This window comes from Paraburkholderia sp. SECH4 (assembly GCF_030511745.1).
GTDB lineage: Bacteria > Pseudomonadota > Gammaproteobacteria > Burkholderiales > Burkholderiaceae > Paraburkholderia > Paraburkholderia madseniana.
The window spans coordinates 1-57,020 of sequence record NZ_JALOCP010000043.1; the positions used below are offsets into that span (position 1 = coordinate 1).

Sequence of the window (57,020 nt, forward strand, 5' to 3'; positions counted from 1 at the left end):
GACTTGCCCCGGCGCGTGCCATCCCCTCCAGCCTCGCTGCCTGCAGCAGCTCGGTAAGCGCGCTCGCCGCGCGAGGCGTTTCGCTTCGCCGCGGCTCTTCGTACCGAATTCCTGTCCCCCTGGTTCGCCGTCCTCTATCGCGATCGTAGCCGCAGCCTGCGCTGCGTCAAGGCGCGCGGGGCCGTGTCAGTCGCTCTCGCTCCATCCCGCCCCACACCCCGCGCTTCATCCCTTGACCCAGCTCCGGCCGCGTCTCCTTTGATCGCGGGACGACGAACTCAGGGGAACGGCGGCAACGACGAGAAGCACCGCCGACTCAGCACAAACCGGCATGGCCGGGACTTCTGAATCTAGGGGCCCGGTCAGCCTCGGAATACGCAATCAAACCCGGCAACCCGGGAGGAGGTAGAGCGATGGCAACAGCACGGCAATTCAGCATCAAGGTGTTTGTGGGTGGCGAAGAGCAGAAGCAGATCAACGGGATGGGCAAGGCGAACAAGGAAAAAGAGTTGCGCCGCGTGGTGACCGAAACGCTCGAATCGACAGGCGGAGAGGTTTGGGTGACAGAGGCCAACGCCAAAGCCTGGCAGGTGTGGGACTGCCTGAAAGGCGCACGTTGGGGCACGCGCGGACGGGTCGTCTACAAGGGCGCTGCATAACAGACGGACAGGAGGCAATCATGATCAAGGAGGGTCGGTCGATTGCACAGGCGATCGCAGCGGGAAACCTCTACCAGATCACCGTGTACTGCAATACCGATTGCGGCACCCGCCGCGTGGTACGCGCTTACGATCCGCCCGCGTGCGAATCGCTTGATGAAGTGATCGAGTGTTATCGGCAGGTGTTTGGTTTGCTCGGCGACGGCTTTACCGCAGAGGGTTGCCGCGTCACAGGCGGGCGAATCGGAGGGCGGTTCATCGCGGAGATTTGCGACGTGACCGAGCGCCTTCAGTAAGGGGCAGGGAAACGTTGGCAACGGCGAGAATTGCTGCCGACACATCAGTAACCACCATGGCTGGGACTCAGAATCTAGGGGACCGGTCGGATCGAACCTTCAGGAGACAACTAGTGCTGACTACGCACCGACTGATCCAGATCCACGCCCTCGCGGACGCGCTTGCGAGTCACGCGCGTGTTTCTCGTCGTGCAGCTGACAAGGCGGCTTCGATCAACAATCGCAAGGCCAACGCCTATTTCCTGCAACGTGCCACGCGCATGGAGCGAATCGTTGCGCGCTGTGTCGCGCGCCTGGAGAACGCGTGACGCTCGCCAGAACCATAAACGCCTATGACGTCTATCGTAGCCTCGACTTCGAGGGCGCAGATTGGGTGTATATGGGCACAGTGTCCGCTCGCAACGAGGTGCACGCCATCCTTGATGGACGGGAGAAATCAGGTTTCGACGCGACGGACCGAGGCGTTTGGGAAGCGCGACTCGCATAACCCGCTCCCGATGTTCATTGCAGCCATCATCTAAAAACCCACTCACCCAAAACAACTGAGAAACCCATGAAGTCCATCCTTGCATTCTTCAACGGCATACGCGAGTTCCGCGCGGCTCTTACCACACACTACGCCGAACGCGATCTCCTGTTCGCATATGAATCGGGGCGCGACCTTGCGCATCGACTAACTTTTAGACGGTATGAGGAGTAGCACAGGAAGTGATGGCTGACGCTGCTGCGCGCGCGGCCATCACGCAAATGCCGGTGCCAACGAGCGCCGACAGTTCCACGCAATCGAACTGTTCACGATACCGCCCAGCATCCCCACCGCAGATACCCGATTCGCCGCTTACTAATTCAGGGGCAACCATGCAACTCGACAGCAGACGCGTCCAGTCACGTAACGCCTGCGGCGTGCTAGTCGTTTCCTATGACGTCCTGTGCGACGGCTTGATAGTCGATAACGTGCCGACCCAATCGGTCGCGTTCCAACGCATGGATGCGCTTTGGGCCACGCGTCCAGAATCCGACAGAGTTGCAGAGCAGCTCTATACCGGGGACTAGCCGGATCGAGTGCGCGTTCACGCGCACCGACTCCGCAATCCAGCCTGCGCGCGGCACCTTGCGCTCCTGTCTCACGCCAGGCACGCAAGCCGCCAACCTCCGCGCCCAGGATTCCAGAGACGCCCGCTCTTGGGGCTACGCTGCTCCGCAGCGCGCCCCGGCGCGTGCCATCCCCTCCAGCTTCGCCGCCGGCAGCGGCTCAGACAGCGCGCTCGCCGCGCGCGGCGTTTTCCCTCGCGACATCCGTCCCTGCCGAAATCCCCGTCCCCTGCGTTCCCGTCCTTTTCGCGACAGTAGCTGCTCGCACTTGCCGGTCAAGGCGGTCGTGACCGGGTTGGCGCTGCGCGCCTGCCCGCACCGACTCACGCCCTCTAATCCTTGACCGTCGCGCGCTTCGCGCTCCTTTTGTCGCGGGACGATGAACTCAGGGGAACGGCGGCAGCTTCGGTAGGAGGCCGTCGACTCCGGAAAACAACTCACGCCGGGACTTCTGAATCTAGAGGCCCGGCGGTCCCGCTACACCTGAACCCATTCTTGAAAGGAATCGCTATGGAAACCGTGAGGCAAAACGACGCTGTCCAGAACGCACAAGCCAACGAGTCGCAGGGTCACCCCCAACGCCTCATTACGGATGAGGCAGACTTCACGCTGATCCCTCTGAATCGCCTGGTCAAGTCCCCCTTTAACCAGCGCAAGAAGGAACGGCCACAAGCAGACGTAGTTTCGCTCGCGGTCAACATCAGGGGGTTGAAGCGCCTTCTGCAGAACCTCGTGGTTCATCCGATGAAGAAGGTAGCCAAGAAAGCTCAAACCTATGGTGTCGACGCCGGAGAAACGCGACGCCTGGCGCTGAACTGGCTCGCGGAGCAGGGGGATATTCCGGACGACTATCCCGTGCGTTGCCAGATCATTTCGGTTGCCGATGCGATTCTTGCCAGCGCGTCCGAAAATGACGTGCGCAATCCTGCACACCCGGCTGACCAATGCCACGCTTACCTCGCACTGGTCGAGGAAGGCCGCAGTGCAGAACACATCGCGGAGATTTTCAATATCAATCCCAAGACCGTCGCACGTCGCCTCAAACTGGCGAATGTATCGCCCAGGCTCTGCGAGCTTTGGCGTAACGACGAAATGGAACTGTCGCAGATTCAGGCGCTGGCCTTGAGCGACGACCATGAAGCGCAGGAGCGCGTTTGGTTCAGCGCTCAGGCCCAGTGGCAACGGCAACCGCACGAATTGCGCAAGGTCATCACGCAGGACGAAATTAACGCGTCCAACAGCCCGATTGCCCGATTTGTCGGCCTCGAAATGTTCGAAAAGGCCGGAGGCAAGGTGCGCCGCGATCTGTTCGCAAACGAAAGCGAGGGATGGTTCACGGACATGGCACTCATGAGCAGCCTCGCTCTCCAGAAACTGGAGGAAGAAGCTGCGCCGATCCGCGCTGAAGGCTGGAAGTGGGTCGAGGTGCGCACCGACTTCCCTCACGAGGCACGGTCGGAATTCAGCCAGATTAGCCCCGCATCGCTCCCTTTCAGCGACGAGCAGCAGGCCGAGTTCCAGACGCTCGAAGCCCATATGGATGAGATCGAAAAACTTCAGGCAGCGGACAACGTAACTGATGAGGAATTCAACAAGCTGGAGGAGGAACTTGAGCAGCTTCAGACGCGCTACTCGCAGATCGAGGACGCGGGTATGGGCTACGCACCGGAGGTCAAGGCACATGCGGGCGTAGTGGTGTTTCTCACCCGTAATGGCGTTGGGGTAACGGTTGGTCTGGTCCGCGCGGATGACGAACCCGCGTTGCGCACCGTCATCGAGGAATCGGGTCACTCCGAAGAAGCGGAACACCTGACGCGTACAGCCTCCGCCGGTATCTCGCATTCGCAACCGGCAAAGGAAAAATCTGCTCACTCGGAGAAGCTGCTGCTCAACCTCACCGCACATCGGACTGCCGCAGTGCAGTGCGAACTCGCGATGAACCCTCACGTAGCGCTGGCAACCATCGTGCACAAACTCGCACTCGACTTCGTCTATAGAACCCATGAGGAAGCGATCAGCGCAGTGCAGGTGAGTTGCCGTGATGCAACGCATGAAATCGAGCGTTCGGCACCGGGTATCAAGAAAGAAGCCCGCTACGAGACGTTGCGGCTTACTTTTATCGCTAGTCGTATCGCCATGCCGAAAGATCCGAATGCGCTGTTCGGATGGTTGCTTGAACAGTCTCAGGCCGCTTTGCTGAATATCCTCGCCGTCTGCACAGCAATCAGCCTAAATGGCGTTAGCAAAACCGAAGGACCGAACGCAATCAATGCCATCGCGGCTGCGCTCGACGTCAACATGTCGGCGTACTGGCAACCGACACGCGAGAGCTACCTCGACCATATTTCGAAGGACCGCATTGTCGCCATCGTCGGCGAGGCTGTGTCGCCGGACGAAGGCAAGCGTCTTGCGAAGATGAAGAAGGGCGAGGCAGCAGAAACTGCCGAGAAGCTACTCGAAGGGAAGAACTGGTTGCCGGATTTCATGGTCGCCGCCGAAGCAAAACAGATCAGGTACTACGCCACGCGTGACGATGATACCGACGAGGACGACCAAACGCCGGATGACGAAGGTTCCGGGGTCGTCAGCGATGAAGCGAGTACGCCGGAAACCCCCGACCAGGGTGGTGCTGTTGAAGTGCAGGCAACCGCCGAACTCGGCGCGTGGCACTTCCCGAAAGCCTCCGATTTCGCATGCGAAACCGCTGAGGCGGAAACGCAGTCGGCCAGCGTCGCGCAGCCCGTCAATGCCGTGAACGCTCCGCTGTCACCCGCTTCGGCATGGCCTTTCCCGGCACCTAACCCGGCAGCTTTCATCTCATTGCCGAAGGCAGCCTGATACCAGTTTCTCTCCTCGGGTCTTCGGACCTTTTCTGCCCCGCCTCGTTGCGGGGTTTTTTTGTGGCCGAATCTCCGCCGGATAAGCGGTTCGCTCCGCCCAGAGTGCGTCGCGGCTCTCCTCCGGGGCGCGCCATCCGGCGCTCCAACCCGTCGGAGAGCCGCGACGAGAAACAGTATCGGCTTCGCCGACACAAGGGGGAACCCCGTTCCGGTTCCCCCTTGGAACCTCCTCCCCCGGAGCTCCACGCAAACCGCGTCGGAATTGTAGTCAGTGTTGCAAGTGAGTAGAATAAATACATGCGTTCCTTGCGGAACGAAACTATCGAGTCAAATATAAAGTGTGATGTTGGAAAAACCCGAGAAAAACATATTCGTAACCACGCACGCTACGCTCGCCGCTTGCGCGGCGACTCGCGCGCGTCGCTACGACCATCGGTCCAGCTTATTCAATGCCAATGACCTGTCACTCGGGCGAATCAACGCCACTGCGCACCCGCGGCTCGCAAAGGCACCCGCCACAGAGATTGGTTTCGACAAATTGACTCGTGGTGGAAGGCACATCGAACTTCAAAATCTCCTGCATACACGTCGGACCACTCTCCAGAGTCCGAACGATTCGAGCTACGCCACGCTCGGCACAAATCGTTCGGCGACGGTGGTGCATTAATCAATGCAGATGCTCAGTTCGCTGGTCTTCGCTCTCATTGCCGGGCGTCTGTTTTTGCCAACTGAGCAACCCGTAAATTCCATTCAATCTATCGGTAGGTTTTCCCGGCGGTTGACGTTGGTCGAACTGGCTCTGTGCTCTCTTTTAGTCCTTTCCGCCGCCGCAGTTATCTGGATCATCGGTCCGTTGGTCGTCCACTTTGTGCACTTTTGCAACCCAAATCTCGCGTCTTATTTGAACCTCGAGTCGCCCACGCTTGCCTCCGCGGCAGAACGGGACTGGCTTCTCGTCAAGAGGGTGATGCTTGGCTATTTTTCGCTGTGCATTGTCTGCCTGCTCGCATTCGCATGCTGGACCGTCGCAGAGCTTCGTTTCGCCGCACGCTCGAAGCCGGAAAGCATTCGCTGGACGATCCTGCTCGTGGAGTCGGACCATGAATAAACCTTCAATCCCTAGGGGCGTCTTTGCTTTGCAAAGACCGGCTATGTTGCGCTACGCCCGCAAAGACTGCGGGCTAGGCGTCGAGCCTCCTGCGGAGTCTCGCCCCTCTCCCTGCGGTCGGGGCGGCCAGCGCCTCGCCGATCGCTCGCTTCGCTCCCGAAAACTCTCACCGTTCAAGCGCTTCTCCACCGAATTGCTGTAGTGGTCCCTCGATCGCAGCAAGTTTGCCCCGCTCACGCGGGGTTTTTTTTCGCTGCGCTCCTCGTTCTCACGAACGCGCTTTCGCGTCGTGCCTTCGGCACGAAAAGGCGCTCGCCGCGCGGCGTTCTGCCTCGAATGGTCTTACTGCCGAAACCCCGTCCCCTGTGTTCCCGTCCTTCTCCGCGACAGTAGCCCTACGCGTTGTTCGCACAAGGGTTCGCTTCGCCATGTCCTCACCCGTTCGGTGCTCGCCTTCGGCTGCGCTCCGCAGTGCGGCCTCCGGGCATGCCCTTGCACGCCCATCTCTACAGGCTTCTTTTGTCGCGGGACGATGAACTCAGGGGAACGGCGGCAGCTTCGTAAGAAACACATTTCTCAGCAGAACAGATCTACGCCGGGACTTCCGAATCTAGGGGCCCGGTCAGCTTTAAAAACGACGCGTTTTCAACTCACGAGGAACAGAAAATGACCACACGCAACACACTGATCGCAATCGCTGCCACTCTGCTTTGCAGCGCAGCACACGCTGACGAAGCCATTACGGCCGCAAACAACGAAGTCTCCATCTCGTTCGGTGCTAACGACCTGCTCTATCACGAACTCGATAATGCGCACGTTACTGGCGGAAAATACGCCGACTCGGAGCAAGGCTCCCAACCGGCTGTTCAGGTCGCAGCGGTCCGGCAGGGCTCAATATTCGGACTCGAAGGCATCTATACCTCCGCCGCAGTAACGGTCGCCTCCGGACATACGAATTACACCGGGTATCAGATTTCCCTGACTTCGCCGAGCGGCATTGGTGCGCCTGTGCAGACGACCACGTCAATGACGGAGGCGGACGTTGCTCTCAAACTGGGGCGCGCATTCATGCCGCTCGCCAGCCGACGTCTCCAGGTTACGCCGTACCTAACGTACGAGTTTCACGTTTGGGAACGCGGCACCAACGAAAGATACTCGAACAGCATGGCGGGAATCGGTCTTATGGCGCAGTACTCCATCACGCACCGAGTCGTACTGTCTGCAGATGTAACTTACGGGAAGACCTTCGGCGTCCTGCTTCAGTCCATGCACGGCCTCGACGAACGTCTTGGCTCGCGCCCGAGTCGCAGCGCGAGCCTCGGTGTCGACTATGCGGTAACGCCCCGAACACATATCAAGGCCAGCTATCAGGTGACGAGCTTCGGCTACGGCCAGTCCAACTATGAGAAAGGCGTCTTCGCCGGAATGCAGGGAACGTGGTACGAACCAACGTCCCGGACCATCCAGCAGCGCGTGCTAGTCGGGATCGCTCACTCATTTTGAGGAGCCTCCGTGGTCGGAAGGGGAGTCGGTGCTGGACATAAAGAAACCGGTCCCCATCGACTTCCGCAATGCGCCGTTTCGACAGAATGACCCGGGTGTGGAACCATCCATTATTGTTAGCTATGCTGAACACGGTCCGGATACCTGCGGTGCTAACTGCGATCTGTGACGACGGGGGAAACATGACAACGATCGAGAGACTTCCTGAACTCGATATGACCAACGCTCAGGCGAGCACGTTCTTCGGGTGCGAATGGATCGACCGGTACGGACAGGCGATCTGCAAGGTATTGCCTCACCAGCCGATGCGCGAGACCTATGCGCGGGGCTGCATGGCGGCAGGCGCCGTCAGGGTGGTGACCTATGACATCACCGCGCCCGCGGGAACGGACCTGGACGCTGCCTTCAACTTTGCGCGCAACAACATGCGCCTCAAATCCTGACGGTACTGACATGCACACGAGCTCGCGCCTTCTTTGTCGCCTGGCGTTCCTCGGTACGCCGTGGACTGTCGACGGGCCGGCGCCCACGAAGCTGCCGGGATGCCGCAACCGTGTCTATCACCTCGGTCTGGCATTTGGCTGGATGTCGGTCGCCGGCGTGCATGACCGTCGCAAGTTCATGCAACGCACCGTCAAGAACAGCATGGCCCGTGTGTATCTCCGCTACGCGTTCACTGGCAGCTTCTACGCCGCGCCGCGTATCCCGCCCAGCCGCACCGGAGTCTGATCGCCGTGAACGTCACCATGACCAAATCATCGAGTAGCGGCGAGCGCCGCATCCCCCGCACATACGCCCTTGGCGAGCGGGTATTTCTGGCTGTGCCGAGCCACGAGGTTCGTGAGGCGCTGAAGATGGGCGCACAGTGGGACCGCGCGGGCCGGGTCTGCTACATCCACGTGAATGCCGATCGTGCTCCGTTCGCACGTTGGATCGTCGACGACGCGGCACTGAGCGCTGCAGGTTTGAATAGGGCAGACGTAATCGCCGACTTTCGGGACGCGATGCAGAGCTACGGGCTTGTGCCGGTTGAGCCGGTACCAGATGGCCAGTGGCATTGCGCGCCGTTGACTACCGACAAGGGCAGCAAGATCCACCAGACGCACGGCGGCTACCGGTTAAGCCTTGACGGCGTTCCGCATGGCGTCATTCGCAATTTCAAAGGCCGGACCGGCTCATGGCGATATCAAGGCGCGCGCCTCTCGAGAGTCCAGCTCGCCGCGATCGACGCACAGAACAAGGAGCGCGAAGCTCTACGGCAACAGCAGGTTGAAGCTGAGCAAAAGGCAGTCGCTGACAGGATCCTGCAGATCCTCGTGCCACTTGAACAAGCCTCCGGCCATGTACATGGTTACCTCGAAAAGAAGGGCGTGCGCGCGCACGGCCTGCGCATCGCGGATGGCGGGACCGACGACATGGCCGGTCTGCTTAACATGCCCAAATTCAAGCCCGGCAATGCGAAATGGCTCGTTATTCCGGGGCGCGACGTCTACGACAATCTACTCACAGCCCAGGCCATCGATCCCAGAGGTAACAAGGTCTTCGCCAGTGGCGCGCGAAAAAAGGGTGCCTTCCACGTGATTGGCGTGCGTCGTGCACGCGAGCTCGCGCTCGCGCCGGCCGTCCTCTTCTGTGAGGGCTACGCGACAGGTGCGAGCCTTCATGAATCAACAGGCCTGCCGGTTGTGGTTGCATTCGATTCAGGCAACCTGGTCGAAGTGGCACGGCAGTTCGCTCCGGTCCTGCCGGCCGATCAACCGAAACTGGTTTGCGGTGACAACGACCAGTTTTTCCTCGAAAAGTCGATCGACAAAGTCCTGGCCGTGGGCCTGAACCCAGCGGCCAAGCCCGAGACGCTAGGCGTTCTGGCCGGCGTGAATGACGCCACACGGGAAATCACCTTGACTGGGCTGCTGGCCGATGGCCAGTGGCACGAAGGGCACCACGGCAAATATCGGATCGCGCTTCACGTCGAGCGCCACATCGTTAGCGGGGTCACAGTCGACGTCGTGCAAAAAGGAAAGGGCCACGTTCGCCAGACCGTGCGCAACGCCGGCATCGAGGCCGCGCAGGAAGCCGCACGAATCCTCAATGGGAAGGCCATCGCTCCGTTCTTCGCTTCGCTCGACGGCCGCCCCACGGACTTCAACGATCTGGAGGACCGCGAAGGTAGCTCGCGCGTGGTCGAAATCATTCAGGCGGAACTCACGTTCAGCCTGCCTTTACATCTCGCAGCATAACTGGCAGGAACCGTCATGGACACCAACGATAAACAGACGCCGCAGGACGCTATCCGCGCCGAAATCGACTCGCTCGAGGCGCATCTCTTCGCACGAGGCTTTCGCATCGAGTCCGTTCCAGGCTCCATGCCGGGCGAGCCGGCGCGCGTTATCCAGATCCGGGACGATGAAGCGGTGCCGCCTGGAAAATCCAAAGTGCTCGACGCAAGCGCGTTGCTATGGTCCCTGCTGATCGACCTTGCCGAAGGCTCCATCACGCTCGACCAGTTTCAGTCTTTCGGCGGCGACGAATGCCGGAACGAGCTTTTCGAGTGAACGGTGCCGCGCTCTCGCGGCCGCACGCGCCACACCCCGGCGCGTGCGGTTCAACGTCAAACCTCCACAACCCATCAGGTAGTGATGCTCCCTGCGGTCGCATAAAGGCGCTCGCCGCGCGGCGTTTTTTCCCTCGCGGCAGTCACGGCTACCTGAGCCGCCACCCTGACTTCGCCGCCCGAAACGCGACAGTAGCCCTCCAGCGCCTCCCGTCAAGGGTTTGCTTCGCCATGTCCTCACCCGTTCGGTGCTCGCCTTCGGCTGCGCTCCGCGATGCGGCCTCCGGGCATGCCCTTGCCAGTCCCCGCCTACGTGCTTCCTTGTCGCCGGGACGACGAACTCAGGGGAACGGCGGCAGCACCGAAACAACTGCCGGTCGGGCCAAAACAAACCCTACGCGGGACTCAGAATCTTGGGGCCCGGTCAGCTTTACAACCCTTCAATACATGGAGTCTTCAACATGAACGCAAACGAACAGATGATTCGGGACGCTCTCTTGCCCCAACAGATCTCCACCGATGTCCTGCTGGAGAAATACGCAAAGGGCGACGAGCAGAGCATTGCCGATGTCAGCGCACGAGTCGCTAACGCGCTGGCTTCTGTAGAGAAACCGGAATTGCGCGACAGCCTTGCCACGCAGTTTGCCAAGACGCTAAAGGACGGATTCATTCCTGCGGGTCGTATCTGGTCAGCGGCAGGAACCGGCATCCAGGCCACGCTCATCAACTGTTTCGTCCAGCCGGTTGGCGATTCGATGGACGACACGACGCCAGGCAATCCCGGCATCTACATCGCGCTGAACGAAGCTGCAGCCACAATGCGCAGGGGTGGTGGTGTTGGTTACGACTTTTCTCGCATCCGTCCGTACGGAGCCTACGTGAAAGGCACTCACTCCCGCGCATCCGGCCCGGTCTCGTTCATGGACGTATTCGACGCATCGTGCGCGACGGTTGAATCCGCCGGCGCGCGGCGCGGTGCACAGATGGGTGTCCTGCGCTGCGATCACCCGGACATTGAGCGTTTTATCCACGCCAAGGATCACAAGGGCAAGCTTAACAATTTCAACATCTCAATTGGCGTGACGGACGCATTTATGCGAGCCGTGGAGGATGACACCGATGTCGAACTGTGTCACGAGGCGCAGCCCCATCCTGACGTCATCGATTCCACATATCAGCGCGATGACGGCAAGTGGGTATACCGGAAGGTCCGTGCAAACGACCTCTGGAACCAGATCATGCAGTCGACCTACCACCACGCGGAGCCCGGTATCCTGTTCATCGACCGGATGAACGAGGAAAACAACCTGCATTATGTTGAGCGGATCGATGCGACGAACCCTTGCGGCGAACAACCCCTGCCGAGCTACGGGTGTTGCGATCTTGGCTCGATCAACCTGACGCGATTCGTGCGAAATGCCTTCTCCATGGGTAGTGACGGGCGTTCGCCGCATTTCGATTACAACGCCCTTGGCGAACTGGTTCGCTGGAGCGTTCGCATGCTGGATAACGTTCTCGATGTGACTTTCTGGCCCCTCCCGCAGCAGAAGGAAGAAGCCATGTCGAAACGGCGCATCGGTCTAGGCTTTCTCGGGCTGGGTGATGCACTGGTCATGATGGGTATTCCGTATGATAGCGACGAAGGGCGCGCTACGGCTGCGGCCATTTCGCAAACGATGCGCAACTATGCCTATCTTGCGTCGATTGATCTGGCCAAAGAGAAGGGCGCTTTTCCACTGTTCGACGCGGAGCAATATCTAACGAGCGGTTTTGCGAAGCGACTTCCGCTAGAGATCCGCGAGAAGATCCGCGAACACGGCATCCGGAACTCGCACCTCCTTTCGATCGCTCCGACCGGCACTATCACGCTCGCATTTGCCGATAACGCTTCCAACGGTATCGAACCGGCCTTCTCCTGGGCCTACACCCGCAAGAAGCGCATGCCCGATGATACCTATCAGGAGTATCTGGTGTACGACCACGCTTTCCGCCTGTTCGCGGAGCAGGGCGGTGACCATGTGCTGGAACCCGGCGAGCACGGGTCGGTGACCATCAAATTCCTGCCGGATTACTTCGTTAGCGCACTGCAAATGAAGGCGAGCGATCACATGAAGATGCTCGAGGCAGTACAGCCCTTCATCGACACCGCGATCAGCAAGACCGTCAATGTCCCCGGCGATTACCCGTACGAGGACTTCAAAGGGCTCTATTCCGACGCGTGGCGCGCCAACCTCAAAGGCCTTGCCACCTATCGCCCGAACGACACACTCGGTTCAGTGCTTTCCGTTGGCGGACAACAAGCCGTCACCAGCGCGAGTCCGGACCTCGACCCACTCGTGCAACGTATCCCGAGCCGTCCGGACGGTGACCTCCCCGGTGTATTTTCGAAAATGGAGTACCACAACCACGAGGGCAAGCAGTCTGTCTATCTAGGCGTGAGCTTCATGCGCGTCGCCGGCATCCTCGACGGCAAGCCCGTCGAGATCGAGCGGCCCGTCGAGTTCTTCGTCCCGGCCGGTCAGCGGAATGATGGTCAGCAGTGGATCACGTCGAATATGCGCCAGCTCTCCATGGTTGCCCGCTCAGGCCTTTCCGTTGCCAAAGCTCTCGCCAATATGCGCGATGTCGTGTGGGACAAGGGGCCGGTGCGCCACGGTTCATTCGAGCGCCAGGACGGTACGAGCGTGCCGCGGTACCACGACTCAGAAGTAGCTGCAATTGGGTACGCTTTCCAGCAGATCCTGATCAAACAGGGGTTTCTGGATTCGGAAGGCAATCAGGTTCCGGTGCGCGAGCTCGCGTTGAAGCTCGTCCAACAGACGGCCGCAGCGACAAAGCCGGTTGATGACGGCAACTACCTGCGGCCGATGCTGGGCAACGGGAAGAAATGCAACGACTGCGGCGCGCAGGCTGTTCATCGCGTCGACGGCTGCGACAAGTGCACAAATTGCGGAACGGTAGGCACCTGCGGCTAATCCACGGGACGCGACCCGCGGGTTGCGTAGTCAACCGCCATCCACGAAAGGACACGACCATGGAACTCGTACTCACGATCATTCAGGCTCTCCTGAACGTTCTCCACTAACTCAGGCCTCCAACATGAACAGACGCTACCTCCACACGATCGCTGCAGGCCTGCTTGCTGGCCTCTCGATTTCCAGCGCGAACGCCGAGCAGGCATACTGGGTACCGCTTATCCAGAAGTCCGAGTCGACCCACACGGCCAGTGCACCTGCTGGACGAGAGAACTGGTACGGCTTCTCGCCTGACGGTCTCGGCATGCCGCTCGTACTGTACGGCATCTACTCGTCCCGGCAATCGATTCACGTACTGGCATACATCCTGACCAACCGCCAGATCATCGAAGCGCTCGCCCGGAAAGCACAGGACGGTGTCACCGTCACCGTTGTGGTCGACTACGGCGAGAGCATCCAGAACGACCGCGACGGATATATCCGCCGCGGTCTGCTGTATCTGGCCCACAGCGGCGCGCAGGTTTGTTCGACTGCCGCTTTTCTCAGGATGCACGACAAGTCCATGGTGATCGACGGTCGCAGCGTGCAGGACGGCAGCATCAACTACACCGGCGCCGGCGAGCACTCGAACAGCGAGGACGCCGTTCTCGAATGGAACGACGTCGACACAGCGGTTGGTTTCGAACAGCACTTCCAGTCACGGTTGGCCACGTGCCGTCCGCTGTAGGAGAGAGAACGGCCATGCGAAAAGCCAAAAGCGATGCTCCCAGCTCGAGCGCCACCGCCGCCTTTGATATGTTGCCGATTCTCTGCGGCGCCGTCCTTGTCACCCAGGTGCTTTCAGCTCGCGTCCTGAACGGACTGGAGATCCGCGCCACGCAGTGGGAGACGCTCACCCAACGTCTTGCACAGTGGAATGCGTGGCTCGCCTGCGCTGAATCCCATGCGGACAATCGCACGCGCTGTCACCTGAGCGCGCTCACGAAGCTGCTCGGCGCGGTCCTCGCCCAGCATCGCGAAGGCGACGATGCGGCCGTTGATGACTGGAAGGCACTACAGCCTTTTCTTCAGGCGGCAGACGGGTACTTGCAGATGTTCCCGGCCCGGCGACGGAAGGCCTCCACGCGATACCCGACCGTGCCGGCCGGCTCACAGCATCCGCACCCTTGATATCGGAGACCCACATGACCGACCCCAAAACGGATCAGCTAGGTGCCTGGATCGACAGCCACTACCCAGCAGAGCCCACCATCGACAACGGTGACGGAACTCTCCGGGTTGCTGTGACGTGTGTCGACAAGGACAGGCGATCTTTCATCGAGCGATCGAACATTCCGGCAACACTGAGCGCTGCGCGCGACTGGTTGGGCTACTAACCCTGGCCGCGCTCACAGGAAAAGTAGTGAGCACGTTGAACAAGACCTGTCCGGTGTCGATCGCAGCAGCGACTGCGACACCCGCTGAAACACCATCCATCCGAACCGAACGAGACTAGGGGCATTTCCGGGCTGCGCCCGGAAACCGCTATGGCGTGCTTCGCTCGCGTTGCGAGCTGCGCATCGAGCCCCTGCGGGTCTCGACCCTTCGGGCTTTCAGCGCTTGCCTTTCGGCTGACGCCGACCAAAAGGGACTACGCCCCTTCTGGACTTCCAACCCCCTGAAGTGATGCGAACTGCGTTCGCATGAAGGCGCTCGCCGCGCGGCGTTCTTTACCTCCCGCGTTACCTGGCCACCTGGTGCCATTCCCCTGAATTCGTTGCCCGAAACGCGACCGTAGGCCACCGCGCTACGTCGTCAAGGCCCGTTCGGGACCGAGTCCTCGCCCTGCGGGCTGCGGGCCGCACCACTCCCTCTCTTTACGCCTTGACGCCTTCGCACGGCGACCTCCTTTGTCGCCGGGACAACGAACTCAGGGGAACGGCGGCAGCACGGTAGCAGCTGCCGGCTCGGCAAAAACAAAACCTACGCCGGGACTCGAATCTAGGGGCCCGGTCAGCTCTGAAACCGAAACGCAAGGAACGCATATGAAAACGAATCTTCTCCGCCGTGTCGCTGCTCACTTCCTGGGCTGCACCGCCAACGCGGAAATCCATGTGATGCACCGCTGGACCCGCCCGGAAGACGACGTGCGCGCCGTGCGACTCGAAACGCTGGTTGATGGTGAAAGGAAACGCGTGACCCTCTACCGGCACGCCCCCGGCACCTGGTCCCCGATGCCCCTCTAATCAGATTTTTAGGAGGTACAGACATGTCCACTTACAAGATCCTTCGCGCTGACTTCAGCGTATGGAAACACCTGCAATACCTGCCCCTCGCACTTGAGGCCGCTTCGCGTGATATCGACGAAGCAAACCCTGTGTTGTTCGTTGTAGAGGTGAAGTAATGAAACTCATGGCACGCGCAATGGCACTCGATCTGCTGATCGAAAGCAACGAAGTCATTATCACCGCCGAGGCATCGGACGGCATCCACACCGCCCCGTATCGGGGTAAATGCAACCGCAGCGCAATCCTGTCATTCCTCGAATTCGCAGGGAAGAAGGCGCGCGCCATCGTCTACAGCCACGACGCGAAAACCGGCCCGGTCGGCATCGACGTCGCATCGGGCGAAGCGCTCGCCTGGACACCGACTAACGAGTAACGAGGCGAAACCGCCTTTACTGCCTAATTCACTGGAGCATACGAAATGCCGATTCTCTGCAGTGTCATCCGCGAGCAAATCCATTCCGAAGACACGTCCGGACGCCCGTACACGATGGAACTCGTTCATTACACGAACGCGACCACCGGACAGCTTGTCCGGACCAAATGCTACATCCTGCCGTCGAACACCGTGCACGTTGTCGAGGACGTGGCAAACCTCACCGAAGCGCCGGAACGTGGCGTCACCACGCTGGCCGAAATTGGCGAGTGGGCAGCGGAGTCGCTTCGCGCCGTCACCCGTCTGTTCTTCTGATTCAACGAGGTCCATGATGTTTATCCGTTCGCTGGGTTTCGCGCTGGTTGTAACTGCTACTGCACACGCTATCCTCTTGGGTGATGGCCATTTTGTCCTTATTTGTGAGCCGCATATGCAAGCCTTGAAAACTGCACTTCTCGCGCTGCGTCACGACCTTAACTGCGCTCTACTTTCGGCGCGAGACAGCGTGCGCCTGTGGGCATACAAGCACTCCGTCATTCGGCCCGCCTACGCGCTTGATCGCGCGCAAATGTCCGTTTCCTTCGAGATGAACGAGGCGTTTGTCGATAACTGGTTCCAGCCTTTGGGAGGGACCTACTGCAGCAGATCCGGTATCAAGATGATCGCTCAGTCCGTCACAGCCGCTGAGCCGGACATGTTGGTCGGAAATGAGCGAGCCGCTTTCGTACTAAAAGACCTGTGCGGCGCGGTTCTTGTTGTTATTGCACCGAGAGACGCTTGGACACATATGTCACTGCAGGAGCTTGTCGATAGTGCTGAGATCACCGCGCGAGTTGCGCAAAGTGGCGGCGCCGATGCGTACCTTGGTAGCGTCTGGATAGGCGGGACCGAAGTTTAGCGATAAAGGCCCACGCGATGGGTCTTTTACTTTTTGGCTGAAATATTGACGCGCGACCCATCCAGCCCGATGCTTGTGTCCGGCTCGCCGACGGGGCGCCGCCATCCAGATTTTGAGCAATGAATTGCTCAAAATACAATCGTCCGACCTGCCTCCCGGCGCTGCGCGCCACTCGCCAGACCTCCCGCACGCGTATCCGCTCGACGGCGCATTGCTACGCAATGCTCGCCGCTCGCGGTTCGCGCGCTGAATCTGCCACTGTGGACCACCACGGTTCCAACCCCCTGAAGTGATGCGAACTGCGTTCGCATGAAGGCGCTCGCCGCGCGGCGTTCTTTACCTCCCGCGTTACCTGGCCACCTGGTGCCATTCCCCTGAATTCGTTGCCCGAAACGCGACCGTAGGCCACCGCGCTACGTCGTCAAGGCCCGTTCGGGACCGAGTCCTCGCCCTGCGGGCTGCGGGCCGCACCACTCCCTCTCTTTACGCCTTGACGCCTTCGCACGGCGACCTCCTTTGTCGCCGGGACAACGAACTCAGGGGAACGGCGGCAGCGCGGTAGCAGCTGCCGGCTCGGCAAAAACAAAACCTACGCCGGGACTCGAATCTAGGGGCCCGGTCAGCTTTGAAACCAAACCGCAAGGATTTCGCACCATGACATTGAAGGTTAAACGCGGATATAAGGCCCGCCCGGCTCCGATCCATACGCGGATCATCGGCACCACCCGCTATCAACGTCTGCTCGCAGATTGGCCTCAACAGGACGCGAACACCGCACGCATCAATGGCCACCGTAGCGCACCGGCAAATAGCCCTGCCGTCCGCATCGAGTACATGAATGGTCGTCGGGCATTTCGCCGGGTTCGAGACGAAGACCATGCGCGCCGGATCGTGCGCGGCAGCGGGATCGCGCGGACATTGCGCCACCGGCTCCCCGTGAAGATGGTTCGCTCAGTCGCCTGTCTGTAATACCTGCCCGCCTCCACCCGGAGGCGAAATCAGCCACCTTCTGGTCATAGGTGCGTCACATGCAAATCACGTTTAAGCCCGCAATCACCGTGTCTATGAACGCCGAGGAATGGATGTTGTTCGCCGACATGCCTGGAGCCGAGACGGCCGCCGAGGCGTTGAGCAAAGCAGCAGCCGATGCGCTCATGACCGCCTGGGAGCTAATGACCGGTGGCCAGATCCTCAACCCGTTTCAGGCGCAAATGTACGCAATCAGAAAATGGGGAGAGACGGCAAATCGCTACGTCGATATCGGCGCATGCGACACGGAACCTCGCGCGGAAATGCAGTCGTTGGCGTGGACCTTCTTCATGGAGCCTCCCGAAGCGGCGCTCAAATTGTTGCGCGCGGGCCACTAAGGTCCGCTGGTGCCATCTGTCAATTTCAGGAGTCAAGACATGCAAGACACTTTCTCACTCGCGCTCGAAGCGCGCACCACCTGGGCAAACTTCCGTGTTGCGCTGGTCGCCAGCGAAGGCGTGCGGACCGGTGTAGTCAAATCGTTGGCAGATACCGCAGGTGCCACCGCTCGACGGCTTGGGTTTATAACGTATCCCGACGCCACGATGCCTAACCTGATCGCGGACGTACCTGAACTGATCCAGCAGTGGAGCGACGGTTACGCCGAGGGAGCGGATGCTCAAACGCACTATGCCGCGTTCCTCACGGATTGGGCGACCGACCGCAGCGAAGCAGAAGAGGACGCGCAACAGATGCGCGCGGAGGCGGGCGAGAGCGGGGAAGAAATCGACTCACCTGACGGCGCGCATCTCGCCGACGCATTGCCACCGATAGACGCCGCCACGTTTCGCGCGGTCCACAGTCGAATCACCAAAATGGCCAGTGAAGCCAACCGCCGATGCGGCCAGTCGTACGAGTACATGGTGAGTCTGCTGTGCGGGATGGTGGAAGGCATGCTTGACGAATTCGCTCCCGAAGAACGCCCAGCAGTTGTGCTGGTTGCTCGCAGTTTCGGTTACTTGAGCCCCGACGAACTGGCCGCCGCAGAAAAGGAAATGGCTGATGCTGGTTATTGCAGTCACGGTCTGGACTATTGGACTTGCCCATGCGGATGCTTCGAAAACTAGCTCTCTTGACGTGCCGGACAATTGCGCATGCGAAAAAATCGGAGTGAGTCAGAAGTACGATAGTCCGGCCTGAATTACGCCACCTCGGCGCGCGAGTCCGCAGATCGCGTGCCGAGGTTGTCGGCTCGCGCGGACCGGCCCGTGCGGGACGGCTTTTCCGCGGTGCTCCAAAACCGCCCAGCACGGGCCGCTGAAGCTATCGTGATTTTGAGCGAAACCCGCGCTCAAAATGGAATCGTCCGATCCGCTTCCCGGCGCTTTGCGCCGCTCAGCCGATCTCCCGCACGAGTAGCCGCTCGACGGCGCATTGCGATGCAATGCAGGCCGCTCGCGACTCCACGCTCGGGACCGCGCTGCGATCCCTCGCCGAACACGGGCCACGACAGCGCCCGATGCCGTATCGCACCTACCGGCGCGACCCGACACCGAGCGCTGAAAAACGCCCAACAGGGATTCAGCGCTTACGCGCTCGGATCGCTAGTTAATCCGGAAGTCGCTCCGGTGCCGTCGGCACCTGCGCTCCTTCGGTCAACGTAGACGCAATGCGCCGGATCTCGCGTTCCGTGGCTTCGCCACTTCCACTACGACCCGGCGCATCATCCGACCACCATCGCCTTTGCCGAAACACCGCGCATTTCCCACAAGCTCCACCGCGCCCCGCTTCATCGGAGTTACCCACAGCAAAGCCCACTGTGGGTAACTCCCGCGGCGTCCGGTTCCGCGATCCATACGAATCGCGACCGTCCGTACGACGCCGTGGATTTGTGGAAAATGCTACGCGACAGGTTCCGGCTCCGGCTGCGCCTCCGCCTTGCCCGCACCTTTCGAAGGCGGGACCGCCGCTGACGGCTCCGCCTTCGCGTCGCTTGCCGGCACCGCCGGCGGGTCGCTCTCGCTCTCCGCCGCCATCCCGAGCAGCGCCTTCACCTTCGGCAACGCCTTGCGCCACACTTCGACATCCACGGTGTCCAGCCGCTCCGCTTTGAACAGATCGCCAATCGCCTTTCGGTTCTTCCCGAGCGCATTCTTCTCCTCAACGCGTTTCTTCTCTCTCAGCGCCTCCAGCCTTCTTTGCGTTTCGGCGATTTGCTCATCGAGCGACACTCCAGCCCGCCGACCCACACGCTTCGTCTCTTTCCCATTTTCCTGCGACATTACCGTTTCTCCATAGTGACGTTGAAATCGGGAACCCTGCGGTCCCGTGCGCGGATAGATCTTCGCTTCATCACGTGGAAAACTCAATTCCCGCCGGTTCCCGACCCGGGGGTTCGCGAGCCCTTTCTCTGATCTCCACTGCCCTCAGAAAGGTCAAAGCCGCCCCCCCTCCAAGGCACACACATGACGCACGCGCGCGTGCAACGTCAAAACCAGTGGTAAGCCCATGATTTCCCTACCGAATTGGTGTCAGACAAAATTTTTTCGGCACAACGAACAAACCAAACCTAAACTCGCGAAATCCTATTAGTTACAAGGTGTTTGGCGTGTCAGCCATTGGCTGACGCAACTTCAAAAACCCTGTTCAAGCTTGGTGTTTTCGATGACTAAAGAAAGACGTACTGTGAGGCTCGATCCAGAGACGGAAGAGCAGATAGTTGAGTTGGCGAAGCGAATGAAGATTCCGGTGAGTTCGGTAATTCGCATCTTCATCAGCGACGGTCTGTCCAAGTTCGATCGGCGATATGAGTCATTCATCGAGCGACTCGACCGGATCGAGAAAGTGATGCATATGACCCATACGATGGCGGCAGCGGGAGTCGCCGCGGTTCTACTTCCGGACGGTGTCGGTCACCGTCTGAGTAGCTCTGCGGCGGAGCAATTCCGGTCACGCGTGGACAGCTCCGTTTACTTCGGCAGCGGCATTAAATCCGGGCATGACAATGGGGCGTTCACCACGGAGGACGAGGATGTTTCTGCCAATTGATATCGAATCAGTTAACGCCCCAGATCAACTCCCGCCGGGGGAATACGACGCGACCTGCCTGGTGTGGTCGTCGCCCAATGGGCACGATCGGATGATGGAATTCAGGTACACCCGGGTAGGCAAGGAACACCACCAAGCGTGCGATCTGCTTTTCATTGACAGCGCCGGGAATGTGCGCCTTTGCGACTTTATCCGCATGCCGGATGACGCTTGGCGCGACAGTTTCGGTGCACGCGCCGACCAACTGGTTTCACTGCTACCCGACGACGTATCGACCTATCGTCTGGTCGACGAGCAGGATCTTGGTTGCCTCTATCTGCAGGAGGGCGCGTGAACAAACCTGTCATTTCCGACGCCGGCGCCGGTCGGGCACTGTTTCTCACGAGCATGAAGCTCACGGTTCATGCCATGAACATGTCAATGTGGGCTGGTGCATTGCCCGGCCTGCTACTGCCGATAATTCTCTGGCTCGGCTGGCTCAACCCGACCGACAGCGACATTCTGAAACAGACAATCGTCTCGCACATCGTTTCCAAAGATACTCCCCGAAAATGGCCGGTTAGGGACGAACACGGGGCCGACAGCTTTGTGACCGTAGTCAAGGCGGACGGCTCCGAGATACAGATGCTGACCCCCCCACAATTTCTGGTAGTCACCCGTGGGATGTCTCCGGTCACCAGTGCGCTTCCTAAAGTTCTGATCGCTGCGGTCGCAAGTGCGCTCCTCGGTTATATGGGAATCTGGCGGTCACTTCGCCGAGTTGGAAAGAAGGCGCGAGAGAACAAACTCGTCCGTGGCAAGGAAGATGTTGTTCAACCCGCCGTTCTGTCTTCACAGGTTCGCCGCAAGGAACCCGGGCCATACAAGATTCTCGACATCTCCCTTCCAGTTAAGGCGCCAATGCAGGGCATTCTTTTCCTGGGTGCCCAAGGCACAGGGAAGTCGATCGGGCAGCATGACCTGATGCAGCAGGTTTTTGCCCGCAAGAAGAAGTGCGTCATTTATGACCACGCTGGCGAATACTTCCGGGCGTACTACCGTCCCGGAAAGGACTTCTTCTTTAACCCCTCGATGCTCGGGTGCGTCCCGTGGTCGATCTTCGCCGAGTTGGTCAACACCTACGACTCGAATACGTTGTCGCACGCGTTTTTGCCACCGAAAGCTGGCGTTGTTCACGGCGCAAGTGCGTTTTTCGAGGACGCAGCTCGAGCGCTCTTCTCCGTCATGTTATTGCGGCTGGCACAACGCGGAGCGCAGCACACCCGGGTGATCTCCGAGGCAATTCTCGCCATGCCGGAGGATGAGTTGGAACTGCTGGTACGTCAGTCTGTCGCCAGTTCGGCAGTAGGTGGCGATTCGACCGGACAACGCCAGGGTGTTATCAGCTCTATTGCGATCTACCTTGATGGTATCGCCGCAGTTCCGGATGGCGACTGGTCGATGAGGAAATTCTTCGATGCGGACGACGATGCGCGCTTTTTCATCCTCAACACCGAAGACACAATGGCGATGTTTGCACCGCTGTACCGGTTGCTGTTGACCGTCGCATTCGGTGCGATCGCGGCTAAACAGGAAATTGTGCACGAAGACAGATACTGGTTTTTTACCGACGAGTCAGCGCAACTCGGCGACATCCAGATGGACAAGTGGCAGGCCACTCTCCGCAAAAACGGTGTTTGCGTCGTCACCGGTACGCAGGCTGATAAGCAGTATTACACCACGATGGGCCAGGACCGCGCCGAGGCCCTTCTCAACTGTATGCGGACGGTCGCGATGCTTGCCACCCCCGAGCCGAACATGGCAAAACGGATGGCCGAACGCCTGACCAAGCGGGAAATGGACGTGGTTTCTGAAGGCCAGGCACTGGCGGTGAGCGAATGGCGGGATGGCGCGAACCTGAATCAGGGGGAAGGGGAGAAGTGGCTTGTCATGCCCGCCGAAATCGCCTCTCTCGACAACTGCGTGGCCTATATCCAGATGCCGGGAAGCTACCCCGTGTCAAAGGTTGATTACCGACACTGGCTTCCGAAATGGTGGCGGCCGTGGGCGCGAGTCAACCGGTTCAAGGAAGTCAGAAAGAATCCGCCGAATGATCCCCGATTCAAGATTTTGCGGGCCACTGGACAGGACGCGATCGCGAGCGTTCGCGAGGACGCAGAAAGGGAGCGCGCCGCAAGAGCAGCTGCGGAACAGGCGAAAACAACCATTGAGGCAGAAGGCGTCTGGGTCGTCGTCGAGGAAACCGGTGAAATGGTCCGCGTGAAGGATAGCGGCGCAAACGGAGCCAGCGAGCAGCCGCAGCAGGATTCGACACCAGACGAAACGAACGAGGAATCGCATGGGGCAGGGCTCTTCACAGGGCCGGTTGGCGGACGCAGGAATGGCGGCAAGGGGGTTTCGCGATGAAATCGTTCAAGGGCATTTTTGTAACTTGGGTGTTCACGACGCTCGCGTTGCTGGTCGCCGTTTTTTTCTATTTCTGGTCTGAACTGGGCGAGATCGTGTTCGGCACCGGAGAAGCTAACACCGGACTGGTTCAGGCGACGCTTGATGACGCCGATATCGCAACGATCAAGGCAGTACGGCTCGAACGGGATCTCAAGGACTCCGCGCCGGCGGCGTCGACTGCTCCCGCCATTGCGGTTACCGATCTGCGTGTCGTAGCCAAAGTCGGGATGAACGTCACGGTCGGCTTCCGGCTTTCCGCCTCGCCGTCGACCACGCAATACCCGACGCTGCGAATCTTTGTCTTGGCCGGTCGGCAAACCGCACGAACAGTCGATTTGTCGCCGCAACGATACGCGCACGGGGTTCGGCTTTCCAACGAACAGATCCGCGTGCCGCTCACCTTGAATCCGGGCGAAACCGGTTTTACGGCTCAAGCCCTGCCTGGCGAGCAGGGAGGCGCCGTATGATTTCAAAGCAGGAAATCAGTAGCGCCTCCGATGCGGCGGTTTATCACGACAAGTCGTTTAATCAGGAGGCCAGCCAGAAGGCCGACAACTATTACGTCAACGAAAAGGCGACGGCGCATTGGCAAGGGAAGGGCGCGGAGTTTTTGGGGAAGCGCGGTGCGGCTGTGACGCGCGACGATTTCGTTGAACTCCTTGAGGGTAAGCTTCGCAACCCGGAAAGTCAGGAAATTGAAGATCTGGCTGAGAACAGTAAGGGGAAGAACCGGCGTCCGGGAGTTGATTTCACCGTGGCGCCGCCCAAAAGTGTCTCCCTGGCCGCTCTTGTCGGGAAGGACGAGCGGGTCGTCGATGCGCACCTAGCCGCGAACGAACGTGTCATGGCATGGTTTGAAAAACACGCGTCCATAGTTCGCGTAAAGGACGAAAACGGTCAGAATCGGGCGGAACTGGCCGGTAACCTTCTATACGCGACCGTCCTGCACGAAACGAACCGGGAGAACGAGCCGCATCTCCATAGCCACAACGTTATCGTCAACGCGGTCTACGACGAAAAGCGACAGGAGTGGCGCAGCCTGACCAATGACCGCCTCTACAAGCTTCGGGCGCAGGGCGACGTTATCTACAAGGCCGAGCTCGCGCACCGGCTGCAGAAACTTGGTTACGAGATTGAACACGCCTCAAACGGCATCGACTTCGAAATTAAGGGATTCTCAGACGAACAGGTCCAGACCTATAGCAGTCGGCGCGCGCAGATTCGTCACACGCTGGTCGAGCGGGGCATCGACCCGGGGGAGGCGAGCTTCGATGCGCGGCAGACTGCTGCGCTTTCCAGTCGGGCCGGCAAGGAAGAATACCCGCGGGACGTCCTGCAGGATGCCTGGGAAAGAACCGGCCGCGACGCAAACCTCGACGTGGAATCCGTCGTTGCTGCCGCCAGGAATCGGGTTGAACAGTGGGAACAGAGGGCGGCAGCTGGACCTGGTGGCGGGCAGCAGCGCAATGGCGTGGATCCGGAGCGGGCACCAACCCGGGAGGAACGAGAACAGGCGCGCGCTGACCGCGAAGCGCTTAGAGCCGTTTCGTGGGCAATTGAACACCTTTCCGAGCGCGAGCAGTCTTTTAAGCTCACGGACTTGGAAGAGACTGCGCTTGTTTTCAGCCGCGGCGGGATGGACGACATTGACCGGGCAATAGAACAACACGTTGCCGGGCATCGTATGGTCGAGAAGGAATTGGGCGACGACGGCTCGCGGATATTTACGACACTTGCGGCAATCGATAGCGAGATGCGACTGGCCCGGAATATTCGCGAGGGTCGCGGGCAAGGCAATGTCGTATTGACCGACGAGGCGGAATTCATCGCGGCGGTAGATGCGTTCAATGAAAGGAAAACGATCGAGACGGGCAAGGAGTACCGTCTTTCCGGTGAACAGGTCAATGCCGCCCGTAACATTCTCATGCACCCAGATACCTACCAGGGTGTTCAGGGCGAGGCCGGGACCGGAAAAACAGCGGCCAATGCCCTCGTCTACGAAGTGGCGGTCGCCAAGGGTTGGGAAGTCCTCGGCGTCGCGACGTCCGCTGCTGCAGCCACTGAACTTGAAGCTGCCAGCGGCATCCCGAGCAACACAATCGCCGGATACTTTGCTGAACGCGACAAGCGAATCAAGGCTACCGAACTGCGTCTGGATGAACTACGCGCGACTATCAACGCGAATACCCCGCTTCGTCATTCGCCCGACGCGCGCGTTGAGTCGCACAAGCTGCAGGTGCGAAACAGCGAGGTCGACTACGGAAAACACCGATACACCTTTGACCATCAGCGTGGGGAAGTATTCAGGTCGCCCGACGACTTCCGCAATGCGGTTGGTACGTTCCTGACGAACCTTGCCAACAGGAACAGGGACGGCCTTACACGCATCCACCAGAATGCCACCTCGTTCGCCGGTAAGGCTGTTACAGGCCAGTTGGTGAAAGGCGTCGACAAGGCACAGTCGATCGGCAGAAAGTGGACCAGCTTCGAGAAAGTGGGGGTCGCTGAGGCGATTGCCGCGCGCACAACGCTATATCTGAACAACGGCCAGAGTAAAGACGCATTGGCCCATGAATTTGAGGCTACCCAGGCAAAGCTTGCAAACCTTAAACGATTCGGCAACGCAGAGGGGAAGAAGACCCTGCTTGTTATGGATGAGTCGTCACTCACCGGTGCGGGAGATACAGAAAAACTTTCCACGCTCGCCCGTGAATTCGGCGCACGCGTTGTGTTTCAGGGTGACATCAAGCAACACGAGAGCGTCTCGGCCGGCCGGGCGTTTGAACAGGCTCAACAGGCAGGCATCCATTTGTCGGTTCTGGAAGAAACGCGCCGGTTCGATAACGCGACGCCGGCCACGAAACAGGCGATTAAGGAGATCAAGGCCGGGGACTACGCGAAAGCGATCGATCTGCTTGACAAGTTGGAAGTCGACGGCGAAGAACTTGCCGCTACGGTTGCGGACCGCTATCTAATCAATCTCCGGGAGTTGCGCGCGGCAGGCAACGAGAAGCCGTTGGTCGGTGTGGTCGCACTAACAAACGATGATCGAAAGGACATTAACTCGGCTGTTCACTCGCTCCTAATGAAGGAGGGACACCTCTCGGGCCCGGAGTTCGAGAAGAAGCATTTCGACCAGCCCTCTCTCACGGAGGCCGAACAGCGGCACGCAGTGATGCTGGCGAAGGCGGGCGTCGACCATTTGGTATATCGCAAGAACTACAAGGAGATTGGCGTCCAGCAGGGCGACGTTATTCAGATCACGGGGTTCAACGTCCAGTTAAATCGTGTCTTTGGTGTTGATGCGACCGGGAGAAAAGTCGAAATCAATCCGCAGCGTCAGGACTTCTTCAGTCCGGTCAAGCTCGAAAAGCGGAACTACGCCGCCGGCGACCTCGTGGAATCCCGTTCGATCATTGCGTTTGAGGACAAAGAAACGCCCAAGATCAAGAACGGCACACGCGGGATGATCAAGGATGTCGACAATGATGGGGCCACGATCGTATGGAAGCGGGACGGAAGGGAGTCCCGGCTGAATAACGACCAGCTCCGCATGATCGAGCATTCTTACGCGCACACATCGTTTAAGGAGCAGGGCGCTACCAACGATCGCGAAATTATTGCCGTCAGTTGGACCGGGGCGAAGATTATCCACAAGCTCGCCTCCTATGTCGCCGCGTCACGGGCGAAAGGCAACACCGAGATTGTGACCTCGGACCTCGAAGGACTACGCGAAAATGCGGGGGCGGAGAAGGCAAAGACCACCGCCGTCGACATGCAGAAGAAAATGGCACAGGCTCAGCAGGCCCGGCAACAACAGAATCAGGCAAATCTGCAGAACGGAGGTCTCCAGAAGCCCACGCAGGCGGTCGAACAAACGCGGCCAGGCCTGCAGAAGACGCCGGAAAAAACACCGGAAAGGACGCCGGCGAAGGTGCCGGAGCAGGGGCGTATCCTGAAGCTTTAGCATCCGTTATGCGATATCGTCCGGCCGGCGCAGACTGCCACTCCGGGTCCAGCCCATTCCGGCCGCGCGACCGGTGCCGGATCCGGCGCTGCAACTGATCGAGGAGCGCAAGGAACTGTCGACGCGACAGGAATCTGGCCAGCTATCTGCCTCGAGCACAGTGCGCCGACCGAGAAGATGCTTGACGCGATCGCCGGCACACAGTTCGGCCAGATCGAAGAGAGCGGACTGATATTCGGAGGCCATCGCGTCGAGGCGGGTGCAAATATCTTAATGGCACCTTCGGAGCTTCGATGTGGTCACGATGCGTTTCGTGGACCAGAGACCGGGCTCCCACCGTCCGCGCGCTCCTGAAAAAGCTCACCGATGCACGCGTGTTTGCAGGGTATGTGACGACCCACGCATTCCTCGGCCCGCACAATTTTGCGCTGGGCACGCCGCAGGTCGGGCAGGCTACCCCTAGGATATGATTGCGCGTGATCTGATCCGGCAGCAAGCCGGCGGGGCAGGGGATCGTCAATACAACAAGAGTCAACGCGGAAACGGTGCGCTATCTCATGGACGACCTCGCCCGGAACAGGGCGACGTGGGTGACCTTCTAACTCCAGACAACGACCGGCACTGCAGGTGCTCGCGCCTGGAAAGGCTTTCGTTCGGGTCACCAGCGCGCCGATGAAGAATGCCACGATTCAACAATAGGGCCAGGCGAGCCATGGTTAAGCGGACGAGAGATGATGAGGTGAAGTTGGCGGTGCGAGTCTTTGAACCGACGGTGCCGCTCTCGCGTGCACGCGCGCCGGTGCCAGATCACGAGGACGTTGGGCTCACCGCGTACGTCGAGCGTGCGTGGGAAGAGGCGTTCTCGCTCTCGGAGAAGCCCTGTGCCTGTCCGCGCTGCGGTAGCCGCCATACGGTACTGCTTTCGCGCCGCTCCAGCCGGGGGCGGGCGAGTCCCAGCTTTGGCTGCCAGTCGTGCAAGCAGGGCTTCAACCGGCGTACCGGTACGCCGCTTGCGCGCCTACGCAGCCCAGAGAAGCTGCGGTACCTGATTCCGTGGCTCGGACAGCAAACATCGATTGAATCCGTTGCAGATGACCTCGGCGCAGGACGAGGCGCTGTAAGCCGCTGGGTTACAGCGGTCCGGCAGTGGCTGCTGCAACTTGATCCCGATGGTGTCTGGGAGGCGCGCGTGCGGCTGGGGGTCCGGTTTGCGGCGCGCACGACCTGCTACGAGTGCCACTATAGCGGCGCGGTGCTCCATGGGGGCTTCAACATTGATCGCACACGCAAGTTCCTGTGCCCGACGTGCGGCGCGACGTTGCAGCGGCTGAAACTCGAAGCGCTCGGCATCGTGCTGGACATGATCATCATTCAAGATGTCGCGAATACCGTGCTGCGCAATCAGTCGCGGCAGGGCCGCGCCCCGGCGTTCGCGCTGCCGCCGAACACGGAGGTGGCACCGTTGGCCCCGCCCGCGCCGAAGCGCATTCAACCGCGCAAACTTCGCTTGGACATCGGTGCGCTGCCGGCGCGTTCGTCAGTCGTGCGGGCGGATCGGCCTGTGTGGGGGAAGCGCTCGCGTGTAGAACCCGATGCTTTGCCGGACCGGGAGAACAAAGCGCTCACGAACTTCCTGATGGATGCGATCACGCGCGCGTATGCGCCGGACGTCGAGCCGCGCCCGGCGTGTCCGTGGTGTGGCGAATCACACGTCAACCCTGCACACAACAGCCGCGGCGTGCCGCAATACGGCTGCACGCAGTGCGGCAAGGTGTTCTCTCGGCTCACCGGCACGCCGCTCTCGGGCATGCGGCATCGAGACCGGCTCGCGCGGTTCGTGCAATTGCTTTCGCAGCCGCTTTCGTACACACAGGCCGCCGAAGAGCTTGCCGTATCGACGCTGCTGGTTAGCCGCCACTGGGTGCCCAAGTTCCGTCGCTGGCTGCTCGAACTCGATCCGTCCGGAGTCCACGAGCGTCTGGCGCAGCTCGGAGCCAAGCCGCAGGCGCCGCCGATGGTATGCCCTAAGTGCGCGTGGGAGGGCACCATGCAGCTGTACGGCTTCGCGAGCGAAACACACCACCTGCCGGTGGAGCACCGCATCCGTCAGTATCGTTGTCCGGCGTGCAAGCGCACCTTTCGGATTACAGCGCTCGAGCGGCGCGCTGCCTGAAGGGCAATGAGTTACGACGCGTCGGAGTCTTCGGGTCTTTCTGCGCCGCGGTCGCTCAGAATGGATCCGCTCGCAGCGGATGCTGAAGCGCGCCGGCCTAGCTTCGATACTATCTTGGCTAACCGGTTGTCGGCAGATCTGTACGACGCCTGTTTGGGACAGCAGAAGCAGGAGTTCTGCGAAATGCTAACGCTTTATCGACGCGCGGGTCGGGATGGGATCGACACGGCGTGCGTCGATCCCAGCGGCGTCCCAACCGTTACCCGCCGGCAGCGGTGTGCCGTAGGATGATCCGCCCTCTTGCGCGAAGAAGACCGGTTCCCCGTCGCGGCCGCGGCGAATGATAGAGTTCACTTCCTCCACACCGAATGCATCCCGCAGGTCCGACACCCACGCGGTGATTTCGGGCATATCCGACTTTTGTCGATGGGTGGTCATAGGAGGAACCCTCGCGGGGACGGTTAAACCTGAAACGGAGTGCGATCCTTCCCGTCGATCCAGCGCGGGGGCCTACCTCGGCCGGACCACGTTTCGCCGCTGGATGGATCACGGTAGCGGATTTCCGCGCGCCTTCGACTCTTTCGCCGGGCGGCGTTGGCTAGGTCACTGAGACTAATGCTGTAGGCATTCATCTTTTCGAGAATACTTTTCACCACTGCCGACTTCTCGGCGTTCTTTGCTGCCTCGATCTGCTTTTCAAGAGTCGCGCGTTGTGCCAGCAGCGTCTCGTACGTCGAGTCTGTCATCTCTCAAATCTCCCCTTCATCCTTCAAATTGCAACTAGCTGGCCCATGGACAAGGCCGGGCCATTCTTTAGTTATTCCGTTTCGATGCGGGCACCGCTAACCGGGTAGACGGCGTCGCAAGAATATGCCGCCGGACCAGCCACAGCGACTTGCATTCAGGATGAACGCCAAAGGCAGTGCGACTTTTGGCCGACCGGCTGACAAACCCCGTCTTAACCGCCGCATTGAACGCCCGCGACGAAAGGAGCGCAAGCGCCAGATACGCCCCGCCGGCAATACCCATCCACAGCCAATAGTCCCCGCCTTGAAGCACAGCCGCGAGAAAACCAATTGCGGCAAAAAGCAGAATCTCTCTCAATGCATATGCGGTCATCTTCACTCCGCCGTTATGTTCGGTTTGCCAATGAGTTGTTTCCACCGTCGTTCATTGGAACCCTTAAGATGTCCTTGCCACCACATTGCGTCCTTAAACGATTGCCGGTTGTAGGGCGACTCGGGAAAGATGCCCGCGAGGCCACAAGATCGCCCCTCGGCAAATTCCGTTTCGCCTGTGTCCCGTTCGATCGATTCATGTTCCGCAAGAATGTCGAACTGGTGCGGGCTGTACACCTCCAGCAGACCGGCCCAATATTGGATAGAGGGCAGATGTGCGTACCCAGTTCGGACAGCACAGTTAATCCGGTCGACCAGAGTATTACGAAGATGCTCCGCTCGAGCGGCCTCAGGCCAGTCGTTTGTCAGGCGTGTGAAGCAATGCCTCCGATACGCGATTAACTGCGCAACCAGATCCGGGCGATAGTCGCTCAGAAATTGCATGACCTCGCCGTCAGATGCGCTGACCCTTGCGCCTTGCTGTGCGAGCTCCAACAGGACCTGAACGATCGAGCACGGATCAATCAGATCGAGTTCGCTCGTCACGCCATGAATCTCGCGATAGTGATCCGACGCGTTACCAAGACGACCAGAGAGCCACTTAACTGCCGGGAGGAAAGCTTCTTCCTGGCTCATTTCACGCGATGCTGAGTCGCGGATTCGCTGCATGAGTTCTTCACGCGTAGCGCCAGCCATCCACTGTTCCAGCGACTCCGGAGAGTTGATATCCTGGTCAACTTCAATGCTATCAGTGTCGTCGTGGGTGCAACATTCACGCATAGCCAAGATTCGTATAAAAGTTAGTAGTACTTTACATAAGTAAAGTTATCAACAACATTGGTAAGTTTTACGGTGTTGCGTCTTTCGGGCATCCATCGACGGCAGTTCAAGGCCCACGGTCAAATTGCGCGCAACAGAAACAGCGCGCCACGCTGCGCAACAGTCCACTGGTTTTTTCATCACGTTTGCACGTGAAGACCGCGAGCATTTTCAAACCTTACTACTAGATTTCGCAGGTGGAAAAAGCCCATGCCGACTGCGGCCACGATCACGGCCGAAAGCGGTTTGTGAAGCGTAACCAGAACAGCAGCGGGAACGACTGCAATAGCCGAATGGGTGGCAAACATTATTGCGTGCGGGTTCGGAATTTCGTATCCAGCGACAACTAACGAAGCCTTGTGCGATAAACCGGGGTCCATTGGCTCATCGACAAATTTGACGGCGTGGCTGCCGTCAGGTGTGTGCGCATCTTCTGGCGAAGGAGCGAATGTGAAGGAATTGAGAAACTCACTTTCGGCAACGCCAACCGGCGTACGGCTTTGCTCTTCCTCAGCCGTTTCCGGTGCAGACGGTAGGACCAGTACGCCGTTGACGGGGCGAGCAGGCTTGTCCCAGCGCGCGGTTCCCCACGGCTCCCCCGAAAAATGGTGCTTGGAGAACGCCTCTAAAAGCGCCAGGTAGTCTTGCCCGTGCTGGCGTGCAATCCCGTGTATTCGCTCATTGTCTTTGTTGCCCTGCTTATAGACCGACGGATCATCTGAGAACGTAAAGTACCAGTCATGACGATCTAGGTTATGGTAGTACTTCTCAATGTTCATCGATGGATAGACGTCAACCTCGGCGTCAATGTGGTCCTCGGTGGCAATGTGATCAAGATCGCGCAACTCCAGCGATTCGACATTTTCGCCAGAAAGATCGATAACCGCGCCCACTTCCGGTGCGTCGCCGTCAACCACAACAAAGTGGCCTTCGCCAGTCTCTTCGTTGTAGTCGGTCAAGTAAGCATCGACTATCGCCTCGCCCAGCAGTTCGGTCATAGTTTGGCGATCAGGGACCTCGCCCGTCACGACGCGAAACGTTGCACGGTCGCTTCCTGCACCTGGAAGCAGATGGCTTGGCAGATCAGGTGCGGGAGCACTTGTCGCGGCAGTAATAGCAATTTCAAGTTTCATCAAAGGTTGTCCTCGTCATTGAACCTACACTAACGATGCGCAATGTATGCACCGCATGTACCGCGAATCAACGTTGACGACGTCGTCCGCTGGCTAGGCAACACCGCGTGTTCCTTGAAACGCGTCGCCTGAAAGCGACGCGTTTCCATTCATCAATGGCCAGATTGCTGCAAAAATGTCACGACCATTGCGATCGCGATCGCTATAAATGCAAGCCAGGTCCAGAAGCCGTTTTTCTTTGCTACAGACTTGCCAAACCGCTTCAGTGCAGACGGCTTGTCGTCGTTATTCTGCTGAGTCATTCGATGCCTCCTTTTGGCATTTACCGCTGGTTACACAAGCGTCCCAAATGGCGACGCGTTTTTCAAAATCTGCATGGCGGGACTGCTCGACAGCTGCCGGCGTCGTGTCTGCTCCCGTCAGCGTCACAATCGCCCTGACCAGCGCGTCGCGCTCGGCGTCCGCTGTCTTATCGCCACGATAGGCGATGAGGATCTCGCCTTGGATATCCGGTTTGAAGTCGACTCGCCAGACATCAAGCACCGTGTAGGCGCTGAGATCAAGATCTGGCAGCTCCACCGGAGTGAGCGCTGCCCTTTCTGGTCCTGGTAAGTTTTCAATCGCGTCCGGAATTCCTGAATTGAGCATTACTTGCGCACCGTCGCCCACACCCAGCACATGGGCAGGAATCAGCAACGAACCGATGGAGAGAGCGCCCCCGATGAACTTTCGTACGCTAGTGCGGCCTGACAGCGACCGCGGGTCACCCGCACGCATCACATGACGTTGATAGAACTCTGACTGAGCACGGGCGAAGGCGCTGTAGCCTGTAGCGGGAAGCGTAGCGGAGAAGCGAACGTGAAACCAGTACCGATCGTTGCTCACCAATCGCGTATCAGTGCCTTCGAGCGCGGTCTCAACACCCTCGGTGACCGGGTTGTCGCTAACGCCCTGAAATACGTTCGGGCTGCCGCGGTAGCGCTTTCCGTCTAGCGTGATGTCGTATGAAGTTCTGTGATGGGTAAGCGACTCCATCGACGACTCCAGCGCAGAACGGTCGCCAGACCACACATCGAGCGGGCGGACGACGATGACGTGTGCTCTGTCCGTGTCGAACTCGACCGGAGCGGCAATAGCCTGGCACGCTCCGCATAGCAGGACAGCGGAAATCAGCTCGATCAAAGGTAGTCTCATCTTCAAACCCCCGGCTCCTTGATATTCAACGTGCGCTTGAGCGTGTCGCAGGTCGCCGCCTGCATCGCGAACGCGCCAATACTGTCCTTCATTTTCTGATTGTCGGGCTGAAGCCGATCAAGCTGTTGCTGAGCCTCGGCGAGTTTCTGAGCGTTTGTGTCTCCTTCCTTTTTCAACCGACGAAGCTCTGCCTCGTTCTTCGCAAGCTCATCCGACTGGCGCTTGTAATCCTTCTCGAGCGCGTGCTTACCGACATACAGCAGCGATGCGAAGCAAGCTGTACCAATGAAGGCGACCAGACTGACTGACACAAGAGCTTTGGTCAGGATTTCTTTTCCGTTTTTCATGGTTTCTATTGCGAACTGGAAGGATAGGTTGGCAGGACGGAATTCGTGCTCTTCTGTGAGCTACCTTTTCCGGCTCCCTGCATCACCGGTTGGTAGTTCTTGCTCATATCGCCGCTGCTGGGCATGTATTGCTGAGCCTGCTGCACGATCTGTTGTTCAAACGCGCGGAAGTCAATCTTCCTGAAATCGATCTTGGTGATCTGTTGAGGCGTCAGTCCCTTACAGTCCGCGAGAGGTAGACCAAGCTGGGTCTTGCCCTGAATATTGATGGTTTCGGACAACAGTGAATTGAAGGAGCAGAAGTTATCGACGTGCTGTATGCACGAGCCGAGCGCGGTTTTCGAGCATGTTTCGTCGATGAAAGTGCTCAGATTTTCGCCTCTGTGAAGCGCGAGTAACTGTTCTGCCTGCGAGCAGTTCATCAGGTTCTCAATGATCTGGATGGCAACCATCGCGGCGAAGACATATGGGTTGAAGGCAAGATAGCCGTCTGCCCCACTCATCAGTTCGATATTCCCGCCGAGGACCCCTGCGGACATGGTGCCCGTCCCAACCGTGAACCCGTAGGCTCCGACCGACAGACCTCCAGCAGCAAGCGCTGTCCCTCCCGTGCTCGCTGCAGTCGAGGCGATCTGAAATGCACCATCTCCAAACAGGCCCGCCTGGTACATGAAGTCAAACACGTAGGGCGATGCCATATCTATGGCCTTCTCGCCAACGTATTTGACAACAGACATCGTGGCGCCCAGGGCGATGTTCGCGATCACCGAATTCGATTGGGCACCCGGAGAACTTTTGCAGCAATTCTGGATGCCGCCGTAGCCCTTCCGGCACGATTCCGCAACTCCTGAAAATAGTGTCTGGCCGTTCGTGTAGTTCTGCCCCTCGCCGAGTGCTTCAAGGCCGACCGCGGCATAGACGAATGAGTTGTTCTGGTTCGCGGGCGCTGTGAACTGCGATGTATCGAACAGTCCGTTAGAACACTGCATTTGTGACGATACCTGCTGTGCCTGCGTCTGACATTGGTACGTGTACGTCCACTCGTCGCACTCGCCTGTCTCGGCGATCGTGTCGTTGCAAACGCTGGAGAGGACGCCGCATGCCGGGTTGCTCTGATACTGGCCGCACGTGTTCGTTGTTGCCCCTGGGCACGCGTACTGGTAGGTGTACTGCCAGCAGCTATAGGGGACCTGCTGGGCGCCTGTCGGCAGCGATGCGTTATCGAGACATACCTGCACGCCATTGGCCATCGTCTTGCAGGGAGTTGCATCGACGCAGGTTTGCGACCCCGGAATCTGGGTGCAGGCCGCCTGACCATATCCAGTCTCCGCATGGGCGAGAAGAATGGTAAGCGCAACTAGCACTAGGCGGCGAAAATCAAGACGTCTCAACATGGCTGGCTCTCCATCATTGCGATGGCGTCGGCAGCGCTGCACCACCCGTGAGCGGGCCGCAGTTGTCCGTCCAGTTATACGTAAAGGTTTTCGCGACGCAATTGGAGCCGCTCAGAGTTGCACCGGTGGGACAAACATAGCCTTGCCCGGTGCTGTACCACTCGGTTGCGATTCCAGTGTCTGTATAGTGGTTAAAGCCTGCATCGGCGAACGCCTCCTTGAAGCAGTTCAACGGGGTACCCGCCCCGGCACAGTGGGATGGATTGCCGCCGCTATAGGAGTTTACCCAGTCTTGCCACTCGTGGTCATAGCCGTCCCACCCATCCTTTTCCGCGTGGCCATAGGCGTCTACGGAATCCTTCTGGAATATGATCAAACCGTCGTACGTATCACCGGTATGCAAATTCTTACTGTCGGCTGCAACGATCAGGCAACCCATCGTTGTTCCTCCACCGGAATAGAGGGTAATCCACGGCGACACACAACCGACCTGCCCGAGGGTTGCCGGAGTATTCGCGGCACTTGCGTTGACATTCAACTGCTGTGTGCACCCGTCTGATTCCGCGTCCCTTGAGACAATGCAGGTGTTGTTGGCGTACTGGGCAGGCTGTGTCACTACTGCCTGTGACTTGCAGGTTTGCTGCATCACGCCAGAAGCATTCGTCCCGAGGTTGCTGATCGGGTTGAATATGTTGTCGTTCGACGTTTCCTGATCGGCAAACCCGAACTGGGACTGGCCGGCGCCATAGCTACCTGCGCAATTGGATGCCGATCCCTGTGTGGTCCCGGTATTTCCCAGAATTGATTTTTCACCAGTCGTAGGCTGCATGCACTGGTTGTTCAGGAAATTCACGGCCGCGCAGTACTGGTTCTGATACGGGTCAGCGCCCGGCACATAGTTCGCGCAATCGGTCATCGCCTGATTTCCCATCTGGGTGAGACTGCTTGATTTCGCTGTGCTGAGAAGCGTCGAACTCGTGTTGGGCGAAGAAAACCCGCCTAGCCCTGTTGGGACTGAGGTCGGCGTACCCGATTGACTACCCCAAGCCGACGCGTTGACGCCTGACGGATTCACGATCTGCGATGGCGAACTCGGCGCGATCGAATTCGCGAACGACTGACCTGCGGCGACGTTCGCCGCGTTCTGTGCGCAAACTACGTGCGCGAACAACGTCACGATGAGCGGGAGCGCGCGTTTCACTGATGAACTCCCTTCCCTTGCGTGGCAAATGCATCAGAGGCGGGACGCAGAGCCCGCTCACGCGCAGCAAAGGCGTCAGGAGTCAAACTGCCTTGTGCGACCGCCTGCTGAATCGCAGCTGTCACTTCGGGAGTATCGACGGGGCGTGTGCCCCCGGGGCACATCGCATCGACGGGCAGAAGCACGTCCGGTTTTCCCGGGCACATACGCAGCGGCGGACCGCCATCTTCACAGATATTCAGTTGTCCGCCCATGTCTTTCCATGCCTTGTGTGTAGCAGGCTGTCCAATCATGAAGACAACACGGCCACACCGAGGTTGATTCTGGAACCTCGTGATCCGCTCCGCGTAAATCGCGAGTGGAGCATCGCTGCCCGTACGTTGCTGCACGATCCTGATCGCGTTCTGGAAAGTGGGAATGTCTGGTAGCGGAGCACTTGCCGTCCCATCGACAACAGCGTGACTAAAGACATTCAGAAGATCCTCTGCAGACGCAGATGCGATGCCGAAGATTGCGAACAGTCCTGAGAAGACACTGGCCGTGCAAACCTTGATCGCCACAACCCGAACGGGACCTCGCGGTGAACGCCCGTCGTGAGTGTCGCGGATTTGATGGTGGGTTTGCTTTGTTTTATCGTACATGCTGTTGTTCGCACGGGTTTGACCGGTGAATTATAATCAGTTCACGGATGGACTCCAATTATTATTTATTCCATACGCCTATGGATAACGACCGCCGATCCTGCGATGTATTTCCGCTTTGAGACAAGCGGATGAGTCGGCTTGACCATGGTGATAGACCTTTCGAACGACGTCGGCTTATCGCGGTCGATGACTGTCTCCTACCTACAGACGGATGAACCTCATGAGTGCGCAATACGCAGCACACGAAAAGCTGTTCGCATCCCTACCTGGACTCGCGGAAATTGATGCGCAAATTGCCGCGATGACTAACAAGGCTGAGCGCCGCTCGATCATGCTGATCGATGAAGGATCGAGCGACAAGGCCCCAGTAGAACGCCTGATACGAAGTCTTTATACATGGGCCATTGTCTACAGGTGTTCCGACATACATATCTCAGGGCGAGGTTTACGCAATCGTCCTCATATATTTGTGAACATTCGTACGCCGGATGGCTTCAGGAATTTCCGCCTTCGCTATGAGACGGATGACGCTGCTTCACGATGGGAAACCAAGCTGTTCGAACTAGCGGGAACACCACAGGGGGCAACCACCCCTGATATCGAGTCGACGCGATTCGACTTGTCTCTTCCCGATCATTTTTCGGCACTTCATGGTCTGAAGTTGTTCGAAGACGAGATGACGTACAACGTTGATGTCCGCGTTGAATATACGAAGACCTACAACGGCTTCGCTTTCATCACGCGATTGCTCGATGCACAGCGTGCGCCGCAGCTGGACGACATCGGAATCTCATATGTACTGATGAAGGAGATCCTGGTTGCGCTCCATCTGCCGAGCGGCTTGATTCTTACTACGGGGCCGACCGGATCGGGCAAGACGACGCTGCAAAACGCGATGCTTTGTGTACGCAATGACGGAAGTTCAGCGATCCATACGGTCGAGGATCCCGTCGAAATCGCACTGCGGGGCATCGGTCCAATCAAACAGGTTCAGATCGGCGGCAACATCACATACCCCCGGGCGCTCAGGTCTGCGCTTCGCAGCGATCCGGACATCATCCAGATCGGCGAAATACGCGACCTGGAAACTCTCGATATTGCTCTTCAGGCCGCGTCGACGGGACACATTGTTCTCGCCACCCTTCACACCAACAGCGCGGCGGAGGCTGTGACCCGCATGCTCGACATGACACCGCCAGAAGACCGCGCCAACTATGCCTACAAAATCGCCGCAGCGCTCAAGCTTGTACTCGCCCAACGGCTGTTGAGTCGATATGACGGCGAGGTTGAAACGCGGAAGATCACGAGTGGGGAGCGTGACTGGATCAGAACGAACGGAATCGACTTGTGCGGCGAGGTCGCGGAGGTGGTGCCCAACGGAAAGTCTGCGGGCAAGGTTCCGGTCATCGAGGGAATTGTCGTCACCCCGGATATTCAGCGTTTGATCAAGGAGCCGAATGTGGACGTGTCACATATCTACAAAGTGGCGTGCGAGCAATTATCGTTTGAGCCGCTTGCAGTTGGTGGGGTGAGAGCGGTGCAAAGTCACGGTGCAACTTTGCCCGAGACTATGTCGAGAGTAGAGGGAAACCCCGACGCGGAACGGCACCCGGGTCTGCGGGTCAGGCTCGCAAAGGAACATGCGCTCAGCTTCCAGGCAGTGTCGGATGCAATTGATGCACACAGCCGCGCGCGTGACAACGGAGAGAACGTCGAACTGTCATCGTTTATCGAACAGGCAAAGGTTGGCACCCTAATCAAATTCCTTCAAGAGGAGGCCGCTTGAGATGAAACGACGTCATTTGCTGCTCGCCATGCTGACGGTCATTGCACCGCCCACTGCTTTCGCTAAGGTCCCGCAAGGGATGGACGAGCTTAAGCCTTACCTCCAGGTCAAGCCTGTCGCCGGAGATGAGGAAACGGTGCGGGTCTTCTTCTCGCCCGCCTGTCCTTTCTCACGGTCTTACTTTCAGTTCTTCAAAAATCTGGAGGCGACGTTGCCGGCGGGCAAGGCCTTCATTTTCACGCCGTTGGTCAACAAAGGGGACGGCCTTGAATTCGCACTCAGCTTCCTCGCGGTCCAGAAATACTATCCGGCCTACGTGCATAACTTTATGGAAGCATCGTTCATCGGGGTGCAGGATAAAAGCATTGCGACCCGAAACTGGGCGGGTATCGACCGTATAGGACAGGCGGCGCACGTCCCTGTTTCTGTTCCTCTGCTGGTACATCAGCACGCCGATGCACTGCGGGTGAATCTCGAAACGTTGCTTGTCACGCAGAAGGGTCTTGAAGTCACCAACACGCCGGCCGTCACAGTCGCAGGCACGTACATCGTAACGCCCGAATTCACACAGGGAGACGCGCAGATGTTCAGCCAGCTCGTGAACGGCATTATTTCTATGGCACGTTGAACGGCACAATTGCGCGTCTTTGGATGGATGGACATGACGAGTCGGTCATCCAGGACCACTCCTCACCAATTCTTACAAAGCTTTCGTTTGTCGTCGCGCCTATCGGTTAAAATCGGCACTTTCGAACCGAGAGAGCGCGGCGACGAACATTGCTGCATAAGCCGTAGCGGCTTATGCAGCAATGTTGTATTGAACGACTCCCAAGAACACTCAGCCAGGCGCCGCCGCCGACTCAGTCCCTGTTTTTGCAACGCCGGCCTACCGCCCTTATGCGATATCTCGCCCATGCTGACTGACGAACAGAGAAAACTGGCAAAGAAAGGCCTCGACAGAGGACTCATGGACACCGTTATTGCCGAGATGATTGGTGCCAAACATATCGACGTCTACAAGTACCGTCACGAGCTAGGCATCACCAAAGACGACATCCTCAACACCCGATACGACCAGTGGGTTCGACTTCTTACTTCTGGCAGGAGCCTCGAGGCGATCGCCAAGATTTACAACGTCAAGCCAGACACGATCCTGAGCACCCTCTACCGAAAGCGCGCCTTTTCCTATGTTGAGGTCAAAAAGAAGGCCGAGCGGGCTCGTGCCGTGCAGTTCCGCCGCGCAATGGGCATTACCGAGAAGCAGACACGCGAGGAACGGCTCGTTGCCTGGATGAAGTTGACCAAGGAAGGTGTCGACGTCGAAACGATTGCGGCGATGTATAAACTGGCACCAGCCACGGTACGCAATGCGCTAAGGGCTCACATGGATCTGCAGCCCGATCGCGAGGATGGAGGGGTATTTGACTGGTAAGGGTTCCCCGGGACACGTCGGAAAGTAGAAAGGCCGTTTTCGCATGCGAAAACGGCCCTCTACATTGCGCCACGGAAATGTGAACTTAGAATCCCGTGCCGCTCTTCATCCCGAAGCCATTCTTCGGGCCCGGCAGTCCGAGGCCCACCCCGGAACTGGTCGAGATCGCAGAACGGCGTCGCGAACGTACCCTCTTCATCCGCAACTCATCGCCAGCCGGCGAAAGACCAGTTCGTGCCCCTGGCCGCGCTACGCCGAGGAGAGCTTGAAGCGCTTTCATGATCCTCATCGTATCCCCCGAAAGTATCGTTCCTGTTATCCCAACGTACCACAGTTCCCGAATACCGGTCAAACGACAACGCCAGCCTTTGGACAGGCATCCCGTTTGTATCACCTTCGCACGAATTTCGAAGGCGTGGGTTTCGGCGAAGGCGCAGGCTCCTGCCCAGGGAGCGGTTTGTTCGGGTCGCCCATTCCAGTCATCGATGCTGTTCCCGCTTTTCGAGCGAGATCGGCCGCGTTGTTGTTGACCAGATTGACCGTTCTGCGGATTGTCCCCGGCCCCTCCTCCGTCAGACCCGCATACTCCGCGTACCGGTCTGCACCCTTGATCGCGTTGCCCATAGCGGCGCTTCCGTGCGTTAGCCCACCTTCCACCTTGGCCCTGACATCTTCCCCCAGATCCGATTGAGGAGCCGAAACGGGCGTGGCGGCCGGTCCCGGATGCGCGACATTAGGCCTCGCCGGAGGTGCCCCGTCGCCTTGGGGGGCCCGCGATTGCGGCAGTACCCCACCTGGCGTGGCGGCCGGTCCCGGGTGCGCGACATGAGGCCTCGCCGGAGGTACCCCGCCGCCTTGGGGCGCCCGCGATTGCGGCAGTACCCCACCCTGCGGCCCAAATCCAGGCAAGCCGGTAGCATTCGAAGGCGAATCAATATGCATGTTTTTGGGCTGTGGAACATCGCGTTCCACGCCTCCATGGAACATCGCGCTGCCTTCCTTCGCGAGATATTCCAGCCCCTGCTTGCGATCTGCCGCGCTCGCGCCGCTATCGTGTGCCAACAGGTAAGCCGCACGGTGCCGGTTGACCATGTCCTGCGTGGCTGGCGAGGACACAATACTGTCGGTCGCGCCGGATTTCGCCTCCTCTTCTGCAAGGCCGAGATATTTCGAGAACGCTGGATTTTGCTGAGCGAGCCGACCCTCCGTCATCTGGAAGGTCCGGTACTCTCCATTGGTCTGACTCTGCCGGACAATCTGATCCGCGTGAAGGCTTCCCGCCATGTCCACAAACGAATCAGAGTCGCGAACCGCCTGCGCAGCGATATCGCTCGTCGATTGGACCTGGGAAATCGTCTTCTGGTACGACTGCTGACGATCCAGTGCCTTCGTCAGATCGCTGGACGCCTGCGTTCCGTGACTCGTGTTCGCCAGCTGCTGCATGGTCTTCGACAGCACACTCGCCATGGCTTGGGATTCACTCAGTGCCTCGTTCTTTCCGACTGACGTGGTTCGGGTGGCGCTGTCCTGCGTGCCGGCCTCGGTCGAAGTGCTCCCGCCGACACCCCAACCAACCCCGTCGGTGCCGACCCCCGCATGCGCAGTGGCCCCTATCCGCGATGTGTTGGAGTTAGCCCTCGCGTCAGACGTGTTGGCGCCCCGGTGCTCGTCGTTCCCCGCTCGATGTTCATCGGCCCAGTTCCTGGCCAGCGCAGTAGCAACCACACTGTCGTTCGTGAAGCGGGAAAAGTCCCCCGTACTGTTAGCCCGACGAAAATCGCGCAGATCCTGCTCACCCTGGGTTATCGACTGGCTGCGTTGATCCGCCTGACTCAACGTCTGTGACACCTCACGTGCGCTGTTGCCGTAGCTGACGCTCGATGCCGCAGCTTCGATCCCCCCGTTGTACATCAAGCGTCCCATTCCGTCGCCATACTGCGTTCCCATGGCAACCTGACTTTGCTGGAACATCGGCGCTGTGCTTTCCGGTCGCGGCGCCAGGTTCTCGGCAACCTCCGTGCTCTTCGGGGAGATACTCGATCCCACGTTCGTCATTGCGGACGACTCGCCGAGTCCGAAAATAACGCTCATCAGCACTGGAAGGCTCGCCATGATGTGCGAGCCCGTACCGATCTGCAGACTGAGTTCCTTGTACGCTGCAAACGTCACTGCATGGGATAGCCAGCCACCCTGGCGCAACTCGTTCAGAAAATTCGCGTAGCTGATACAGATCATTCCGTTGACCAGTTCCGCACCAACGTTCACGACGAGCAGTGGCCACACGATGATATGTGCCGCATTCTTGATCGTCTTGCCCGCGCCGATTCCTGCGAACATCATGAACATCACGATCACCGGGCCAAGCCCGATGATCAGCGCGATCAGGTAATTACCGAAACTCCCGGCATAGCGCAACATCGGCACCTCGCTCGCAGCCTCCTGAAGGTTGTTACGCTCGACTTCGGATGCCTGCAAAGCCGTCGACTGACACTGGGTCAGCGAGTCGCCACTGGCCCGCAGACAGGAAATGTCGTTCTCGACCATCTCCGAAAACAGCATGTTCATGAACTCAGCTTCACTCTGAGCGGTGCCGCCCGTAAACGTGCTTCCTAGTGTGTTTGCGACGGAAATCGCATTGAATTGACCGGCAACCGTCGAAAAACTGAAATCAGCGTTCGCCAAAGGCTGATCCATACCATTGACGGCGCCCTGCAGTACGCGCGGAAACTCGACAGACGTGAGTGCAGTCGAAATGTCATTCGCCACCTGCTGGGCCGCGTCGGCACAGGTTAGATAGTTATTCGCGCTAAGAGACACGTCATTGACCATGCCACTTGTATTCTGTGCCGCCTGATATAGCAATGCACCGATTGACGTAGGATTGACGCCATTAATCGCGATCGACTTCGCGGCAGTTGCACCCGAGTTGCCCGAGTTCATCACCTGGTTCTGGATGGCCGCGTAATTTACCCCCGCGTCCGGGCCAAGGCATGTCGAGACGACACTTTTGATCTCCGAATCGATGCCACCCAGCCGGTACATCGCTGTACGCGAACTGAGCAGTATCTTCATCGGATTCATGAACCCGTTCGCTGTCGACGAAATAACTGGATATTCCGCGTCAACGTTGCCGAATGCAGTCGAAACATACTGGTTCAGGTTCATCGACAGGACACTGCCAGCAGCAGGAATCGCCGAGATGACGAACGGGACATGGTCAACCTCCGACAGAGCACCGTTGACGGTCGCTTCGATCTGAACGGTTCCCTGCAGGCCCGGGTTCGTCAGGACGAATGCCGCCACAAACGGGACAAAGGCGCTCATGCCCCCGGTGGAAAGCGTCGAGATACCGGCCTGCGCTCCGCCCGAACTCTGGAACACGGCCCCAACGGACGTAGAGAGTAGACGCCACAGGGAAACTGCGAGTGCGAACGCCCAGATAAATACCGTCTGCTGGCAGATCATCGCGACGGCGTTAAGGATCGCGTAGAGCGTCGTCAGGTCGGCACTGGTCGAGTAGTAAGTTAGGGTAGGCATGCCTGTCTCCGCCCAGGATTATCGGTTGCTGGTACTCATGAGCCGCGCGTCGTCGTTCAACTCGCCAACGATCTTGTGCATCGAATCGGCTTCATTGCAGAAGTTCTGGTAGCGGAGATAGTCCGTACGCAATTGCTCGATGTTGTCCTTCTGGTCCTTGTCGAGATCGAAGCCAGTCGACGTCTGAATCAGATTCGCGCCCCTGTACAAAACCTCACCGATCTGCGCGGTGACACATTGCTCAATGAGTGGTTCGAGTCGCTGCGCAATCGCAGTCCGTGTGCCTGGGTTTGAGGTCTTTGACAGAAGCGCCATAAGGGGCGTGCCCATCTGATGAATGAACTGGATCTGTTGCGGCGTAAAACTCGTTGAGGTGCCTCCGTTAAACTCCCCAACGATAGAGCTCGAGGTGGCAATCTGACTCGGATCAGGACTACCAAAGAGCATTGTTCGCACGTATCCCTGGACCCCTTGATAGTTGAAGTCCCTCGTCTGCATGATCGTGCACGGCTGGTTGTCGATCCCACCAAACACACTGCCGCTCGGGTTCTGGCATTGGTAGAGCTGCAGCGCTGCGTTCGGATACGGAGAGCCAATACCACCGCCCTTAAAAATCGAGTCAAGGGTAATGAGCTTCGGCCCCGAACACATGACCTGCCCCACCGAATTGTTCGGTGGCGTGCTGGTGCTTGCCGGCGTTCCGTCCTGGTTCTGGCTGCTACACGGCACTCCGTTGATCTTGTAGCCGAGCAACGCATAGAGAAGCTGATTGTTCAGGCTGTTCGGGTCTGTCGGATTGTCGCTAGTCCCGTCGACATTCGTCAGCCCGGCCATCCCCATGATCGACGAGGCGCCGGAGCTGATGACCGTCTTGACTACCTGATTGCCTTGCTTGGGGCTATTCGACGACACGTTCTTCAGGTAGGAATTCGCCTGGCTAAGGTAACCCGTCAGCGATGCCATGCCATCTGTAAACGCGTTCGACTGCGTGCTCGAAACAGTGCCGTCGCCGTTGACTGCATTGGACAAGGCGTTCTCCGCCGGGTCGACGAGTAGGTGCGCAAGCTGACAGGAGTTCTTCGAGAGATTATTCATGTTCTGCAGCAGCGCCTGAAATTCGCTGAGCAGTGCATCGAGAGAAGGCGAAATCGCCTTGATCGCGGCCTTGAAAGCCAGGCCCGCAGCATTGGCTGCTACGTTCCGGAAGATCTGGATCAGTTGCGCGCCGTTAATGAATGAAAACGATCCACCGTAGAGGTCGATGCCTCCACAACCAGCATCGATGCGCGGCGGGTCGAAGGTGAGCAGGTGAACATTCTGGATCGGCGTGCGCATGGAGAACCCGCCCATGAACATGCCCACCCGATCCTGTGTACTCATGGTACTCGGGGCAGTCGAGTTGCTCATCACCATCGAGCCAAGATCGGCCAGAATGCCCGCAGTCGCGAACACCGGGGCGATCGCCAGAACGGCCGCAGCCAAAAGATGTTTTGCGCGCATCGGCGGTCCTTAATACTGCTTGAGCAGGTACGGTTGAAGTGTTGCCCTGAAGGTTCCGGGCTTGTTCGGATCGAGCTGGAGATGCTGTAGATCCGTGGTGCTGGCCACGCCGCGATCCCATACGTTCAGATCACGCATCGTTGACGCACTCAGCAACTCAGTCTGGTGCCCGGCATAGGCGATCTGCTTTCTCAGTTCGTCGGCTGCGTAGAATCCCTGTGACACGATCAGATAGCGGTTTGGGTCCCGGCCATCCTGATATGAACGAGGTTTTGCCACGTATACGATCGAGGGGGTCAGCTTAAGGCCCAGCTTGCCGTAAAGCCCATTGTCGGCTGTCACCGTGCCCTTGTACCCCTTGGGACGCGTGCCATCGATCGAGATCACCAGATACTCCAGGTTGTCCGTGTGTTTGAGCATGTCGAGCACCGGCAACTGCATCGCACAGAAGCGACAGTTGCCGTCGACGAAGATCAGCAGACCGCCGATCTGTGCGAGTTCCTGAACGGCCTTTTCCTGCGCCTGATAGTCGGCGTTGCGTACAGTCTGGGCACCGGTAGACGCGTATGGGATCCGATTGTTTTCGTCGAGCATCGGGTCCTCGTGCAATACGCGTGTGACCGCCTCGCTAAACCGCTGGCTTTTGTCGAGGATGACCCGCTTTGTGTACATGTAGGCCGACACGTTGTCGTCCGTCGGGTCGTTGATCGCCCGCTCTTCCAGCATCGGGTAGTTCTGCCGCAACCACGCGACGTTTACGCTGGATTCGCTTGAGGGCTTAGCCGGAGCTCCAGTGACGTCCTGGCGCGGTGACTGCTTCGGTGTATCGTCCTTCCTGACGCCCGGGGTTACATACGGCTCGTAGTGCAGAAAGGCGTCGCCGTACTCGTCGCCGCGCGAGGTGACCTGCGCGCTGACGATTCCCGAGGCCGCTACGCCAAGGCACAAGAAGGTCACGAGAGTGACAAGGTGGCGAAGGTGCATATTAGAAAAGACGGTAGGCAAAGCCAGAGACGCGAGTGACATCCAGATAGCCCCAGTAGCGCGAATCGTTGGAAAGCGGATGCGTGCCGATCATGAACAGCTTGCCGGCCGGGATGATCTCGCTTCGATCGAATGCGTTTGCCGGCTTGTGGTAATAGCGGGCCAGGGGAAAACCTTCGACCACCGTGTGGCCGTTGATCATGACCTTGCCGCCGGCTACGGTGACGAGGTCACCTGGGACGCCGGCGACCTCCTTCATGATGTACTGTTCCCTGAAATGCGAAAGCGCGCCTTGTGGCTTCCAGAAAACCAGATCGCCATCCCTTACCTCACGCGGAGCCCGGTGGACCATCAGCGCCGCGTGCAGGTCAGGCAGGCAGCGTTCCTTCTGCGGATCAACGCCAATCGTCAGCAAAGGCTTGAACCAGAACGCGTCCGCAAGCAGGAGGCCGGTCAGAAACAGGGCGACGAAAAACCGCCTGTCAGCGGCCGATTTCCGTTTCGTAAGGACAGTGCCTGCAATATCAGTCATTGCCCGCCCCGCTCGCTGCTTTCGGCACATCCGGCGCGCTTGCCGGCTTGGCATTGATCTGATGAGGCACAGAGGGTGTCGAGGGCGGAAGGTGGACCGCGTGACGCAATTCGTTCGTGATGTCAATCGCATTTGCCGGCACCGCCGCCACCGTCATTTCGCCTGCGTCATTCCTGCTCATGTCGATAACTGCAAAGCCTTGCGTCTGATACTTCCGCATTACGTCCAGGATCGGCGTAACGATGTTGGTTTTCCGCTGGTCTTTCGACATTTCCGGATTCGCCAGCAGGGCTTCAAGTATCACCTCACCCTTGTCCGCAACTGCTATCCCGCATGCCGGTTTCGCCAGACCAGATGAAGTCACCTGGCTCATCTTTCCGCCGAATAAATACGCCGCGAGCACAAGGGCGATCAGCACCGAATACGGCATGTTGCCGCCTAGCAAGAGCTTTTTCATTCGCAGAGTTCCTCCATTTCGGCCAGAATTTCCCTGTCGGTCAGGCCATCGTGTTCACGGTACATCCTGATGACGTTCAGCATCGACTCTCGCAGCCTCGCCTTCTTGTCGCCCATCACCCTGATCGTCGCCTCGATCACGCTCATACCGACGTCTACGAGGCGGAATACCTCGTCCCGGTCATCCTCGGAACTGAAAAGCGTCGCGGTGAACTTATCCACGTAGAGGCGCACCACCTCGTAGGTCTGTTCACCCATGATCAGCGTTTCGCTCCACGCGAACTTTTTCGACTCAACACCGCGCAATAGCTTGGCGAAGTAGGCATCGCCCGAAAAAGCTGTCATCACCTTCTTGTCGATAACCTGGTCGATCTCCTCTGGCTCCTGCGCCATGATCATTTTCCACGCCGACTGCCGCAGGATGACCTCGCCCGCGGCGTAGCGTGAAAGGGCAAGCAGCGATTGAACGATGATCCAGACCGCGAGCTTCTCCTTTCGACCCTTCAAATAGAGGCCTTCCATTGCGGCGCCGGCAGACTCCACCTTGAAGAGGTCAATCGCTTCGTCGACCCAGAAGCGCTTCTTGGCGGATGTTTTGCGCAGGCGGGTCATCAGCACGTTCATTGCGCAGAAAAGAACGCATCGCTTCAGGTGTTCATCGCTGCCGAGGCTCGCGAGCTCGAACACCGTGAGCTGCTTGCTTGCATCCAGCGTGCTGGGCCCGCGGAAGTACACACCCCGAGTTGGGGATTCGATAAAAGACCGGAGGCGGGGAACCACATTTGATGCGGCGATGACCACCTGATTCTGAAAAGTATCCTGTGCGGCCGACTCAACAATCTTGCGCAAGCAGTCGATAACTGTAGAAATCTCCGCCTCGTCGTTCTTCTGTGCCCACGCGGCCTTTACCGCTTCATTCACTGCAATCCGGGCACCCGGATCGACCTTTTCATCGCCGTACGCCATCATGACGACGAGGTCCGTGATCCCCTCCTGCTGCTCCGCAAACTCGTCATCGGTCAGCCCGGTGAACGGATTGAGCGAAGGCCTGAAATCGCCTTCGCCGAACTCGTTGAATTCCCCACCGACAGCCCTGCAGAAGTTCTTCGAGCTGCGCCCGTTGTCGAAGAGAATGACCATACGGCCCATCGCCAGATCGCATTCAATCTGGTACTGCAGGCTGAACGACTTGCCGGCGCCTGACTTCGCACACATCGTCCCGCAGAAGTTCGAGTTGCTTGTGAAGGGGTCGAAATAGTGCGCACGGCCCCGACGCGTAATGAAGGCGGCACCCGTGATGGGAGAATTGGCATTGACGTTTCCAAGGTAGTCGCCGTAGACGGGCAGCAGACACCCCACTTCTGAGGCCGCAGTCGTAGTCTCACCCTGAAGCGCTTCTGCGATTTTTACAGAGAAGTTCAGCGGCAGCATCTGCGCGAACCTCACCAGCATATTCCCGACCACCAGACGAGCGTCGAACTCCAGCCTGTCCAGTGTGCCCTTCAGGGTCGTTGCGGCGACCCGAGCCTCCTTCGGAGTCCGGCCGAACACGAAGGCGGTGGTGGAAACGTGCACGTACCTGTTTCCGTCCCCGGAAACCATCTTTTTCAGCGCCAGCAGGTCGTTGAGCTTCGCATTGCTGTCCTCAACGCCGAGTTTGAGCGGCACATTCTGGACCGTCGTGCGGGACTTGATCGCGCTCTCAACGCGGCGCCATTCCTTGCGCTGGTTACCAACACGCACGGTTGTCGAGAGAATGAATGGTGTGTTGTTCCGCTGGCCGCCGCCTTCCTTTGTCTGCCCCTTGTTAAATGGCGCTCCGCTCACGAGATTCATGATCCCGTGGAACGGATGTTCCGGGTACGACTTGCAGGTGATCACCGCACAATACGTGTCCTCGCCGAAAGCACCAATGCGGCGGTCGCGGCTAAAGTCAAAATCTTCGTCCGGCCCGTAAATCTGTTGCTTCAGATCAAGGAAAGGATCGAGTTGAACTTCCTTCTGGAGTTTCGCGTAGATATTCGCGAATTTCCGGTACACGCCGGCGAGCTGTGCGGCGCTCAATCGCTCAACATCGTAGAAGCCGCAGTTGCGCAGTTCCGCCAGAAAATCGTTTTGAAGATTTTCGCTTTCCTCGAGCGCAGCGCCTTCCACCCGGTTTGTCGGGACAGCCAGAGCGATGATGACTTCGGACACGTTCAGCATCGGCATGTCCTGCAACGCGTCAGTCTTTGTCGCAGAGGCGAAAAGCTTCTTCTGCCGCTCTATCAGATCCTGCACCACGTGCCCGCCGTGTACTTTCCCCTTCGCGAAAGTTTCGGCAGCTTCGTGGTCTGGCGATACAACAAGGCATACCTGGATGACAGAATCCTCAGGCAGGCTCTTGAAAACGTTCTGGACAACCGTGCTGAACTCACCGCCGCCGCCTGCCAGGGGACTCATCCGGTAGACCCCGCCGATGACAGCCTTTTCCGTCGGCGGGCGTGAGATGACCAGCCGGGTGTCGGGTGTGTACGTTTCGAGGTTGACGATCTTGCTCGTCTTCTCAGTCTTGATCTTCGAGGTAGTGACGGCCACGGTTTGTGTCTCTGCGGATCGGGGAGAGACAGCGCAGCAATGTTCGCCGCGCTGTCAGGGACGGAAGGTCTCTCGGGGCTCGACCGGCTACTGCGCGGTTCCGAGATCCATCTGTACGGATACGGCGTCGCCGGGGCCCGTCGCCGTTGCAACCGTGGTCGCAATCGACGGACCGATTAGCCCAACCACCAGAACGCCGAGTACCACTGTCAGGTTGCGGTATCCGCTACCGTGTGCGAGCTGCCATACGGTGATCAGCAGGCCCAGCATGATCAGGAACATGATGAACGTGCTGGACATCACGGTCTGAATCGTGGTGACAAACACGTCCCAGGCGCTCGATCCGAGGGCGGAACCACCGTTGAGCGCGCCGATAGACATCAGCATTGCGGTCATGGCGGCGACCATGACCATGGTGGTACGTGTCGATCTGACCGGTTCCGGCGTTGGCGCCGGAACCATGATCGGTGCGTTGAGGGTATGGGTGTCTTGGTGCATGAGCTCCTCTTCCTTACTGTGGCATGGACATGGCTGTGGGACTGCCTGGGTTTTCAGACGGGGCCGGAGCGGTGCCCGGCTGAATGAAATCGGTTTGCGATGAAAGCGGCCGGGAGAGCGACGGAGGAATCTGCAGTCCGCCCATTGCCGTCTTTGTTTCTTGCACCTTGTGTGGATACATGCCTCGTTCGACACTCTGGGGGTCGCCACCATCAAAGCCGACCCAATGTGTCGGGACGACCTCCTTGTAGACGACCGTGTCGCCTATACGCGCATCGTTGGCGTTGACGAAGTGTTTGATCCAGGTGCGCTGAATGACCGGGCCCGCCCGCACCGGCGTGTCGTCTGCGGGCGGCAGCGAAGGCCCTCCTAGTTGCGCAAGCGGCGACGAGCCCATTGCGATTGACTCGCCGGCCCCTCCTTTGATCACTGCTCCCGTCGATGCGCCGACCGGCGCAATCTCAGTGGCCTTGTCGTACTGACTGAACTTCAGTTCCTGGTCAAAACGGCTGTCAGGTAGTTCCCCGTTCGTCGAAGCCTCGACCGACTTGAAACTGTGGCAATAAATACTGCTCGGATCCTGCTTGCGATTGCAGTCATACGAGTTGGAGCCGATCGGGTTGAAGGCAGTACTGCAGCCAGAAAGCCCGACAAGCAATCCCGCGCCGATCAGACAGGCAATGTTTGTGGACAAGTTTCGATAACTCATGAATTGGCTCCCTTCGATTCGACTCGTTTCTTCAACGTGATGTCTTCTTCAAGAATCCACGTGACACGGGTACCGGCCGTTACTTCCACCACAGGAAACGTCTCCTTCGCGAAGTTGAGATAGAACTGCGAGAGCTCGGTCGCCGCATGGTTAACACCCTGCCCGACAGCGGTCCCCGCGAGATAACCAGGCGACGGCACGGTAAAGCTTTGTTGCGAGCCGCTGCCGGCGTTCGAGTTGTATGAGGGCACTGCAGTCGGTGCAAGAGCCGAGCCGAGGCCTGCGGCCATCCCTGTCAGCGCGGCTTGCATCAGCATCGCGCCCTGCTTGTTCACTACCTTTCCCGCGATACCGAGGGTGCCGTCGACGTCCAGGGCGTAGGCTTTGATCGGTGCCTCGTAGACGTCTCCATTCTTGAAAATGCAGCTGATGTGGTCCGCAATTCCGTACGCCCGCTCGGCGCTGAGCACGGCGGTCGCTGAACCACCGATGAAGCAGTTTTCGAGATCGGACGTCTTCCACGAGTTCGGCATGATCGCTACACCTTTGACGCGCGAGACGAACGGCGCACCAACATTCAAGGCGGCAGTTACACTGCCGGCCGCCCCACCGCTGGAACCATTGTTCGAGCCGCTCGGGCGGGCGTTGACCCCCGATAGCATCACCGCCTCGAGGCCGGTGTAGATCGGCAGCACCAGATCTGGACGGGAACCGCTGCCGTCGTCCTGTGCGTTCTTATCAATAGGATCGGAAACCATCAGCGGCCGGCTCGGTACGGGTGCCGCCGCCATCGAATCGGACGGCGCATCCGCTCCATCGGCAGATTTCCCATTGCCACGGCCAGCCGGTTGCTTCCCCGGCTGATCAAAACTGACAGACTCGGGGAGATCCTTACCCAATCCGTTTCCTGTAGTCGCAACAGCGGTGCCGCTAGCGGCATCCGCGGGCGATCCGGGTGGCAGTGGCGAATGGCCAAACTGTGCACCCACCGTCGGCAATCTGACGGGCTGACCTGAGTTCGCGCCTACCTGGCCCTTCAGTTTCTGCACGTCCGCTGAAAGCGCGTCCATCTTGGCCAGCACCGTTTCCAGCCCCTGGTTGCGCGGCGAGTCGGGAAGAATCCGCTGTCCACCCCAGCCGTCAGTAGCCCCGCCTGTCGTCGGCAAGGCTGCACCCTGCGCATTAGCTTGCCCAGGCGCGCTGCCAGGACCGGCTGTCTTCATGGACTGCATAATCGACTTCGCCGGCGGCTGACGAAAGTGCGCAGCAATGATTAGCGGCACGAACACCGCCACGATTGCGAGCATAAGGTAGCGAAAGACCGCATCAAGTTCTTTCCATTCCTTGTACTTGTCCGCACCCCACGCCTTGATAGATTCCCACATGCTTACTGTTCCTCCCGTTTGCGGGCCAGAACAATGACCCTGGTCTGTTCGCCCGGAAGAAGCACTGGTTTCGGGAAAATTGAGACAGCCAGCACATTCGCGCCGTCAAACTCCTGCTCGTTAAGTACCGCGCGCGACTGGCTGGGATTGCGCACACCGTAGACGTAAAGGTCGCCTTCCCTGCTGCTGTAGCGCTTCGCGACCATCACCGCGAGTCCATCCATGACAATCGGTGGCAGCGCAATGTCGACGCTTGCATAGCCATCCGGCGCGTGGCCGAGCGCCACCGACTCCATGAGATCCTGGACGTGCCCGATATAGTCGTCACTACGATTCTTCGACTTCTCCTTCCCTGCGACGATTCCGCTGTCGTCGGTGACGATATATGTCTGGGCCGGAACCTCTTTCGGCTTGATATCGAGTCCAAGCACTGGACCACCACCAGGCGGCTCGATATACAACGTCTCTTCAGTCGCCGGCAGGGACTTCCAGTACACGTAGATATTCTGACCAGTGCTCTTGTCGACCTGCAGCGTATCGCGGTGAATTGTGTGCGGGTTCTTGAACGGCAGCTCGATACGGTTCGGTGCGTTGACGCTCATGTAAATCGTGACCACACCGCCATCCGTCATTGGTATGGGGTGCGCACGAGTCGGATCCAGCGCGCCCACCGACTGACCTTCCACTTTCATCACGCCTGGCAGGTCGATCTCTTTCGCGGGGGTATCCTTCACCGCAATGGTCGGATTGAGTGCGAGTGGATCATAGGGCTTGGCGCCAGCCGAACGGTGAACCACCTCGGACTTTGCCCGTGCGGTTTGATGACCACTCGTCGAGGACGTGCCAGCCGACTCACCAGTTCCGAACGACACTGCAGCGGGCGCTACTGTTTGCATTGACGCTGACGTCTGGGCGGGCGCAGAGGGTGAGGCGGCGATTCCGACTGCTGCCACCGGCGATAACACGCCAACGACGAGGGCGCGAAGATAGTTCAGAGATGTTCGTTTCATTTCTTGTTCTGCGCCTCAATCCAGTCCGAGTTATGGATCTTGTCGCCCACATAGGCCGTCACTCCGTCGAACCACATCCGGTAGTTCGCAAAACGCACCGGAAATTCAAACACCCAGGGCTCTGACGTGTCTCGCGCGGCATTCACCGTGTGCAGCTCACCCGACACAAAAACTCTTCCCAGCTTGTCGTCGTGATAGAACGGGCGAGCGCCAAGAACGAGGTAATAGCTGCCCAGCTCGTGTTGCTGTGCAAGTTGCGCAGCCTTGTTGTCGATCGCCTTGCTCACCACCGTATAAGCGTCCGGTGACAGGAACGGCTGAACGAACTTCTTCACGCTTTCGGCGTTACTGGGATTCACGGAGGCAAGCGCATTGGCCACCGCGAACGCCTGCGCTTCCACAGCGCCTTCGTCCATGCCATTCCTCCAGATCTTTGCGCCGTCGGGCATGCCTGGCACCTGATTCACGACAATCTCTGACATGAACGTTACCTTGGCGGCAAGAAGCAGAAACCCGACGCAGGCACAGGTCACTGCGACGGTAAGCAGCCGATTATTACTGCGGTATTCACCCACCGCCTTATCACGGTTCCCCACATTCATAACCCGATCACTCCTTCTTGTCTGATTCGAGCAGCACGCGCTTGTTACCTGGTGTGATTGCGCGATCGTCACCGATGAACACGACTTTTTGCGACCTGAACGCCTTTGAATACCCCCACAGACCAATTTCAAAGAGAAAGGTCCGAAAGAAGCCTGGCAGGCTGCGCGATTTCCATTCCAGGTATTGCTTGTTGACGTGATATCCCACGAACGGAATCCCAAGATAGAACATCGCACCGAAGAGCCGGCCGACACCGATGCCGACGAAGATGCTGACAATCAGGATGTAGGTGTCCTTGAACTCAACTCCCAGTAGTGAGGGGCCTGCCCCACCATGCCGCGGAATATGAAATTGGTTATTCGACACGTTGGGTCCCCACGTTCCAGCAAACAAGATGGCTCTTCCAGTCAACGTCACTGGCGTGACCAGAAGACGGTACACATGTCCGGTCACCCTCAACGATTACCTGCGGCCAGTTCAATTTCGGCTTAACCCGGTGCTTTACGTGGCGTTGGTGGAGCCGGTCATAAGTCGCCTGAATCTCTCCCAGCTGCTCAGCGCGGAGCTTTGCAAGTGCAGCCTCTTCTTCGCCACTGAACATTTCGACATCCTGACGTTGCGGCTTGCCGAGTAGAAATCGCATGTGTACACGCCGGTCGCTCTCAGGCTTCGAAGAAAATACATACTCGCCTCCGTTCTGCGGCGCAAGTTCCACCGCACCGAGCATATGTGGCCCGCGACGGGCGAAAGTGACTCCGTCATCAGTTGCTGCCGCAGACGAGGTCGCCGACACAGAAAACACGCAGATGAGCATCAGGCTTTTAAATTTCATGAGGATATTCTACCCAGTCAATGTACTGACTACCATTACTCACTATTTCCGAACGCAGAAGAATAGGTCTGCGTTGCATACTCTCGCGCGGCCTGATGTCGCGAACCCTGCGCGAAGAACTTCAGTGCCTGCGACAGGCTCATGTCGCCTGCAACCGCCGAGTACTCCCCCGCGTTCTCGCTTTCGCCGTGCGCAACCACGAATGTTGGCGCTGACTTGACCCGATACCGCTGGGCTATGACGGGATCGATGATCCAGTGTGCCGGCCGCTTGCCGCAGCACAGCGCATTGATCTGGGTCGCATAGCGCTCGGTCGACATAAGCGTGTCGTCCGATCCACCGAACCCGTTCAGCACGATAGTGGCCTTTGCTGCACTCGCCTCGCGAGCCAGCGCAACTACGTCTCGTTGCGGCATGCGCGTCGAGACGAAAATGTAGGTGTTCCATTTCGCAGTCATCGTGCCAAGCAACGATTCATCGGCGTGGCCAATCGATGGAATCAGAAGGACGGAAAGTAGTGCCGCGATTGTTCGCATTTAAGTCTCCTAGTCGCCCGCAGAATTGGCACCCACAAGTGGAGTGCAGCAATCCTTCCGCTGAAAGATGAAGTACCCATAGTCTTTGTCTTGCGGACGGGCTGCACCGATCTCCTGGAAAGCCAGCGGGCGGCCGATGGGGGTGCACAGGTTGTCGGGAAAGGGGAAGGTGCGGTTTGTCTTGTACTGCCGCTTGTCCATGACGATCTGCGGCACGCCAAGTGCGCCACAGGAGTTAAGCGCGTCCTGTCCCGCAGACGTCTGCTGCGTTCCGGCCGCGTGCAGTTTTGCCAAAAGGCGGGCGATCATCAGGTGGGACATCTGCTCCGGTGTGTTTGCTACGGCCACATTGCCGTCGAGTGGATACATCGGCCCCCACGCACCAGCGACCCAGAAAAGTGTCTCGAGCGGAAAGCCGACGGTCGCAGCGATTGCATCGGGCATTTCGGCAGCGACGCTCAGCACGCTGGCGAACGGGTACGCGTAGGGAGTCAGAATCAATGAAAGCGCGTCGTCGCCCCATGTCGGATCGGCCCAACTCAGGAACGGGGCGTCGAAGGAACGGTTATCCAGGCAAGGATTCGCCACAACGGCACCAATCGCGGACATGACCGGATTGATGTATTCATTGGCCTGCATGAAGGCCGCCTTGCGTGTGCCCCTCAGATGCTGGTTGGTACGGACCTCACCACCGTATTCGTCCGAGTTGTATGGCGTGTTGATATCGATCCCTCCAAGCAACGGCATGCACCCCGGCTTGTTGGTCGTATCGACCATGTAGCGTGGCTCCCAGAACGACACCGGCGTTCCGATGGAAAGACTCTGTTCGCAGAGGCACACGGGTGATGAACTGACACCCGTGTCGTAGTCTTCGCCGTCGATACCGAAATTCAGTGACGCTCCCATGATCGACATCGGGAAGACGCAGTCGTAGCAGACGTCGGTGATGAGGTTCGGAAATGCACCGTTGCATGCCTGCTGCGCCTGTGCGGCAGTGGGTATCGCAACAGCCGACAGCAGCATCGCGAATGCAATCCAGAAGTTGAGCAGTGTCTTTCTCAATTGCCCGCTCCCATGCCGAACTGAAGGGCGAGCTGGTCGCCTTTCTGGTAAAGCGCCACCGGCACACTGCTGATACCGATGCCGTACAGTTTCCGCAGCGTGTTGATGATGATTTTTCGCTGATCGAGGTAGAACGGCACGCCTGCCACTCCGTGCCAGTCCACGTTCCTGTACTTGATACGCATCAGATACGCGGACCCAGCGGTCAGGACAATCTTTAAGGGTTCCGCACGACTACGCTCGACTGCCCAATCAACCTGACGTGGGTCGTTTCCATCGATGAACAACAGCCCCATCGTGAGGGGAAGTGCTTTCAGGGGATCAACCACTGTGCCTTTTCTGACGACGACCTTGCCGTTCTGGTCGCGGTAGTCCTGCGGCATTACGAACCGCAGATCGTGCAACTCTGTACGCGTCCCGTAGTCCGTGCGGATGCCCAGCGACGGCGGACTCTTGATGGAATCCAGCACCCGGTTCCGGTAGTTCTTCCAGAACTGGTCAAGCTCGCCAGTCGCCTGCTTGTGACGCATCACACTGCGAATTTCTTCGCGCGCATCCGGA

The 57,020-nt window shown here is 58.7% G+C and carries 59 protein-coding genes (1 of these 59 running past the window's edge); 31 read left to right on the forward strand and 28 right to left on the reverse strand.

Annotated features, from left to right (window positions below):
• Positions 1-413 precede the first annotated feature (413 nt).
• From M0D67_RS35515 to M0D67_RS35620, 22 genes are all read left to right on the forward strand, one after another.
• A complete protein-coding gene (locus M0D67_RS35515; protein ID WP_266241715.1) occupies positions 414-659 on the forward strand; it encodes a hypothetical protein in 246 nt (81 codons plus the stop codon).
• Between the two features lie 20 nt (positions 660-679).
• Positions 680-955: a hypothetical protein gene (locus tag M0D67_RS35520; RefSeq protein WP_266241717.1), complete on the forward strand. Its 276-nt coding sequence runs from the start codon at positions 680-682 to the stop codon at positions 953-955.
• Positions 956-1,068: 113 nt separating this feature from the next.
• Positions 1,069-1,263, forward strand: coding sequence for a hypothetical protein (locus tag M0D67_RS35525; RefSeq protein WP_266241719.1), 195 nt, complete (start codon positions 1,069-1,071; stop codon positions 1,261-1,263).
• A 1,123-nt stretch (positions 1,264-2,386) separates the two neighbouring features.
• Positions 2,387-4,885 carry a ParB/RepB/Spo0J family partition protein gene (locus M0D67_RS35530; RefSeq protein ID WP_266241721.1) on the forward strand — a complete coding sequence of 833 codons (2,499 nt, stop codon included), beginning with the start codon at positions 2,387-2,389 and terminating at the stop codon, positions 4,883-4,885.
• Between the two features lie 672 nt (positions 4,886-5,557).
• On the forward strand, positions 5,558-5,995 hold the full coding sequence (locus M0D67_RS35535) for a hypothetical protein (protein ID WP_266241723.1): 438 nt from the start codon (positions 5,558-5,560) through the stop codon (positions 5,993-5,995).
• A 666-nt stretch (positions 5,996-6,661) separates the two neighbouring features.
• Positions 6,662-7,498, forward strand: a complete 837-nt coding sequence (locus M0D67_RS35540) for a hypothetical protein (RefSeq protein ID WP_266241725.1) — start codon at positions 6,662-6,664, stop codon at positions 7,496-7,498.
• Positions 7,499-7,566: 68 nt separating this feature from the next.
• Positions 7,567-7,941, forward strand: a complete 375-nt coding sequence (locus tag M0D67_RS35545) for a hypothetical protein (protein ID WP_266241727.1) — start codon at positions 7,567-7,569, stop codon at positions 7,939-7,941.
• Positions 7,942-7,951: 10 nt separating this feature from the next.
• Complete coding sequence (locus M0D67_RS35550; RefSeq protein ID WP_266241729.1) at positions 7,952-8,227, forward strand: hypothetical protein; 276 nt, start codon at positions 7,952-7,954, stop codon at positions 8,225-8,227.
• 5 nt (positions 8,228-8,232) lie between these two features.
• A complete protein-coding gene (locus M0D67_RS35555) occupies positions 8,233-9,738 on the forward strand; it encodes a DUF5710 domain-containing protein (protein WP_266241731.1) in 1,506 nt (501 codons plus the stop codon).
• Positions 9,739-9,753: 15 nt separating this feature from the next.
• Complete coding sequence (locus M0D67_RS35560; RefSeq protein WP_266241733.1) at positions 9,754-10,053, forward strand: hypothetical protein; 300 nt, start codon at positions 9,754-9,756, stop codon at positions 10,051-10,053.
• Between the two features lie 460 nt (positions 10,054-10,513).
• A complete protein-coding gene (locus M0D67_RS35565; protein ID WP_266241735.1) occupies positions 10,514-13,027 on the forward strand; it encodes an adenosylcobalamin-dependent ribonucleoside-diphosphate reductase in 2,514 nt (837 codons plus the stop codon).
• Positions 13,028-13,151: 124 nt separating this feature from the next.
• Positions 13,152-13,754, forward strand: coding sequence for a phospholipase D-like domain-containing protein (locus tag M0D67_RS35570; RefSeq protein WP_266241737.1), 603 nt, complete (start codon positions 13,152-13,154; stop codon positions 13,752-13,754).
• 14 nt (positions 13,755-13,768) lie between these two features.
• Positions 13,769-14,197: a hypothetical protein gene (locus tag M0D67_RS35575; RefSeq protein WP_266241739.1), complete on the forward strand. Its 429-nt coding sequence runs from the start codon at positions 13,769-13,771 to the stop codon at positions 14,195-14,197.
• A gap of 14 nt (positions 14,198-14,211) precedes the next feature.
• On the forward strand, positions 14,212-14,403 hold the full coding sequence (locus tag M0D67_RS35580; protein WP_266241741.1) for a hypothetical protein: 192 nt from the start codon (positions 14,212-14,214) through the stop codon (positions 14,401-14,403).
• 648 nt (positions 14,404-15,051) lie between these two features.
• Positions 15,052-15,252, forward strand: a complete 201-nt coding sequence (locus M0D67_RS35585) for a hypothetical protein (protein WP_266241742.1) — start codon at positions 15,052-15,054, stop codon at positions 15,250-15,252.
• A 23-nt stretch (positions 15,253-15,275) separates the two neighbouring features.
• The gene (locus M0D67_RS35590; protein ID WP_266241744.1) at positions 15,276-15,410 is read left to right on the forward strand and encodes a hypothetical protein; all 135 of its coding nucleotides are present in this window, start codon (positions 15,276-15,278) and stop codon (positions 15,408-15,410) included.
• Positions 15,410-15,667, forward strand: a complete 258-nt coding sequence (locus M0D67_RS35595; RefSeq protein WP_266241745.1) for a hypothetical protein — start codon at positions 15,410-15,412, stop codon at positions 15,665-15,667. Before M0D67_RS35590 ends, M0D67_RS35595 begins: the two co-directional genes overlap by 1 nt.
• A 45-nt stretch (positions 15,668-15,712) precedes the next feature.
• Complete coding sequence (locus M0D67_RS35600; RefSeq protein ID WP_266241746.1) at positions 15,713-15,982, forward strand: hypothetical protein; 270 nt, start codon at positions 15,713-15,715, stop codon at positions 15,980-15,982.
• A 13-nt stretch (positions 15,983-15,995) separates the two neighbouring features.
• Positions 15,996-16,565 (forward strand): hypothetical protein, encoded by a 570-nt coding sequence (locus tag M0D67_RS35605; protein WP_266241748.1) that lies wholly within the window; start codon positions 15,996-15,998, stop codon positions 16,563-16,565.
• Between the two features lie 654 nt (positions 16,566-17,219).
• Positions 17,220-17,534, forward strand: a complete 315-nt coding sequence (locus M0D67_RS35610; protein ID WP_266241750.1) for a hypothetical protein — start codon at positions 17,220-17,222, stop codon at positions 17,532-17,534.
• 95 nt (positions 17,535-17,629) lie between these two features.
• Positions 17,630-17,932, forward strand: coding sequence for a hypothetical protein (locus M0D67_RS35615; protein WP_266241752.1), 303 nt, complete (start codon positions 17,630-17,632; stop codon positions 17,930-17,932).
• 39 nt (positions 17,933-17,971) lie between these two features.
• Entirely contained in the window at positions 17,972-18,661 is a 690-nt protein-coding gene (locus M0D67_RS35620; RefSeq protein WP_266241754.1) for a hypothetical protein, read from the forward strand.
• Between the two features lie 774 nt (positions 18,662-19,435).
• Here M0D67_RS35620 and M0D67_RS35625 read toward each other — a convergent pair.
• Positions 19,436-19,765, reverse strand: a complete 330-nt coding sequence (locus M0D67_RS35625) for a hypothetical protein (protein WP_266241755.1) — start codon at positions 19,763-19,765, stop codon at positions 19,436-19,438.
• Positions 19,766-20,198: 433 nt separating this feature from the next.
• Between M0D67_RS35625 and M0D67_RS35630 the strand changes: the two genes are divergently transcribed.
• The 6 genes from M0D67_RS35630 to M0D67_RS35655 all read left to right on the forward strand — a co-directional run bounded on the left by M0D67_RS35630 (position 20,199) and on the right by M0D67_RS35655 (position 29,170).
• On the forward strand, positions 20,199-20,582 hold the full coding sequence (locus M0D67_RS35630) for a hypothetical protein (RefSeq protein ID WP_266241756.1): 384 nt from the start codon (positions 20,199-20,201) through the stop codon (positions 20,580-20,582).
• Positions 20,566-20,916: a hypothetical protein gene (locus tag M0D67_RS35635; RefSeq protein WP_266241757.1), complete on the forward strand. Its 351-nt coding sequence runs from the start codon at positions 20,566-20,568 to the stop codon at positions 20,914-20,916. The genes M0D67_RS35630 and M0D67_RS35635 overlap by 17 nt, the downstream gene beginning before the upstream one ends.
• Positions 20,913-22,988, forward strand: coding sequence for a type IV secretion system DNA-binding domain-containing protein (locus M0D67_RS35640; protein ID WP_266241758.1), 2,076 nt, complete (start codon positions 20,913-20,915; stop codon positions 22,986-22,988). The genes M0D67_RS35635 and M0D67_RS35640 overlap by 4 nt, the downstream gene beginning before the upstream one ends.
• A complete protein-coding gene (locus tag M0D67_RS35645) occupies positions 22,985-23,497 on the forward strand; it encodes a hypothetical protein (RefSeq protein ID WP_266241760.1) in 513 nt (170 codons plus the stop codon). Before M0D67_RS35640 ends, M0D67_RS35645 begins: the two co-directional genes overlap by 4 nt.
• Positions 23,494-26,997: a MobF family relaxase gene (mobF, locus tag M0D67_RS35650; protein ID WP_266241762.1), complete on the forward strand. Its 3,504-nt coding sequence runs from the start codon at positions 23,494-23,496 to the stop codon at positions 26,995-26,997. The genes M0D67_RS35645 and mobF overlap by 4 nt, the downstream gene beginning before the upstream one ends.
• Before the next feature lie 751 nt (positions 26,998-27,748).
• Positions 27,749-29,170, forward strand: coding sequence for a DUF746 domain-containing protein (locus M0D67_RS35655; protein ID WP_266241764.1), 1,422 nt, complete (start codon positions 27,749-27,751; stop codon positions 29,168-29,170).
• 186 nt (positions 29,171-29,356) lie between these two features.
• Here M0D67_RS35655 and M0D67_RS35660 read toward each other — a convergent pair whose 3' ends face one another.
• The 11 genes from M0D67_RS35660 to M0D67_RS35710 form a co-directional block, all read right to left on the reverse strand.
• Positions 29,357-29,608: a hypothetical protein gene (locus tag M0D67_RS35660; protein WP_266241766.1), complete on the reverse strand. Its 252-nt coding sequence runs from the start codon at positions 29,606-29,608 to the stop codon at positions 29,357-29,359.
• 23 nt (positions 29,609-29,631) lie between these two features.
• The gene (locus tag M0D67_RS35665; protein ID WP_266241768.1) at positions 29,632-29,916 is read right to left on the reverse strand and encodes an H-NS histone family protein; all 285 of its coding nucleotides are present in this window, start codon (positions 29,914-29,916) and stop codon (positions 29,632-29,634) included.
• A gap of 67 nt (positions 29,917-29,983) precedes the next feature.
• Positions 29,984-30,289 (reverse strand): hypothetical protein, encoded by a 306-nt coding sequence (locus tag M0D67_RS35670; protein ID WP_266241770.1) that lies wholly within the window; start codon positions 30,287-30,289, stop codon positions 29,984-29,986.
• 2 nt (positions 30,290-30,291) lie between these two features.
• Complete coding sequence (locus M0D67_RS35675) at positions 30,292-31,074, reverse strand: hypothetical protein (RefSeq protein ID WP_266241772.1); 783 nt, start codon at positions 31,072-31,074, stop codon at positions 30,292-30,294.
• Positions 31,075-31,247: 173 nt separating this feature from the next.
• Positions 31,248-32,240 carry a hypothetical protein gene (locus M0D67_RS35680; RefSeq protein WP_266241774.1) on the reverse strand — a complete coding sequence of 331 codons (993 nt, stop codon included), beginning with the start codon at positions 32,238-32,240 and terminating at the stop codon, positions 31,248-31,250.
• 152 nt (positions 32,241-32,392) lie between these two features.
• Positions 32,393-32,542 carry a hypothetical protein gene (locus M0D67_RS35685; RefSeq protein WP_266241776.1) on the reverse strand — a complete coding sequence of 50 codons (150 nt, stop codon included), beginning with the start codon at positions 32,540-32,542 and terminating at the stop codon, positions 32,393-32,395.
• Positions 32,526-33,440, reverse strand: a complete 915-nt coding sequence (locus tag M0D67_RS35690) for a hypothetical protein (protein ID WP_266241778.1) — start codon at positions 33,438-33,440, stop codon at positions 32,526-32,528. Before M0D67_RS35690 ends, M0D67_RS35685 begins: the two co-directional genes overlap by 17 nt.
• A complete protein-coding gene (locus M0D67_RS35695; RefSeq protein ID WP_266241780.1) occupies positions 33,437-33,781 on the reverse strand; it encodes a hypothetical protein in 345 nt (114 codons plus the stop codon). Before M0D67_RS35695 ends, M0D67_RS35690 begins: the two co-directional genes overlap by 4 nt.
• Positions 33,782-33,786: 5 nt before the next feature.
• The gene (traN, locus tag M0D67_RS35700) at positions 33,787-35,175 is read right to left on the reverse strand and encodes a conjugal transfer protein TraN (RefSeq protein ID WP_266241781.1); all 1,389 of its coding nucleotides are present in this window, start codon (positions 35,173-35,175) and stop codon (positions 33,787-33,789) included.
• Positions 35,176-35,188: 13 nt separating this feature from the next.
• The gene (locus M0D67_RS35705; protein ID WP_266241783.1) at positions 35,189-36,106 is read right to left on the reverse strand and encodes a hypothetical protein; all 918 of its coding nucleotides are present in this window, start codon (positions 36,104-36,106) and stop codon (positions 35,189-35,191) included.
• Positions 36,107-36,372: 266 nt separating this feature from the next.
• Positions 36,373-37,017 (reverse strand): hypothetical protein, encoded by a 645-nt coding sequence (locus M0D67_RS35710; RefSeq protein WP_266241785.1) that lies wholly within the window; start codon positions 37,015-37,017, stop codon positions 36,373-36,375.
• Between the two features lie 223 nt (positions 37,018-37,240).
• Here M0D67_RS35710 and M0D67_RS35715 point away from each other — a divergent pair, with 223 nt between their 5' ends.
• From M0D67_RS35715 to M0D67_RS35725, 3 genes are all read left to right on the forward strand, one after another.
• The gene (locus tag M0D67_RS35715) at positions 37,241-38,806 is read left to right on the forward strand and encodes a GspE/PulE family protein (protein WP_266241787.1); all 1,566 of its coding nucleotides are present in this window, start codon (positions 37,241-37,243) and stop codon (positions 38,804-38,806) included.
• 1 nt (position 38,807) lies between these two features.
• Positions 38,808-39,434, forward strand: a complete 627-nt coding sequence (locus M0D67_RS35720; protein WP_266241789.1) for a thiol-disulfide isomerase — start codon at positions 38,808-38,810, stop codon at positions 39,432-39,434.
• A 339-nt stretch (positions 39,435-39,773) separates the two neighbouring features.
• Positions 39,774-40,238, forward strand: coding sequence for a hypothetical protein (locus tag M0D67_RS35725; RefSeq protein ID WP_266241791.1), 465 nt, complete (start codon positions 39,774-39,776; stop codon positions 40,236-40,238).
• A gap of 390 nt (positions 40,239-40,628) precedes the next feature.
• Here M0D67_RS35725 and M0D67_RS35730 read toward each other — a convergent pair whose 3' ends face one another.
• The 16 genes from M0D67_RS35730 to M0D67_RS35805 all read right to left on the reverse strand — a co-directional run.
• Positions 40,629-43,775 (reverse strand): type VI secretion protein, encoded by a 3,147-nt coding sequence (locus tag M0D67_RS35730; RefSeq protein WP_266241793.1) that lies wholly within the window; start codon positions 43,773-43,775, stop codon positions 40,629-40,631.
• An 18-nt stretch (positions 43,776-43,793) separates the two neighbouring features.
• The gene (locus M0D67_RS35735; protein ID WP_266241795.1) at positions 43,794-45,275 is read right to left on the reverse strand and encodes a conjugal transfer protein TraH; all 1,482 of its coding nucleotides are present in this window, start codon (positions 45,273-45,275) and stop codon (positions 43,794-43,796) included.
• Positions 45,276-45,284: 9 nt separating this feature from the next.
• Positions 45,285-46,232, reverse strand: a complete 948-nt coding sequence (traF, locus tag M0D67_RS35740) for a conjugal transfer protein TraF (RefSeq protein WP_266241797.1) — start codon at positions 46,230-46,232, stop codon at positions 45,285-45,287.
• 28 nt (positions 46,233-46,260) lie between these two features.
• Positions 46,261-46,791 (reverse strand): signal peptidase I, encoded by a 531-nt coding sequence (gene lepB, locus M0D67_RS35745; protein ID WP_266241799.1) that lies wholly within the window; start codon positions 46,789-46,791, stop codon positions 46,261-46,263.
• On the reverse strand, positions 46,784-47,248 hold the full coding sequence (locus M0D67_RS35750) for a hypothetical protein (protein ID WP_266241801.1): 465 nt from the start codon (positions 47,246-47,248) through the stop codon (positions 46,784-46,786). Before M0D67_RS35750 ends, lepB begins: the two co-directional genes overlap by 8 nt.
• Positions 47,245-49,824: a TraC family protein gene (locus M0D67_RS35755; RefSeq protein WP_266241802.1), complete on the reverse strand. Its 2,580-nt coding sequence runs from the start codon at positions 49,822-49,824 to the stop codon at positions 47,245-47,247. Before M0D67_RS35755 ends, M0D67_RS35750 begins: the two co-directional genes overlap by 4 nt.
• A gap of 87 nt (positions 49,825-49,911) precedes the next feature.
• On the reverse strand, positions 49,912-50,322 hold the full coding sequence (locus M0D67_RS35760) for a hypothetical protein (RefSeq protein WP_266241804.1): 411 nt from the start codon (positions 50,320-50,322) through the stop codon (positions 49,912-49,914).
• Between the two features lie 13 nt (positions 50,323-50,335).
• Entirely contained in the window at positions 50,336-51,031 is a 696-nt protein-coding gene (locus tag M0D67_RS35765; protein WP_266241806.1) for a TraV family lipoprotein, read from the reverse strand.
• Entirely contained in the window at positions 51,028-52,416 is a 1,389-nt protein-coding gene (locus tag M0D67_RS35770; RefSeq protein ID WP_266241808.1) for a TraB/VirB10 family protein, read from the reverse strand. The genes M0D67_RS35765 and M0D67_RS35770 overlap by 4 nt, the downstream gene beginning before the upstream one ends.
• 2 nt (positions 52,417-52,418) lie before the next feature.
• Positions 52,419-53,426 (reverse strand): type-F conjugative transfer system secretin TraK, encoded by a 1,008-nt coding sequence (locus M0D67_RS35775; protein ID WP_266241810.1) that lies wholly within the window; start codon positions 53,424-53,426, stop codon positions 52,419-52,421.
• A complete protein-coding gene (locus M0D67_RS35780; RefSeq protein ID WP_266241812.1) occupies positions 53,423-54,028 on the reverse strand; it encodes a TraE/TraK family type IV conjugative transfer system protein in 606 nt (201 codons plus the stop codon). The genes M0D67_RS35775 and M0D67_RS35780 overlap by 4 nt, the downstream gene beginning before the upstream one ends.
• Positions 54,029-54,035: 7 nt before the next feature.
• Positions 54,036-54,395 (reverse strand): hypothetical protein, encoded by a 360-nt coding sequence (locus M0D67_RS35785; RefSeq protein WP_266241814.1) that lies wholly within the window; start codon positions 54,393-54,395, stop codon positions 54,036-54,038.
• Positions 54,385-54,861, reverse strand: a complete 477-nt coding sequence (locus M0D67_RS35790) for a hypothetical protein (protein WP_266241816.1) — start codon at positions 54,859-54,861, stop codon at positions 54,385-54,387. The genes M0D67_RS35785 and M0D67_RS35790 overlap by 11 nt, the downstream gene beginning before the upstream one ends.
• Before the next feature lie 35 nt (positions 54,862-54,896).
• Positions 54,897-55,397, reverse strand: coding sequence for a TrbC family F-type conjugative pilus assembly protein (locus tag M0D67_RS35795; RefSeq protein WP_266241818.1), 501 nt, complete (start codon positions 55,395-55,397; stop codon positions 54,897-54,899).
• Between the two features lie 9 nt (positions 55,398-55,406).
• Entirely contained in the window at positions 55,407-56,420 is a 1,014-nt protein-coding gene (locus M0D67_RS35800) for a TraU family protein (RefSeq protein WP_266241820.1), read from the reverse strand.
• 35 nt (positions 56,421-56,455) lie between these two features.
• On the reverse strand, positions 56,456-57,020 hold the 3' portion of the coding sequence (locus M0D67_RS35805; protein ID WP_266241822.1) for a conjugal transfer protein. 125 nt of this gene lie beyond the right edge of the window; only the last 565 of its 690 coding nucleotides appear in the window; its start codon lies beyond the right edge, outside the window; the stop codon is at positions 56,456-56,458.

What these genes read in the sequence shown, in the direction of transcription:
- M0D67_RS35685 (WP_266241776.1), bottom strand. Translation starts at nt 32,542, where the DNA reads ATGACTCAGCAGAATAACGACGACAAGCCGTCTGCACTGAAGCGGTTT.
- M0D67_RS35520 (WP_266241717.1), top strand. Translation starts at nt 680, where the DNA reads ATGATCAAGGAGGGTCGGTCGATTGCACAGGCGATCGCAGCGGGAAAC.
- M0D67_RS35715 (WP_266241787.1), top strand. Translation starts at nt 37,241, where the DNA reads ATGAGTGCGCAATACGCAGCACACGAAAAGCTGTTCGCATCCCTACCT.
- M0D67_RS35560 (WP_266241733.1), top strand. Translation starts at nt 9,754, where the DNA reads ATGGACACCAACGATAAACAGACGCCGCAGGACGCTATCCGCGCCGAA.
- M0D67_RS35575 (WP_266241739.1), top strand. Translation starts at nt 13,769, where the DNA reads ATGCGAAAAGCCAAAAGCGATGCTCCCAGCTCGAGCGCCACCGCCGCC.
- M0D67_RS35710 (WP_266241785.1), bottom strand. Translation starts at nt 37,017, where the DNA reads ATGTACGATAAAACAAAGCAAACCCACCATCAAATCCGCGACACTCAC.
- M0D67_RS35535 (WP_266241723.1), top strand. Translation starts at nt 5,558, where the DNA reads ATGCAGATGCTCAGTTCGCTGGTCTTCGCTCTCATTGCCGGGCGTCTG.
- lepB (WP_266241799.1), bottom strand. Translation starts at nt 46,791, where the DNA reads ATGACTGATATTGCAGGCACTGTCCTTACGAAACGGAAATCGGCCGCT.
- M0D67_RS35680 (WP_266241774.1), bottom strand. Translation starts at nt 32,240, where the DNA reads ATGAAACTTGAAATTGCTATTACTGCCGCGACAAGTGCTCCCGCACCT.
- traN (WP_266241781.1), bottom strand. Translation starts at nt 35,175, where the DNA reads ATGTTGAGACGTCTTGATTTTCGCCGCCTAGTGCTAGTTGCGCTTACC.
- M0D67_RS35800 (WP_266241820.1), bottom strand. Translation starts at nt 56,420, where the DNA reads ATGCTGCTGTCGGCTGTTGCGATACCCACTGCCGCACAGGCGCAGCAG.
- M0D67_RS35515 (WP_266241715.1), top strand. Translation starts at nt 414, where the DNA reads ATGGCAACAGCACGGCAATTCAGCATCAAGGTGTTTGTGGGTGGCGAA.
- M0D67_RS35760 (WP_266241804.1), bottom strand. Translation starts at nt 50,322, where the DNA reads ATGCACCAAGACACCCATACCCTCAACGCACCGATCATGGTTCCGGCG.
- M0D67_RS35580 (WP_266241741.1), top strand. Translation starts at nt 14,212, where the DNA reads ATGACCGACCCCAAAACGGATCAGCTAGGTGCCTGGATCGACAGCCAC.
- M0D67_RS35600 (WP_266241746.1), top strand. Translation starts at nt 15,713, where the DNA reads ATGCCGATTCTCTGCAGTGTCATCCGCGAGCAAATCCATTCCGAAGAC.
- M0D67_RS35615 (WP_266241752.1), top strand. Translation starts at nt 17,630, where the DNA reads ATGAACGCCGAGGAATGGATGTTGTTCGCCGACATGCCTGGAGCCGAG.
- M0D67_RS35635 (WP_266241757.1), top strand. Translation starts at nt 20,566, where the DNA reads ATGTTTCTGCCAATTGATATCGAATCAGTTAACGCCCCAGATCAACTC.
- M0D67_RS35695 (WP_266241780.1), bottom strand. Translation starts at nt 33,781, where the DNA reads ATGAAAAACGGAAAAGAAATCCTGACCAAAGCTCTTGTGTCAGTCAGT.
- M0D67_RS35720 (WP_266241789.1), top strand. Translation starts at nt 38,808, where the DNA reads ATGAAACGACGTCATTTGCTGCTCGCCATGCTGACGGTCATTGCACCG.
- M0D67_RS35725 (WP_266241791.1), top strand. Translation starts at nt 39,774, where the DNA reads ATGGACACCGTTATTGCCGAGATGATTGGTGCCAAACATATCGACGTC.
- M0D67_RS35670 (WP_266241770.1), bottom strand. Translation starts at nt 30,289, where the DNA reads ATGACCGCATATGCATTGAGAGAGATTCTGCTTTTTGCCGCAATTGGT.
- M0D67_RS35585 (WP_266241742.1), top strand. Translation starts at nt 15,052, where the DNA reads ATGAAAACGAATCTTCTCCGCCGTGTCGCTGCTCACTTCCTGGGCTGC.
- M0D67_RS35735 (WP_266241795.1), bottom strand. Translation starts at nt 45,275, where the DNA reads ATGCGCGCAAAACATCTTTTGGCTGCGGCCGTTCTGGCGATCGCCCCG.
- M0D67_RS35780 (WP_266241812.1), bottom strand. Translation starts at nt 54,028, where the DNA reads ATGAATGTGGGGAACCGTGATAAGGCGGTGGGTGAATACCGCAGTAAT.
- M0D67_RS35660 (WP_266241766.1), bottom strand. Translation starts at nt 29,608, where the DNA reads ATGACCACCCATCGACAAAAGTCGGATATGCCCGAAATCACCGCGTGG.
- M0D67_RS35550 (WP_266241729.1), top strand. Translation starts at nt 7,952, where the DNA reads ATGCACACGAGCTCGCGCCTTCTTTGTCGCCTGGCGTTCCTCGGTACG.
- M0D67_RS35595 (WP_266241745.1), top strand. Translation starts at nt 15,410, where the DNA reads ATGAAACTCATGGCACGCGCAATGGCACTCGATCTGCTGATCGAAAGC.
- M0D67_RS35605 (WP_266241748.1), top strand. Translation starts at nt 15,996, where the DNA reads ATGATGTTTATCCGTTCGCTGGGTTTCGCGCTGGTTGTAACTGCTACT.
- M0D67_RS35795 (WP_266241818.1), bottom strand. Translation starts at nt 55,397, where the DNA reads ATGCGAACAATCGCGGCACTACTTTCCGTCCTTCTGATTCCATCGATT.
- M0D67_RS35620 (WP_266241754.1), top strand. Translation starts at nt 17,972, where the DNA reads ATGCAAGACACTTTCTCACTCGCGCTCGAAGCGCGCACCACCTGGGCA.
- M0D67_RS35665 (WP_266241768.1), bottom strand. Translation starts at nt 29,916, where the DNA reads ATGACAGACTCGACGTACGAGACGCTGCTGGCACAACGCGCGACTCTT.
- M0D67_RS35645 (WP_266241760.1), top strand. Translation starts at nt 22,985, where the DNA reads ATGAAATCGTTCAAGGGCATTTTTGTAACTTGGGTGTTCACGACGCTC.
- M0D67_RS35590 (WP_266241744.1), top strand. Translation starts at nt 15,276, where the DNA reads ATGTCCACTTACAAGATCCTTCGCGCTGACTTCAGCGTATGGAAACAC.
- M0D67_RS35630 (WP_266241756.1), top strand. Translation starts at nt 20,199, where the DNA reads ATGACTAAAGAAAGACGTACTGTGAGGCTCGATCCAGAGACGGAAGAG.
- M0D67_RS35750 (WP_266241801.1), bottom strand. Translation starts at nt 47,248, where the DNA reads ATGAAAAAGCTCTTGCTAGGCGGCAACATGCCGTATTCGGTGCTGATC.
- M0D67_RS35570 (WP_266241737.1), top strand. Translation starts at nt 13,152, where the DNA reads ATGAACAGACGCTACCTCCACACGATCGCTGCAGGCCTGCTTGCTGGC.
- M0D67_RS35610 (WP_266241750.1), top strand. Translation starts at nt 17,220, where the DNA reads ATGACATTGAAGGTTAAACGCGGATATAAGGCCCGCCCGGCTCCGATC.
- mobF (WP_266241762.1), top strand. Translation starts at nt 23,494, where the DNA reads ATGATTTCAAAGCAGGAAATCAGTAGCGCCTCCGATGCGGCGGTTTAT.
- M0D67_RS35545 (WP_266241727.1), top strand. Translation starts at nt 7,567, where the DNA reads ATGCGCCGTTTCGACAGAATGACCCGGGTGTGGAACCATCCATTATTG.
- M0D67_RS35790 (WP_266241816.1), bottom strand. Translation starts at nt 54,861, where the DNA reads ATGAAATTTAAAAGCCTGATGCTCATCTGCGTGTTTTCTGTGTCGGCG.
- M0D67_RS35705 (WP_266241783.1), bottom strand. Translation starts at nt 36,106, where the DNA reads ATGGGAAATCAGGCGATGACCGATTGCGCGAACTATGTGCCGGGCGCT.
- M0D67_RS35565 (WP_266241735.1), top strand. Translation starts at nt 10,514, where the DNA reads ATGAACGCAAACGAACAGATGATTCGGGACGCTCTCTTGCCCCAACAG.
- M0D67_RS35775 (WP_266241810.1), bottom strand. Translation starts at nt 53,426, where the DNA reads ATGAAACGAACATCTCTGAACTATCTTCGCGCCCTCGTCGTTGGCGTG.
- M0D67_RS35540 (WP_266241725.1), top strand. Translation starts at nt 6,662, where the DNA reads ATGACCACACGCAACACACTGATCGCAATCGCTGCCACTCTGCTTTGC.
- M0D67_RS35770 (WP_266241808.1), bottom strand. Translation starts at nt 52,416, where the DNA reads ATGTGGGAATCTATCAAGGCGTGGGGTGCGGACAAGTACAAGGAATGG.
- M0D67_RS35730 (WP_266241793.1), bottom strand. Translation starts at nt 43,775, where the DNA reads ATGCCTACCCTAACTTACTACTCGACCAGTGCCGACCTGACGACGCTC.
- M0D67_RS35765 (WP_266241806.1), bottom strand. Translation starts at nt 51,031, where the DNA reads ATGAGTTATCGAAACTTGTCCACAAACATTGCCTGTCTGATCGGCGCG.